53 protein-coding genes (1 of these 53 running past the window's edge) are annotated in these 57,671 nt (G+C 37.2%); 2 read left to right on the top strand and 51 right to left on the bottom strand.

Translation table 11 applies throughout. The annotated features are described in order from the left end of the window. The 33 genes from hslV to K9V48_RS06140 all read right to left on the bottom strand — a co-directional run. On the bottom strand, window positions 1-171 hold the 5' end (the start) of the coding sequence (gene hslV / locus K9V48_RS06300) for an ATP-dependent protease subunit HslV (protein WP_224137861.1). 372 nt of this gene lie to the left of the window's left edge; only the first 171 of its 543 coding nucleotides appear in the window; it begins with the start codon at window positions 169-171; the stop codon falls past the left edge of the window. Window positions 172-195: 24 nt separating this feature from the next. After that, window positions 196-1,104: a tyrosine recombinase XerC gene (gene xerC, locus K9V48_RS06295; protein WP_224137859.1), complete on the bottom strand. Its 909-nt coding sequence runs from the start codon at window positions 1,102-1,104 to the stop codon at window positions 196-198. Window positions 1,105-1,167: 63 nt separating this feature from the next. Then, a complete protein-coding gene (gene trmFO, locus K9V48_RS06290) occupies window positions 1,168-2,478 on the bottom strand; it encodes an FADH(2)-oxidizing methylenetetrahydrofolate--tRNA-(uracil(54)-C(5))-methyltransferase TrmFO (RefSeq protein ID WP_224137857.1) in 1,311 nt (436 codons plus the stop codon). Window positions 2,479-2,858: 380 nt separating this feature from the next. Beyond that, window positions 2,859-4,934 (bottom strand): type I DNA topoisomerase, encoded by a 2,076-nt coding sequence (topA, locus tag K9V48_RS06285; RefSeq protein ID WP_224137855.1) that lies wholly within the window; start codon window positions 4,932-4,934, stop codon window positions 2,859-2,861. A 635-nt stretch (window positions 4,935-5,569) separates the two neighbouring features. Further along, window positions 5,570-6,466: a DNA-processing protein DprA gene (gene dprA, locus K9V48_RS06280; RefSeq protein WP_224137853.1), complete on the bottom strand. Its 897-nt coding sequence runs from the start codon at window positions 6,464-6,466 to the stop codon at window positions 5,570-5,572. 239 nt (window positions 6,467-6,705) lie between these two features. Next, the gene (gene sucD / locus K9V48_RS06275) at window positions 6,706-7,608 is read right to left on the bottom strand and encodes a succinate--CoA ligase subunit alpha (RefSeq protein ID WP_224137851.1); all 903 of its coding nucleotides are present in this window, start codon (window positions 7,606-7,608) and stop codon (window positions 6,706-6,708) included. A gap of 18 nt (window positions 7,609-7,626) precedes the next feature. Next, window positions 7,627-8,787 (bottom strand): ADP-forming succinate--CoA ligase subunit beta, encoded by a 1,161-nt coding sequence (gene sucC / locus K9V48_RS06270; protein WP_224137849.1) that lies wholly within the window; start codon window positions 8,785-8,787, stop codon window positions 7,627-7,629. 215 nt (window positions 8,788-9,002) lie between these two features. Then, window positions 9,003-9,284: an EscU/YscU/HrcU family type III secretion system export apparatus switch protein gene (locus K9V48_RS06265; RefSeq protein WP_224137847.1), complete on the bottom strand. Its 282-nt coding sequence runs from the start codon at window positions 9,282-9,284 to the stop codon at window positions 9,003-9,005. Further along, a complete protein-coding gene (locus K9V48_RS06260; protein ID WP_224137845.1) occupies window positions 9,268-10,491 on the bottom strand; it encodes a hypothetical protein in 1,224 nt (407 codons plus the stop codon). Before K9V48_RS06260 ends, K9V48_RS06265 begins: the two co-directional genes overlap by 17 nt. A 16-nt stretch (window positions 10,492-10,507) precedes the next feature. Continuing rightward, window positions 10,508-11,275 carry a ribonuclease HII gene (gene rnhB, locus K9V48_RS06255; RefSeq protein WP_224137843.1) on the bottom strand — a complete coding sequence of 256 codons (768 nt, stop codon included), beginning with the start codon at window positions 11,273-11,275 and terminating at the stop codon, window positions 10,508-10,510. A gap of 102 nt (window positions 11,276-11,377) precedes the next feature. Then, window positions 11,378-12,238, bottom strand: coding sequence for a ribosome biogenesis GTPase YlqF (gene ylqF, locus K9V48_RS06250; RefSeq protein WP_224137841.1), 861 nt, complete (start codon window positions 12,236-12,238; stop codon window positions 11,378-11,380). 16 nt (window positions 12,239-12,254) lie between these two features. Further along, window positions 12,255-12,806, bottom strand: a complete 552-nt coding sequence (gene lepB, locus K9V48_RS06245) for a signal peptidase I (RefSeq protein ID WP_224137839.1) — start codon at window positions 12,804-12,806, stop codon at window positions 12,255-12,257. 258 nt (window positions 12,807-13,064) lie between these two features. Next, complete coding sequence (rplS, locus tag K9V48_RS06240; protein WP_224137837.1) at window positions 13,065-13,409, bottom strand: 50S ribosomal protein L19; 345 nt, start codon at window positions 13,407-13,409, stop codon at window positions 13,065-13,067. A 126-nt stretch (window positions 13,410-13,535) separates the two neighbouring features. Then, the gene (gene trmD / locus K9V48_RS06235) at window positions 13,536-14,270 is read right to left on the bottom strand and encodes a tRNA (guanosine(37)-N1)-methyltransferase TrmD (RefSeq protein ID WP_224137836.1); all 735 of its coding nucleotides are present in this window, start codon (window positions 14,268-14,270) and stop codon (window positions 13,536-13,538) included. Beyond that, window positions 14,270-14,791 (bottom strand): ribosome maturation factor RimM, encoded by a 522-nt coding sequence (gene rimM, locus K9V48_RS06230; RefSeq protein WP_308012510.1) that lies wholly within the window; start codon window positions 14,789-14,791, stop codon window positions 14,270-14,272. Before rimM ends, trmD begins: the two co-directional genes overlap by 1 nt. 5 nt (window positions 14,792-14,796) lie before the next feature. After that, complete coding sequence (locus K9V48_RS06225) at window positions 14,797-15,177, bottom strand: YlqD family protein (RefSeq protein WP_224137834.1); 381 nt, start codon at window positions 15,175-15,177, stop codon at window positions 14,797-14,799. Between the two features lie 158 nt (window positions 15,178-15,335). Then, on the bottom strand, window positions 15,336-15,566 hold the full coding sequence (locus K9V48_RS06220; RefSeq protein ID WP_111615433.1) for a KH domain-containing protein: 231 nt from the start codon (window positions 15,564-15,566) through the stop codon (window positions 15,336-15,338). A gap of 14 nt (window positions 15,567-15,580) precedes the next feature. Continuing rightward, complete coding sequence (rpsP, locus tag K9V48_RS06215) at window positions 15,581-15,853, bottom strand: 30S ribosomal protein S16 (protein ID WP_111615005.1); 273 nt, start codon at window positions 15,851-15,853, stop codon at window positions 15,581-15,583. 251 nt (window positions 15,854-16,104) lie between these two features. Continuing rightward, window positions 16,105-17,445 (bottom strand): signal recognition particle protein, encoded by a 1,341-nt coding sequence (gene ffh, locus K9V48_RS06210; protein WP_224137832.1) that lies wholly within the window; start codon window positions 17,443-17,445, stop codon window positions 16,105-16,107. Window positions 17,446-17,456: 11 nt separating this feature from the next. Further along, entirely contained in the window at window positions 17,457-17,789 is a 333-nt protein-coding gene (locus tag K9V48_RS06205) for a putative DNA-binding protein (RefSeq protein ID WP_224137830.1), read from the bottom strand. 462 nt (window positions 17,790-18,251) lie between these two features. Then, window positions 18,252-19,247, bottom strand: a complete 996-nt coding sequence (gene ftsY / locus K9V48_RS06200) for a signal recognition particle-docking protein FtsY (protein WP_224137828.1) — start codon at window positions 19,245-19,247, stop codon at window positions 18,252-18,254. 14 nt (window positions 19,248-19,261) lie between these two features. Next, window positions 19,262-22,828, bottom strand: coding sequence for a chromosome segregation protein SMC (gene smc / locus K9V48_RS06195; protein ID WP_224137825.1), 3,567 nt, complete (start codon window positions 22,826-22,828; stop codon window positions 19,262-19,264). 233 nt (window positions 22,829-23,061) lie between these two features. Then, a complete protein-coding gene (gene rnc, locus K9V48_RS06190; protein WP_224137823.1) occupies window positions 23,062-23,805 on the bottom strand; it encodes a ribonuclease III in 744 nt (247 codons plus the stop codon). Between the two features lie 287 nt (window positions 23,806-24,092). Beyond that, entirely contained in the window at window positions 24,093-24,326 is a 234-nt protein-coding gene (acpP, locus tag K9V48_RS06185; protein ID WP_111615011.1) for an acyl carrier protein, read from the bottom strand. A gap of 171 nt (window positions 24,327-24,497) precedes the next feature. Next, window positions 24,498-25,238, bottom strand: a complete 741-nt coding sequence (fabG, locus tag K9V48_RS06180) for a 3-oxoacyl-[acyl-carrier-protein] reductase (protein WP_224137822.1) — start codon at window positions 25,236-25,238, stop codon at window positions 24,498-24,500. Continuing rightward, window positions 25,238-26,182 (bottom strand): ACP S-malonyltransferase, encoded by a 945-nt coding sequence (gene fabD / locus K9V48_RS06175; protein WP_224137821.1) that lies wholly within the window; start codon window positions 26,180-26,182, stop codon window positions 25,238-25,240. Before fabD ends, fabG begins: the two co-directional genes overlap by 1 nt. A gap of 45 nt (window positions 26,183-26,227) precedes the next feature. Further along, window positions 26,228-27,220 carry a phosphate acyltransferase PlsX gene (plsX, locus tag K9V48_RS06170; RefSeq protein ID WP_224137820.1) on the bottom strand — a complete coding sequence of 331 codons (993 nt, stop codon included), beginning with the start codon at window positions 27,218-27,220 and terminating at the stop codon, window positions 26,228-26,230. A gap of 9 nt (window positions 27,221-27,229) precedes the next feature. Beyond that, window positions 27,230-27,802: a transcription factor FapR gene (gene fapR, locus K9V48_RS06165; RefSeq protein ID WP_111615015.1), complete on the bottom strand. Its 573-nt coding sequence runs from the start codon at window positions 27,800-27,802 to the stop codon at window positions 27,230-27,232. Between the two features lie 295 nt (window positions 27,803-28,097). Then, entirely contained in the window at window positions 28,098-30,146 is a 2,049-nt protein-coding gene (gene recG, locus K9V48_RS06160) for an ATP-dependent DNA helicase RecG (RefSeq protein WP_224137923.1), read from the bottom strand. Beyond that, window positions 30,136-31,026 carry an L-serine ammonia-lyase, iron-sulfur-dependent, subunit alpha gene (gene sdaAA / locus K9V48_RS06155; RefSeq protein WP_224137819.1) on the bottom strand — a complete coding sequence of 297 codons (891 nt, stop codon included), beginning with the start codon at window positions 31,024-31,026 and terminating at the stop codon, window positions 30,136-30,138. The genes recG and sdaAA overlap by 11 nt, the downstream gene beginning before the upstream one ends. A 78-nt stretch (window positions 31,027-31,104) precedes the next feature. Next, on the bottom strand, window positions 31,105-31,767 hold the full coding sequence (gene sdaAB / locus K9V48_RS06150; protein WP_224137818.1) for an L-serine ammonia-lyase, iron-sulfur-dependent subunit beta: 663 nt from the start codon (window positions 31,765-31,767) through the stop codon (window positions 31,105-31,107). Between the two features lie 354 nt (window positions 31,768-32,121). Then, the gene (locus K9V48_RS06145; RefSeq protein WP_224137817.1) at window positions 32,122-33,792 is read right to left on the bottom strand and encodes a DAK2 domain-containing protein; all 1,671 of its coding nucleotides are present in this window, start codon (window positions 33,790-33,792) and stop codon (window positions 32,122-32,124) included. 17 nt (window positions 33,793-33,809) lie between these two features. Beyond that, complete coding sequence (locus tag K9V48_RS06140) at window positions 33,810-34,172, bottom strand: Asp23/Gls24 family envelope stress response protein (RefSeq protein ID WP_224137816.1); 363 nt, start codon at window positions 34,170-34,172, stop codon at window positions 33,810-33,812. A 307-nt stretch (window positions 34,173-34,479) separates the two neighbouring features. On the opposite strand from K9V48_RS06140, the gene rpmB reads away from it, so the two are divergent. Next, window positions 34,480-34,668, top strand: a complete 189-nt coding sequence (gene rpmB / locus K9V48_RS06135) for a 50S ribosomal protein L28 (RefSeq protein WP_224137815.1) — start codon at window positions 34,480-34,482, stop codon at window positions 34,666-34,668. A gap of 129 nt (window positions 34,669-34,797) precedes the next feature. On the opposite strand, the gene spoVM is transcribed toward rpmB, so the two are convergent. The 17 genes from spoVM to K9V48_RS06050 all read right to left on the bottom strand — a co-directional run bounded on the left by spoVM (window position 34,798) and on the right by K9V48_RS06050 (window position 53,282). Further along, on the bottom strand, window positions 34,798-34,878 hold the full coding sequence (spoVM, locus tag K9V48_RS06130) for a stage V sporulation protein SpoVM (protein WP_003328987.1): 81 nt from the start codon (window positions 34,876-34,878) through the stop codon (window positions 34,798-34,800). A 150-nt stretch (window positions 34,879-35,028) separates the two neighbouring features. Then, window positions 35,029-35,679, bottom strand: a complete 651-nt coding sequence (locus K9V48_RS06125; RefSeq protein WP_224137813.1) for a thiamine diphosphokinase — start codon at window positions 35,677-35,679, stop codon at window positions 35,029-35,031. A 92-nt stretch (window positions 35,680-35,771) separates the two neighbouring features. After that, window positions 35,772-36,428, bottom strand: coding sequence for a ribulose-phosphate 3-epimerase (gene rpe, locus K9V48_RS06120; protein ID WP_111615020.1), 657 nt, complete (start codon window positions 36,426-36,428; stop codon window positions 35,772-35,774). A 1-nt stretch (window position 36,429) separates the two neighbouring features. Further along, window positions 36,430-37,314 (bottom strand): ribosome small subunit-dependent GTPase A, encoded by an 885-nt coding sequence (rsgA, locus tag K9V48_RS06115; RefSeq protein ID WP_224137811.1) that lies wholly within the window; start codon window positions 37,312-37,314, stop codon window positions 36,430-36,432. Between the two features lie 160 nt (window positions 37,315-37,474). Next, window positions 37,475-39,496 (bottom strand): Stk1 family PASTA domain-containing Ser/Thr kinase, encoded by a 2,022-nt coding sequence (pknB, locus tag K9V48_RS06110; RefSeq protein ID WP_224137809.1) that lies wholly within the window; start codon window positions 39,494-39,496, stop codon window positions 37,475-37,477. After that, the gene (locus K9V48_RS06105; RefSeq protein ID WP_224137808.1) at window positions 39,490-40,248 is read right to left on the bottom strand and encodes a Stp1/IreP family PP2C-type Ser/Thr phosphatase; all 759 of its coding nucleotides are present in this window, start codon (window positions 40,246-40,248) and stop codon (window positions 39,490-39,492) included. Before K9V48_RS06105 ends, pknB begins: the two co-directional genes overlap by 7 nt. A 5-nt stretch (window positions 40,249-40,253) precedes the next feature. Beyond that, complete coding sequence (rlmN, locus tag K9V48_RS06100; protein WP_498043117.1) at window positions 40,254-41,342, bottom strand: dual-specificity RNA methyltransferase RlmN; 1,089 nt, start codon at window positions 41,340-41,342, stop codon at window positions 40,254-40,256. 11 nt (window positions 41,343-41,353) lie between these two features. Beyond that, window positions 41,354-42,697: a 16S rRNA (cytosine(967)-C(5))-methyltransferase RsmB gene (gene rsmB / locus K9V48_RS06095; protein WP_224137922.1), complete on the bottom strand. Its 1,344-nt coding sequence runs from the start codon at window positions 42,695-42,697 to the stop codon at window positions 41,354-41,356. Beyond that, window positions 42,684-43,631 (bottom strand): methionyl-tRNA formyltransferase, encoded by a 948-nt coding sequence (gene fmt, locus K9V48_RS06090; protein WP_224137804.1) that lies wholly within the window; start codon window positions 43,629-43,631, stop codon window positions 42,684-42,686. The genes rsmB and fmt overlap by 14 nt, the downstream gene beginning before the upstream one ends. Window positions 43,632-43,636: 5 nt before the next feature. Further along, window positions 43,637-44,119, bottom strand: coding sequence for a peptide deformylase (def, locus tag K9V48_RS06085; protein WP_111615025.1), 483 nt, complete (start codon window positions 44,117-44,119; stop codon window positions 43,637-43,639). Between the two features lie 403 nt (window positions 44,120-44,522). Continuing rightward, window positions 44,523-46,937, bottom strand: coding sequence for a primosomal protein N' (priA, locus tag K9V48_RS06080; RefSeq protein ID WP_224137802.1), 2,415 nt, complete (start codon window positions 46,935-46,937; stop codon window positions 44,523-44,525). Further along, window positions 46,938-48,149 carry a bifunctional phosphopantothenoylcysteine decarboxylase/phosphopantothenate--cysteine ligase CoaBC gene (gene coaBC, locus K9V48_RS06075; RefSeq protein ID WP_224137800.1) on the bottom strand — a complete coding sequence of 404 codons (1,212 nt, stop codon included), beginning with the start codon at window positions 48,147-48,149 and terminating at the stop codon, window positions 46,938-46,940. Between the two features lie 240 nt (window positions 48,150-48,389). Continuing rightward, window positions 48,390-48,590, bottom strand: coding sequence for a DNA-directed RNA polymerase subunit omega (gene rpoZ, locus K9V48_RS06070; RefSeq protein ID WP_111615028.1), 201 nt, complete (start codon window positions 48,588-48,590; stop codon window positions 48,390-48,392). 1 nt (window position 48,591) lies between these two features. Next, window positions 48,592-49,206, bottom strand: a complete 615-nt coding sequence (gene gmk / locus K9V48_RS06065; protein ID WP_224137921.1) for a guanylate kinase — start codon at window positions 49,204-49,206, stop codon at window positions 48,592-48,594. 15 nt (window positions 49,207-49,221) lie between these two features. After that, window positions 49,222-49,485 (bottom strand): extracellular matrix/biofilm regulator RemA, encoded by a 264-nt coding sequence (gene remA, locus K9V48_RS06060; RefSeq protein WP_111615029.1) that lies wholly within the window; start codon window positions 49,483-49,485, stop codon window positions 49,222-49,224. Between the two features lie 74 nt (window positions 49,486-49,559). Further along, window positions 49,560-50,435 (bottom strand): YicC/YloC family endoribonuclease, encoded by an 876-nt coding sequence (locus K9V48_RS06055; protein WP_224137798.1) that lies wholly within the window; start codon window positions 50,433-50,435, stop codon window positions 49,560-49,562. Between the two features lie 156 nt (window positions 50,436-50,591). Then, on the bottom strand, window positions 50,592-53,282 hold the full coding sequence (locus K9V48_RS06050) for a calcium-translocating P-type ATPase, SERCA-type (RefSeq protein ID WP_224137793.1): 2,691 nt from the start codon (window positions 53,280-53,282) through the stop codon (window positions 50,592-50,594). A 401-nt stretch (window positions 53,283-53,683) separates the two neighbouring features. On the opposite strand from K9V48_RS06050, the gene K9V48_RS06045 reads away from it, so the two are divergent. Continuing rightward, window positions 53,684-55,399: an Rqc2 family fibronectin-binding protein gene (locus K9V48_RS06045; RefSeq protein ID WP_224137785.1), complete on the top strand. Its 1,716-nt coding sequence runs from the start codon at window positions 53,684-53,686 to the stop codon at window positions 55,397-55,399. Between the two features lie 314 nt (window positions 55,400-55,713). Here K9V48_RS06045 and K9V48_RS06040 read toward each other — a convergent pair. Continuing rightward, window positions 55,714-57,671: SH3 domain-containing protein (locus tag K9V48_RS06040; RefSeq protein WP_224137783.1), on the bottom strand; the 1,958-nt coding region annotated here is incomplete at its 5' end.

Here is a 57,671-nt window from a genome sequence, read left to right as displayed (position 1 = left end):
AACTGATCCAGCAAAGCCAGCAATTACTTTCCCGTTAAAAATTTTTCGCACCTTCTTAGCGGTATGTTTCATCACCACTGCATTTCCAAAAGTTACTTGACCATCGCCAGCCATTGCCGCCTTGCCATTATGTTGAATAGCAAATATTGTTGTTGCATGAAATTGAGACATTTTACTACCTCCTTGTATTTGCTTTTAAGCTCGAGGATGATGGGACAGATATATCTTTTTTAAATGCTCTTTCGTTACATGGGTGTACACTTGAGTTGATGATAAATGCGAATGCCCCAATAGCTCTTGAACACTTCTCATATCTGCGCCTTCATTTAATAAATGCGTTGCAAATGTATGCCTAAACATATGAGGGTGTATATGTAAAGTTAAGGATGCTTTTTTTATCAATTCATTTAATACGTGTCTAACACCACGGTCTGTCAAATGGCTTCCTCGATGATTGACAAATAAATAAGAATGTTGGTCTTGCTTGCTCAATTTATTTAGTAGCGATTTTCTGCCATCATTTATATATATTTCAATTGCATCGTGGGCATAACTTCCAAATGGAACATACCTTTGTTTGCCACCCTTCCCATGTACAAGAACGGTTCCGATATACAAATCAATATCTGATAGTTGTATATTACAACACTCGCTAACACGAATTCCCGTTCCATAAAGAACCTCAATTAACGCCTGATTTCTTTGCCCTAACGGATTGGTACAATCTGAGATTGAGAACAACTGTTCAATTTCTTCTTCGTAGAGAAATTGCGGGATTTTCTGTTCTCTCTTTGGTAATGACACTAATGAAAAAGGATTTTCGCTTAGCTTTTCTTCTCTAACAAGAAATTTAAAAAAGCTTCTTAAGGAAGATACTTTCCTTGATATTGTTTTTCTAGAATACTCTCTTTTATGTAACTCCGTTAAATATAAACGTGTATCATTATAGGTTATTTCTTCTAGATGTATAATCGCTTGTTCTTTCATGAAGGAAAAAAGATCCTCAATATCTGCGACATAACTCACAATTGTATATTGTGAATAATTTTTCTCGATTTGTAAATATTCAACGAAGAAATTTAAATAAATCTTAACATTATCCATTTTAAACACCTCACAAGGGCTACTAAATGTTATCACAACTCTAGTAACCCCTGCAAATTATTTCTATATATTTTTCGAAATTTTTTGAATTTTTTCCAATGCTCGCGTTGCGTGCATTTCATTTCGTTCCTTTTTATTTCTTATCCGTTCAGGTAATTCTGCAAAAATACCGAAGTTTGCATTCATTGGTTGGAAATTATCAGCGTTCGTTGTAGTTATATATTTTGCCATACTTCCAATCGCTGTTTCATTTGGAAATTCAATTAAGTCTTTCCCTAAAACGAGATGAGCTGCATTTATTCCAGCTACAAGTCCTGAAGCAGCAGATTCAACATATCCTTCAACACCTGTCATTTGTCCTGCAAAAAATAAATCTTCTCTATCTTTGTATTGATATGTTGATTTTAACAATCTCGGCGAGTTAATAAAGGTATTCCGATGCATAACGCCGTAACGAACAATCTCGGCATTTTCTAAACCTGGAATTAAAGATAGTACTTCTTTTTGTGGTCCCCATTTCAGGTGAGTTTGAAAACCTACAATATTATATAATGTACCAGCTGCATCATCCTGACGTAGCTGGATAACGGCATATGGTCTTTTCCCTGTTTTAGGATCTTCTAATCCAACCGGTTTTAGCGGTCCGAATAACATCGTTTTTCTTCCCCTTGCGGCCATCACTTCGATTGGCATGCAGCCTTCAAAGAATATTTCCTTTTCAAATTCTTTTAAAGGAACAGTTTCAGCAGCGATTAACGCATCATAAAAACGATTAAATTCTTCTTCTGTCATCGGGCAATTTAAGTATGCCGCTTCCCCTTTGTCATAACGGGATTTTAAATACACCTTGTCCATATCAATGCTATCTTTTTCAATAATCGGTGCAGCAGCATCATAGAAATATAAATACTTCTCACCAGTTAAGGTTTTTAATTGATCTGAAAGGTTCTTAGATGTTAGTGGACCTGTCGATATGATTGTTGGGCCGCTTGGAATCTCACCAACTTCTTCATTTATAACCGTCACATTTGGGTGATTTTTCACAAGTTCAGTTACTTTTGCAGCAAATTCATGACGATCTACCGCTAGAGCTCCACCCGCAGGAACTGCACATTCATCAGCCGCTTTTATAATTACTGAATCAAGGATTCTCATTTCTTCTTTTAACACACCAACGGCATTTGTTAACGTATTTGCTCTTAAAGAATTACTGCAAACTAACTCTGCAAATTTGTCAGTATGATGTGCTGGAGTTTGTTTAACAGGTCTCATCTCGTATAATCGAACCTGAATACCTCTCTTAGCTAATTGCCATGCTGCTTCACTTCCTGCTAAGCCAGCTCCTATTACGTTTACTACTAAATTTTGATTCATTTATTATCCTCCATCAACTAATCTAATTAAGGCATTTCATGCTGTTTCTCTATATGGAACATAGAAGTTTATAAAGCGAGACTTCCATCAGTGGGGGTTCTTTATCCCCCACTGATGGTTAGCGAGACTTACCTTAGCTTTTACGGGCAGCTATCCCCTAGCATTGCTTCTTTGATTACTCAAGCTCAGAGGTGGGGGTATTACTGCCCGTTAATGCGGGATAAAGAAACTCGGCTTGCCGTCGATTCATTCTGATCAGACATCTGACTTCTCTTCTTAGACCATATCATCAACTTTACTACTTTTATTTATTTCCCAATATTTCTACAAAATACCAGGAAATCACCCCACTTAAAAGAGGTGAGCTAAAAGCCGCTCACCTACTTTTGTTGTTCTTCTTTATAATCACATTCCATACATTGAACCTGAATACCTTTTTTCAGTTTTTTCTCAACTAACATATTGTCGCATTTTGGACAGTTTCTTGCAATCGGTTTATCCCAGGACAGAAATTCACATTCTGGATATTGATTACAGCCATAGAAGATTCTGCGTTTTTTTGATTTTCGCTCAACGATGGAACCTTCTTCACAACTTGGGCATTTCACACCGATTTCTTTTACGATCGGTTTTGTGTTTCGACAATCTGGAAAATTTGAACATGCCATGAATTTCCCGTATCTACCCATTTTATAAACCATTGGATTGCCACATTCTTCGCAATCGACGCCCGCAGGTTCATCTTTAATTTCGATTTTTTCCATTTCATTTTCTGCCTTTTCTAAGCGCGGTGAAAAATCCTTGTAAAAATCATCAATTATTTTAATCCATTCAATCTGACCTTCTTCAACTCCATCAAGACTATTTTCCATATTCGCAGTGAACTCGACATTGATGATTTCGTGGAAAAATTCCAAAATAAGTTCTAACACTATTTCTCCAAGTTCAGTTGGAACAAAACGTTTATTATCAAGTGACACATAGCCTCTTTTTTGAATAGTGTCAAGTGTTGGAGCATATGTTGAAGGACGACCAATCCCAAGCTCCTCAAGTGTTTTTACTAAGCGTGCCTCTGTATACCGGGGTGGTGGCTGTGTAAAATGCTGAGCTGGTTCAATATCTTTCGAAAAAATCTCATCACCTTCGTTTAAATCCGGAAGTAATCGGTCTTTCTCTTCGATTTGATCATCATTTCCTTCGACATATACTTTCATGAAACCAGGAAACTTAATTTTTGAACCAGTTGCTCTAAACATGACACCGTTGTTCAACAAATCAACACTCATTGTATCTAAAATCGCAGATGCCATTTGGCTAGCAACGAAACGCTCCCAAATAAGCTTATACAATCTAAGTTGATCTCGACTTAAAAACTCTTTTAGCGCTGAAGGTTCACGTAAGGTTGATGTTGGACGAATCGCTTCATGGGCATCTTGAGTATTTGTGTTTTTCTTTACTACTTTGGCTTGTGTACCAAGGAATTCTTTACCGTATTTAGTATCTATGTACCCCGCGGCTTCACTCTGAGCAGTTTCGGATATTCTCGTAGAGTCTGTTCTCATATAAGTGATTAATCCAACCGTACCGTCTTTACCTAAATCAATTCCTTCATATAGTTGCTGAGCAAGCATCATCGTTTTCCTCGCTCTAAAGTTTAACTTACGAGCAGCCTCCTGTTGTAAGGTCGATGTTGTAAATGGCACGGCCGGATTTCTTTTTCGTTCTCTTTTTGTCACTTTATTAACGGTAAATTTATTTCCCTCAATAACTTCTAAAATAGCTTTCACATCAGATTCTGAGGTTAACTCTTTTTTCTCGCCATTAACACCATAAAAAGATGCTTCAAACTCCTTTTGTCCCTTTAAAAATTGGCCTTCAATTGACCAATATTCTTCAGGAATAAATGCTTTTATCTCTTTTTCACGGTCGATAATTAACCGCACTGCAACAGACTGTACTCGTCCAGCGCTTAGACCCTTTTTAACCTTTTTCCATAGAATCGGGCTAATTTTGTAGCCTACAAGTCTATCTAAGACACGTCTAGCCTGTTGGGCATCCACAAGATCCATGTTAATCGACCTTGGATGCTTAAATGACTCTTGTATTGCATCCTTAGTAATTTCGTTAAATACAACTCGACAATCAGAGTTTATATCTACATCAAGACTGTGAGCCAAATGCCATGCAATCGCTTCCCCTTCGCGATCAGGGTCAGCTGCAAGATAAATCTTTTTGGCCTTTTTGGCAGCCGTTTTTAATTCCTTCAGTACCGACCCTTTTCCTCTAATTGTAATATACTTTGGCTCAAAATTATGTTCAACGTCTACCCCAATTTGGCTTTTAGGTAAATCCCTAATATGTCCCATCGAGGCCTTAACTTTATATTTTTTTCCTAAATAACGTTCAATTGTTTTTGCTTTTGCAGGTGATTCAACAATGACTAAATAGTCCGACATTCCTTTTGTCCTCCTTAAGAGGTATTCTCTCTTTATATTTCTTTTATTATCTTTTATCTATTGAAAGGTTATATGTTTGGGAATGATCACTTTTCGATCATAATGGTTGGTATGAACCTTATACGATAAGAAGAGTAATCGAAGGAATCTATTAAGGAAACTACCTTCAAAAATGATGTTTTATTTCCAACAAAGCGGAAATAGAACGTTTTGCATATTATTTACAGTAACATCTTGTTTGACTTAGTAAGCTGTATTTACGATTTACTGTCTATATATGTACGTTTAGTTCTACCAAGTAGCAGGTAAACCCCAATAAATATGGTAAAACATTATAAATCTCCACTATTATTAAATATTCCTACACGTTTTGTCAAACAGAAATAAATAAATTACGTTTATCATATCCTAAATTAGCAAGAAAGAACATGAATATTTTCACTTAAATGACAATTTTTGTGCTTTTTATATTTAATTAACTGGATGATTGGTATTTGAATGAGATGGCGATCGGACCTAAACGAACAGTCATCTCCCATCCTTTTTATTTCTCTTATATCTAGAGATAGAAGGTTTTACTCTCGTTAAATATGAGATAATTTATGTTAATTTTTCCTTCTATTTAAATAGTGGTTTCATCTTGTCAGACCGTTTTCTTTATAACGGAATTCTTCCATAATATGTGTGCCATCTTGAACTAATTTTGCACCACTTTGGATTAATTCATTTGTACCGGAACTATGTTCATCAAATATAGAACCAGGTACAGCAAAAACCTCTCGATTTTGCTCTAGGGCTTGGTTTGCTGTGATTAATGATCCACTTCTTTTCTTTGCTTGTATAATAATTGTACCGACCGATAATCCACTAATTATTCTATTCCTCATAGGAAAATGCCATTTCTGAGGAGGTGTTGTTGGGGGATGTTCAGAAAGAATGAGATGAGAGGCCATCATTTTATTCGCTAAAGAAATATTCTGTTTTGGATATATATGAAATAATCCACCTGCAATAACAGCAATTGTTTTTCCATTATGCAAAATAGCTGATTCGTGCGCTAACGTATCAATACCTTTAGCCATCCCACTTACTATTATCCAGTTTTCCCTTATTAGAGGCTTCAAAAGATGTTCAAGGGCAGATTTACCATATTGCGTAGGGTACCTTGTTCCTACAACGCTAATTAATTGACGGTGCTGCGCTAAGCTAATGTCACCTTTATAATATAATAGTGGTGGAGGGTCAGGTATTTCTTTTAATAGACGCGGATATTTCTCGTCATAAATTGCTACAAATAAAATGTTTTGTTCGTTATATTTTTGATAAAGTGATTCAAAATGAAATGAATTAAGCTCTTGCTTCATCGTTTTAACCTTTTCTCTTGAAAGGTTAAAATACAATTCCCATTCGTAATCTTTAAGCATATGAATAATATTTAATGTTGGATCAACTTGTAGAAGCTTGTAAAGTAATTGATTACTCATATTTCGACAATGTGATAATAAAAATAGTCTTTTTGTCACAATATCCATATTTTCCTCCTTTTATTGATATTCTAAATTTCTTGCATTCTACTGATTGCTTCACTTATTCTTTTTATATGACCATTAAATCTGTGTCAACTACATAAGAAAAGCGCAAGCGCCTTGTTCAGCCCCGAAAAGCATAAGACGCTTGCGATGGACACGAAAACTACGTCAAAAAATTTATACTTTCTTATCTTTATAAGAAAAAGGAACAGACAAGAGCCTGCCCCTTCATAAACATCATATCAATGCGTTTTGCATTTTTCATATAAGCCTTTTTCTTTCAGTACTGAAAGAAGTGTTTCACCCATTACTGATGGCGTTTCAGCCACTTTAATTCCACACTGGTTCATCGTTTTAATCTTTTCTTCAGCAGTACCCTTTCCACCAGATATAATTGCGCCTGCGTGGCCCATACGCTTTCCTGGAGGTGCAGTTTGACCACCGATAAAACCAACAACAGGTTTCGTCATATTCGCTTTTACCCATTCTGCAGCTTCTTCTTCAGCAGTACCACCAATTTCTCCAATCATGATAACTGCATAAGTATCCTCATCTTCATTGAAAGCTTTTAGAACATCGATAAAGTTAGTTCCGTTAACTGGATCTCCACCAATACCTACAGCAGTTGTTTGCCCAATACCAGCTTCTGATAATTGGTGAACAGCTTCATATGTAAGTGTTCCAGAACGAGAGACAACACCAACATGACCTTTTTTGTGAATATATCCTGGCATAATTCCAATCTTACATTCGTCTGCCGTAATTACACCCGGGCAGTTTGGACCGACTAAACGAGTCTTTTTGCCTTCCATATAACGTTTAACTTTTACCATATCTAAAACAGGAATATGCTCTGTGATACAAATAACTAAATCTAATTCGGCGTCTACTCCTTCCATTATTGCATCAGCAGCGAAAGGAGCAGGCACATAAATAACAGATGCCGTTGCACCAGTAGTTTGAACTGCTTCTTGAACTGTATTGAAAACAGGTACACCGCTTGCTTCTGTGCCACCTTTACCAGGAGTTACACCACCAACAATTTTTGTACCGTATTCTAACATTTGTTTCGTATGGAAAAGTGCTGTTGAACCAGTAATCCCTTGTACGATAACTTTCGTATCTTTATTAATAAATACGCTCATGCTTGTCCCCTGCCTTTCTTACCCTACTAATGAAACGATTTTTTGTGCTCCGTCAGCCATCGATTCTGCTGACGTAATATTTAATCCAGACTCATTTAAAATTTTCTTACCTAAATCAACATTTGTACCTTCTAGACGGACAACAAGTGGAATCTCTAAACCTACTTGTTTTGTTGCCTCAACAACACCTTCTGCAATGACATCACATTTCATGATTCCACCAAAAATGTTGACGAAAATCCCTTTAACATTTTCATCAGAAAGAATAATTTTGAACGCTTCTGTTACCTTTTCAGCAGTTGCACCGCCCCCAACGTCCAAGAAGTTTGCCGGTTCCCCACCATAGAATTTGATAATATCCATTGTAGACATCGCAAGTCCTGCACCGTTTACCATACAACCAATATTGCCATCTAATGAAATATAGCTTAAGTCGTATTTAGATGCTTCAATTTCTTTTGCATCTTCTTCTTCAAGATCACGGTATTCTACAATATCTTTATGGCGATATAAGGCATTTGAGTCAAAATTCAACTTTGCATCAAGTGCCAATACATTTCCATCACCAGTAATAACTAATGGGTTAATCTCAGCAATCGAACAATCTTTTTCGACGAAAGCTTGATATAATCCCATCATGAATTTCACTGCTTTTCCAACTAATTCGTTTGGAATATTAATATTGAAAGCAATTCTTCGGGCTTGAAAGCCTTGTAATCCCACTGCAGGGTCAATTACTTCTTTAAAGATTTTTTCAGGTGTTTTTTCAGCTACTTCCTCAATTTCAGTTCCACCTTCTTCAGATGCCATAAGAACGACCCGAGAAGTAGCACGGTCTAAAACAAGACCTACATAGTATTCTTTTTTAATGTCACAACCTTCTTCAATAAGTAAGCGTTTAACTTCTTTACCTTCAGGACCTGTTTGATGTGTCACAAGCGTTTTACCTAGAATTTCTTCAGCATATGTACGTGCTTCATCAAGGTTTTTAGCAACTTTTACACCGCCTGCTTTTCCGCGTCCACCTGCATGGATTTGGGCTTTTACAACCACTACATCTGTTCCAAGTTCTTTTGCAGCTTCAACTGCTTCATCTACAGAAAAAGCTACACGTCCATTTGGTACAGAAACTCCGTATTTACGAAGAAGCTCTTTCCCTTGGTACTCATGGATATTCATCTGCCATCCTCCTAATTGCAAGAATAATAAAAATATATTACGCTTTCATTTTATATTAATAGTTTAGTACTTGTCTACCGTTCAACTCAAAATAGTAAATTCTTTCAAGAAAATGAATTTTTATATTTTTAAAATAACGGTTTCGTTTTTAAATAATCAGTGCTCTAAAATGTTTTGTGCTCATTAAATTTAGAACTCTAAAAGGGGGAATCCCCCTATTGCTTTTTATCAAACTTATAAATAAACGCAAATATTTCAGCGACAGCTTCGTATAGTTCCTCAGGAATTTGCTGGTTGATTTCTAGCTTAGATAATAATTCGAGAAGCGCTGGGTCTTCTTGTATATAAACTCCATATTGATTTGCAGTCTCTATTATTCCTTCTGCAATTTGCCCTTTCCCTTTTGCAACAACTTTTGGTACGGATTCCTTTTCACTATCATATCTTAATGCAATTGCTTTTTTGTTTCCTTCTCCAAATTTATATTTTAATATCAACCCCATTATAGGAAGTGGTAATTTGCGGAATATTTACACGGTTAGTAGGTTTTCCACTAGATCCGCTAGAAGACTCAAAAGGCCTCACATTTACAATGGTAAGACGATAATTCATTTCATGTAATATTTCTTTCAGTCCATCACTATGTAAGGTGACAAGCTCACCTAGTGTCGCATTATTATTTCTTATTGTAATATTCATAATACGATTTTGGATTTGAACATCAATCAATGTTTCATTTAATGTAGGAAGCTGCAAATAAAATAATATCCGACAAAATGCAGGGTCTATTTTACCATCTTCTTGTTTTTTCCCTTGCCATTGAATCATCAAGTCTGTTTGATGATTGGGCATGAAAAAGGGAATTTGTGTAATGACGTGTAGGGTAGGCCCGATTACTTGTTGTTGAAGTAAGGATTGACCATGAAAGCGATGGATAAGTTGATCGATTTGCTCACGTAATAATGGTTGTGAAGTGTCGTTCTTAGCACCGATTAACAACTGCTTTAGAGACATTAATTCCTTCATATTTTTACCTATATGAAAGTCTATCGGCTTTTGAATTAGGTGAAAAAGAAATTCAGTTAACTGCTTCATAGCTTTTGATTGATGCTTTTCATGTTGAAGAGTATGAAACAATTGATCAATTTGCTTCACTAAAGGTATGCTTGTCTGTGCTTCAATGATTGATTTGACGACACCAATTGTTATTGGTAACTGTTTTTTCATTGAAGAAATAATCGCATTTACTACATTCGGCATTTCTTTCTTACTCGTATGCTTCAATATTTCTGTTGCAGCAACTACCTGTTCTTTTGTAATCGGTATGTTTTCATTTAATAATTTATTTACTAACATCACATTTTCTTTCGATGATCGTTGCTGAAATAAGCTTAATAAATCGATTGCAACAGATTGCTGAGATTTATTGTTCCCTTCTAGCTGTTTCATCATTTTCAAACTAACGCCTTGCTGTTCAGTACCTTTTACTCGAAACCAATACTTTTCAAATGGATTAATCGATGTTTCAAGTTGAGCAATTAGTTTCGAGCTCCCTACCTGGATTAGCGCTTTTTGTTCGGGAAAGAGCTTTAGCACTTGCCCCATTACGATTTGATTTTCCTTTAATAAAAGCTGTTTTTGAGGCTGTGACATTTGTGATTCGGTTAATTTGAAGAGGTTCCTTATTACAGATGTAGGATCCATTTCTACACTCTTTCATTTAGTAAACTAACGCTTTTACAGGCGCAAAGCTCTTGCGATGATGCACTGTTACTCCGTGAGTTTTTAATGCTTCTAAATGAAGTTTGGTACCATAGCCCATATGTTTTTCAAATCCATACTCCGGGAATTCTTTTGCAAGTTCCAACATGATCCGATCACGTGTAACTTTTGCGATTACTGAGCTCGCTGCAATTGAAACACTTTTCGCATCACCTTTAATAATCGATTCCTGTGAAATCGGAACATCTAATTTCATCGCATCAAGTAATAAATAATTTGGTTGAATTGTTAATTCTTTAATCGCATTTTTCATCGCTAGTTTTGTTGCTTCAAAAATATTGATTTCATCTATCATCTTTGGCGAAATGATGCCTATGCCAATCGCTTGGGCATTTTCTCTTATCTGTTCGTAAAACCTTTCTCTCATTGCTGCCGATAGTTTTTTGGAATCTGTTAACCCAGGTAGATAACAATCTTCATTTAAGATAACAGCCGCTGCTACAACAGGTCCTGCAAGAGGGCCTCTGCCGACTTCATCAACACCTGCAATCAAATGAAAACCTTTGTCATGAGCGCTTTTCTCATAGCTCGACATATGATAATACTGCTGCTGTAGCAATTTTTCTTGCTCATTCTTTTTATACCATTTTCCAACTAACTGCTGGACACCTTTTCTTGAATCCATTTTGCATTCTTCTAGAAATGGATCTTTATCGCTTGTAATTTCCGTTAGTTTCTGTTTAACTTCCTTAGTCGTTAATTGCATTTCTCTTAACTCCTTATCATTCTTCCTCTAGTCATTATATAGGGGTTTTTTCTAAACAAAAATAAAGACCCGCAAAATTTTGCGAGCCGAACTTTTTGTTCCTTATTGTTCAGTGAACTGTTTTGGTGTTTCAAAAGATAATCTTCCTAATTTATCAGAACGAATTTCTCTTAAAACAAGCTCAGATGTTTTGTCGTAGTCGATATACCCACCAGGCATGATACAACCCCGTTTTTTGCCGATTTCGTCAAACAGCTGTACAACCTCATTAGGTAATTCATCTATGTTAAAGCGCTCCTTGAGCCGATCCGGATAGTGTTCTCTTAGAAAATTCAGAGCAAATACCGTAACCTCTTGCAAATTCAAGATTGCATCCTTAATAGCTCCTGTCGTTGCAAGCTTAAATCCGACAAGCTGGTCTTCAAATTTTGGCCAGAGAATTCCCGGAGTGTCCAATAACTCGAGTTCATTGCCAACCTTTACCCACTGTTGCGCAGTGGTTACACCAGGTCGGTCTCCCGTTTTTGTAATATTTTTCTTTGCAAGGCGATTTATCAGTGTTGATTTTCCGACATTTGGAATCCCAATAATTAACGCACGGATTGCGCGTGGTTTAATTCCTTTAGATGCCATTTTGTCAAATTTTTCCTTTAATAATACTTTCGATAAAGCGGTAATTTGTTTAAGTCCTGTTCCTGTTTGAGCATCAATCGCAATCGCAGGAATTTCTCTTTCCTTAAAATAATCGATCCATTGCTTTGTTATGGATGCATCAGCTTTATCTGCTTTGTTTAGTAACACAATTCGTGGTTTAGATGAAACAATTTCATCGATCATTGGATTTCTTGACGACATTGGAATTCTAGCGTCAACAAGTTCGAAAACAATATCAATTAGTTTAAGCTTTTCTGTTACTTGTCTTCTTGCTTTTGCCATATGTCCTGGAAACCATTGTATAGTCATTTATAACACCTTCTTACTATTTCTCAAATCGTATATCAGAAATGGGCCAATAAACAAAACTCGTCTTACCCATCACTTCTTCTATTGGTACTGTACCGATGTGCCGACTATCTTTGCTTTGTCTTCGATTATCTCCCATTACAAAGATATGCCCCTCTGGCACAGTATCCTGTCCTATAATACTTTCTAAATCAAAAGGCTCGGTCAATGGACCATCGATCAATTGATCTTTGTATTCTTCAAGATATGGTTCTTCAAACGCTTCTCCGTTTATATAGAGAGTGTCTTCTTTATACTCCACACGATCTCCGGGTAAGCCAATGACTCTTTTAATGTAATCCTTATCCACTGTTGCATGAAAAACGACGATATCAAAACGTTTTGGTTCTCCGATTTTATACGAAAATTTATTGACAATCATTCTGTCTTGCGTATGTAAAGTTGGCATCATAGAGTGACCGTCAACAACGATTGGAGCGAAAAAGAAATACCTTATGACCGCTGCTAACAGCACCGCAATAATTAATGCTTTTATCCATTCTAAAAGTTCGTTTTTCTTTTTTGCCATCATATCACCCACTCTAGCAATCATTACGACCACAGTCTATAAATAATACTATACCCTATAAAAAGATATAGCAATCGAAGTGTTTAAAATTTAAGAGTTTCTCTCTTTTCATTTTCGCCACTAGGACAAAATTATTCAAAACGCTTCCGCTTTTAGCTGAAAAAGGAGCTTGTTTATTAAACAAGCTCCTTTTCAACTATACGGACAGTATCTAAAAACTGACCCATATATTTGAGACTCAGCATATGCTAAGCAATCTTATCGAATTTCTTTGATACGTGCAGCTTTACCACGTAATTTACGTAGGTAGTAAAGTTTAGCACGGCGAACTTTACCGCGACGGAGAACTTCTAACTTCGCGATCTTTGGTGTGTGTACAGGGAAAGTACGTTCAACACCTACACCGTAAGAGATCTTACGTACTGTAAATGTTTCGCTAATTCCACCACCACGACGCTTAATCACAACACCTTCAAAAAGCTGAATACGCTCACGAGTACCCTCGATAACTTTTACGTGTACACGTACTGTATCTCCAGGACGGAATGAAGGTAGATCAGTTTTAAGTTGTTCTTTTGTGATATCTTCAATTAGTTTTTGCATCGTCTTCAACTCCTTCCAACAGATGCTCATTCCAACATTTCATATTGCAGCGGAACATCCTTTTAAGTGACTGCTACTGCAAGTCACGAGATTTATCATACCATATTGCCGTTGTCCCTGCAATAGCTAGTTTTCATTTTCCCATCGTTTTATAATCGATTTTTGCTTGTCTGTTAAAGGATAGGATTCTAGTAAATCCGGTCTCCTTGTGAATGTTCTTCGCAGTGACTCTTGCTCACGCCATTCTTCAATTTTTTTATGATTGCCAGACAAAAGAACTTCTGGTACCTTCATTCCTCGAAAATCCGCAGGTCTTGTATAGTGAGGATGCTCAAGCAGTCCTGAACTGTATGAATCTAATATAGGTGAATCTTCATTTCCTAGTACCCCTGGAAGAAGCCTGACAACACTATCAGCAATCACCATTGATGCAAGCTCACCGCCTGTCAACACAAAATCCCCAATTGAAATTTCATCTGTTACGAGGTGTTCCCGAATTCGTTCATCATACCCTTCATAATGACCACAGATAAACAGGAGATGGTCTTCAGTCGCTAATTGCTCGGCTTTAGCCTGCGTAAATCGTTCTCCTTGCGGGCATACAAGAACCACTTTAGGTGTTGTATCTGATTGCTTCTTAAGATCCTCTACAGCATCAAAAATTGGCTGTGGTTTTAATACCATTCCGGCTCCACCACCATATGGATAATCATCAACCGTATTATGCTTGTTTGACGAATAATCTCGAAAATTAATGACGCGAAACTCTACAGCTTCTTTTTCCTGTGCTTTTTTTAAAATAGATTCATTCAACACACCATTAAACATTTCTGGGAAAAGGGTCATAAAATCGATTTTCATCAGTCTAGTAATCCTTCCATTGGTGTAATGATTACTTTCTTTTCATCAATATTGATTTCCGTCACGATTTCTTCGATGTAAGGAATGAGAAGATCTTTCCCTTCTTTTCGTTTCACAACCCAGACATCATTCGCTCCTGTTGCAAGAATTTCCCGAATCGTTCCTATTTCCTCTCCCTGATCAGTGTACATTTTGCAACCAATAATTTCATGGAAATAATATTCTCCTTCATCAAGCTCAGATAACTGATTTTCATCTACTTTTAATAAAGCTCCTTTAAATTGCTCAACATCCTGGATTGAGGGCATTCCTTCAAATGTCAGCAAGTCAAAATTTTTGTGTACACGATGACTATCAATAACAACCTTAATCGGATTGTCGGCTTCTTCTTTGAAGATGTATAAAGTATTCCCAGGCACATATCTTTCTTCAGCGAAATCCGTTTTTGAAATAACTCGAACCTCACCTCTAATTCCATGTGTATTTACGATCTTTCCTACATTAAACCATTTTTCTGCCACATTTATCACCTCAAGCGTATTTGATCGACAATTCCATCTTTTATGACAATCGCACTTTCTTTCATTAAAGCATTCCAATTATCACCAACATTTACTTCAACAATTGCTTCAACATCTTTTTCTTTCAATTCACTTCCAATGGGCAATGTATGTACTTGTTGAAGTTGAAACTCTACAAGTTTGGCTTTTTCTCGCCTTTTATCAATCTCTTTTAAAAATTGTGTTGCCAGCTGTTTACTCGATTTTTCAACCTTTTTATATTCAAAATATAATTGATCACATTCTTGTTCTAATAGTTTTTTCTTATTAGAAAACTGCTCGATTAGCGCCTGCTTACTCGTCTCAGTCAAAATCTGTTTGACTGCAACTTGGTGGAGTATTTTCATTATTATTCCTCCTCGACCTGAGCTTCATACGATTCTCTATAAGTCTAATAGTTCAATTTCCCGTCACTTATTAGCTTAACTTAGCAGCTAAGTGTAATCAATGGTACCGTCGTTTTAATTAAGTACAAAAAAAGGGGAGGAACCATCCTCACCCTTTTTTAGTCATTAATTTCAAATTGAATTCTTTTAGATGAATTAGATCCCGCTGCATTCACAACAGTTCGAATTGCTTTTGCTATTCGTCCTTGCTTTCCAATTACTTTGCCAATATCATCTTCATGAACAGAAAGGCGATACGTAATTTGATATTTAGTCTCCAGTTCAGTTATTTCAACATGTTCTGGTGAGTCAACAAGTGGTTTCACAATTGCTTCGACTAACTCTTTCATCTCAGTTACAGTCATTATTTGCTGTATTTTGCGTTATGGAATTTTTCCATAATACCTTGGTTAGAGAACAAGTTACGTACTGTATCAGAAGGTTTAGCACCATCTTGCATCCATTTCAATGCTAATTCTTCATTAATTTTTACTTCTGCTGGTTGAGCAACTGGATTGTATGTTCCAACTACTTCAATGTAACGTCCATCACGTGGTGAACGAGAATCTGCTACTACAATACGATAAAAAGGAGATTTTTTTGCTCCCATACGTTTCAAACGAATTTTAACTGCCATTTTATAAAGCACCTCCGAAATTATTTCAACAAGATAATATGTTATCAAATAAGTGATATGATGTAAAGGTTTTTTTCTTGTCAGAAGAAAATTCCTTTAAAAAAGTTGTTTTTTGTACTTGGTTTTAGTGTCTAGCTCCGGCGCCTAGCCCCTCGAGGTCACAAGCCAATTAGGAATTGAAGGTAAAGAACACCTTCTATTCCTAATCGTCTTGTGCTTGTCGGGGCTGAGCAAGGCGCCTCCGCATTTCATTACATAAATGGGAATTTCATCCCTTTTTTCTTCCCCTTTGTCATACTTGTCATTTGCTTCATCATTTTTTTCATATCTTCAAATTGCTTCAAGAGGCGGTTTATCTCTTGAACTGATGTTCCGCTTCCTTTCGCAATTCGTTTTTTACGTGAAGCATTCATGATTTCGGGATTTTGTTTTTCAGCCTTTGTCATGGACTTAATAATTGCCTCTACATGACTAATCTGTTTTTCATCAACCTGAACGTTTTTAAGGCCTTTGACCTTGTTCGCTCCTGGAAGCATGCCAATTAAATCTTCTAATGGACCCATGTTACGAACTTGGCTCAATTGCTCAAGGAAGTCATCGAAAGTAAATGACATTGTCCGCATCTTTTGCTCAAGCTCTTTCGCCTTTTCTGCGTCTACATTTAATTGAGCCTTTTCGATTAGTGTTAGAACATCACCCATACCGAGGATCCTTGATGCCATACGTTCTGGATGGAATGCTTCTAATGCATCAAGCTTCTCACCAAGACCAACAAATTTAATTGGAGTGTCTGTAACAGAGCGAATAGATAACGCCGCACCACCACGTGTGTCACCATCTAGTTTTGTCAGGACAACACCTGTTAGTCCAAGCTGTTCATTAAAACTTTTAGCTACATTCACTGCATCTTGACCTGTCATCGCATCAACGACTAAGAAAATCTCATCAGGCTTAGAAATTGCTTTCACCTGTTCTAGCTCTTCCATTAACGTTTCATCAATATGAAGACGACCTGCCGTATCAATGATAACATAATCATGATGTTCATTCTTTGCATATTCAAGGGCTTTTGTTGCAATTTCAACAGGACTAACTTGATCACCTAAAGAAAAAACAGGCATATCTAATTGTTTACCTAACGTTTCCAATTGTTTAATCGCTGCAGGGCGATAGATATCTGCTGCAACAAGCATTGGCTTACGATTGTATTTTTTCCGTAATAGATTTGCAAGCTTTCCAGTTGTCGTTGTTTTACCAGCACCTTGTAAACCAACCATCATAATGACTGTTGGTGGGCGATTGGAAACTGCGATTTTACTTTGCTCCCCACCCATTAATACCGTTAGTTCTTCTTTTACAACTTTAATGACCTGTTGGCCAGGTGTTAAGCTTTTCATGACCTCTTGACCAACGGCGCGTTCACTGATACGCTTTATAAAGTCTTTTACAACCTTGAAGTTAACATCAGCTTCGAGAAGTGCGAGACGAACCTCTCTCATCATCTCTTTTACATCAGCTTCTGAAACCTTCCCTTTACCGCGAATTTTCGCCATCGTATTTTGCAGTCGGTCGGCTAATCCTTCAAATGCCATAATGCCGCCTCCTAATCTAATTTCTCAAGTTCACTAAGTAATGTAGCAAATTCCTCATATTTATCTGTGTTTGCAGTATATTCACGAAGTTTTGTCATTAACTCTTGACGCTTTTGAAACTTTCGAAATAATAATAGCTTGTCTTCGTATTGCTCCAGCATTGCTTCAGTTCGTTTAATGTTATCATAAACAGCCTGTCTACTAACATCATATTCTTCTGCAATTTCACCAAGAGAGAAATCATCCAAATAATATAATGACATATAACTTTTTTGTTTTGGAGTTAATAACGATTGATAAAAATCAAACAGATAATTAACTCTTGTCGTTTTTTCAATCGTCATATTGATTCATCCCTTTGTTAAGTGAATTACCTTTACAGATAACAGTCTACATATGTAAATATCCTTTGTCAAGTAGTTTGGGAGAGATATTTTAGTTCTCTATTATGAGTTATTATAAGAAAAGCGCAAGCGCCTTGTTCAGCCTCAGGCAAATAAAACGCTCAGGAATAGATGGTGTTCTTTGCCTTCAATCCCTGAGTGACCTAGACCCAAGAGGGGCTAGGCGCTGAACACGAAAACTAAGTCAAAAAATTTATGCTTTCTTATCTTTTAAAAAAGAGCAAACTTAAACAATGGCCCATCAGCCAATGTTTGAGTTTGCTCTTATCTATTCGTTCTGACGTGGGATATGATCCACTTAGTTGTTGAGACTAACCATTAATGAATTGAGGATTATAACCATCGTCGTTTGATTAGAGTCAACAGTGCTCTAAAACCACCGAGGCGCTTTCACTGTTCTTATCAATCTTCCTGCTCTTCAATGATTCCAGAGAAAAGTCCGTATACATACTGTTCTGTATTGAATTCCTGCAAGTCATCCATTTTCTCACCAAGCCCTACCAATTTCACAGGGATATCGAGCTCACCTTTAATCGCCAAGACGATACCACCTTTTGCTGTACCGTCTAATTTAGTTAATACGATACCAGAAACATCTGTTGTTTGTGAGAATTGCTTCGCTTGAGTCATCGCATTTTGACCTGTAGTTGCATCGAGTACGAGTAAAACCTCATGTGGAGCGCCAGGAATTTCTCTTTCAATCACTCGTTTTACCTTTTCAAGCTCTTTCATTAAATTGACCTTATTTTGAAGTCTACCTGCTGTATCACATAACAGCACATTGACGTTGCGTGCTTTTGCAGCTTGCACAGCATCATACATAACCGCAGCAGGATCCGAGCCTTCAGATTGCTTTATGACATCAACCCCAACGCGTTCACCCCATACCTCAAGTTGCTCAATAGCACCTGCTCTAAAAGTGTCACCGGCAGCTAAGAGGACAGAATTCCCCTCACTTTTTAGTTTGTGAGCTAATTTCCCAATTGTTGTCGTTTTCCCCACGCCATTCACACCGACAAACAACACGACGTTTAGTCGATTAGGTTGAATGTTTAGTTTGTTGCTTTTATCTTCTTCTTGTTCACCTTGATAGATTTCTACTAGCTTTTCTGATATTACCGCTTGAACCTCTTTTGTATCTCGGATATTTTGACGTTTAACTTCCATTTTCAATTCATCAATCAGATCCATAACAGTTGTTACACCAACATCTGCACTGATCAGAAGTTCCTCAAGTTCTTCAAAAAAATCTTCATCTACTTTACGATATTTTGCAACAAGATCATTCATTTTACCTGCAAATGAATCACGTGTTTTTGTTAAGCCTTCCTTAAATTTCTCTGTGACAGAATCAGTTTGTTTTGTGATTTTTTCCTTTAATTTTTTAAAAAAGCTCATATTTATTCGTCCCTTCAGCTAGATTGTACTAATTCATTTGAATCTTCAAGTCTTACGGATACAAGCTTGGAAACTCCTGATTCTTGCATTGTTACTCCATACAGTACATCAGCTTCTTCCATTGTTCCTTTTCGGTGTGTAATCACGATAAATTGTGTTTCATGGCTGAATTTTTTCAAGTATTGGGCAAAGCGAAACACATTAGCCTCATCAAGTGCTGCTTCCACCTCATCAAGTACACAAAATGGAACAGGCCGAACCTTTAGTATAGAGAAGAGTAATGCGATTGCTGTTAAAGCTCGTTCTCCACCTGATAATAAACTTAGATTTTGCAGTTTTTTACCTGGTGGCTGCGCAATGATATCGACACCAGTATTTAATAAGTCTTTAGGATCAACTAACTTTAATTCAGCCCTTCCCCCACCAAACAACGCCTGAAATACGATTTCAAAATGAGAACGAATGGCATTAAAAGTTTGTTCAAATCTTTTCTTCATTTCTTCATCCATTTCATCAATGACCAGATAAAGGGTATCTTTTGCCTCAAGTAAATCACTCTGTTGCTCTGATAGGAAGGTAAAACGTTCAGAAATACGTTCATATTCATCAATCGCACCTAGGTTTACTGTCCCTAACTCATCAATCGAAAGCTTGATCAATTTCACCCTTTTTCTCGCTTCATCGATATCCATTTCAAGGGAATATTTTTCCTTTGCACCTTCAAAGGTTAACGAATATTCTTCCCTTAAGTGATTGAGGAGATTATCTAGTTCAACATCGAAGCGATTAAGCTTAACCTCTTCGTCCTTGAGGCTATCATGAAATTGTTTTTCTTGACGCTTAAATTCCTTCAATTCGCGCTCTTCAAACTCAAGCTTTTCAAATAATTGAAGACGTTCCTCTCGTCTTGTAGCAATTAACTCTATTGTTTTATTTTTATCTTGTAGCTTTTTACTTGCAGCTTCTTCTAGTTTCTCCTCACCAGAAGAACTCGTATTCATTTCATTCGATAGCAATGAATAATCTTCTTTTGCTTCCTCATATTTTTGGAGTGATTGTTGTAAATCTAGCTTTATGCGTTCAACCTTTTCTTTTTGGTTTTCATAAATCTGCTGCTTACTTGCAAAAACAACCTTCAAGTCAGTCAATTCATCCTGTAACTCAGCTTTTGATGTTTGCTGAGATACTTTTTTAGCTGATAATTCCTCAAGCTCATCATCTAATTGTTTTAGCTTAGTAGAAATTGTTTGCACGTTTTGAGTAAGCGTCATTTTCCGAGTCGTATACCTTTCCTTATCAGAATCATAAGATTCACGCTCTGCATCATATAGCATTAGATGATCGTTAACATTTTTCTCATTTAACTCAATTTCTCTCTTTTCACTTCTAATCATTTGCTCTTCAATTCGGAGCTGCTCTCCCAACGAACGCAACTTTTCAAGTAACTCTTCTTGTTTTTCAATCGTTTCCTTTGTCTCTTTCACGTCTTTTTCAAGGTGGGCTGTTTTCTCTTCCATTACTAGTAGCTTCTCATTAATTGCTTCTAATTCACGGCCACGACTTAATAAAGAATTGTTCTTTTGTTTAACAGCTCCACCCGTCATTGATCCACCAGGATTAACAACGTCACCTTGGAGTGTAACGAGACGATAGCGATAATTCATTAGTTTTGCAATTTCATTTGCACCCTTTAAGTCAGATGTTACAATAACCGTTCCAAGAAGATTAGCGATAACCTTTTTAAACTTGTCTTGATACTTTACTAAATCTGTCGCCACGCCAACAAAGGCTTGATGGGTTTGAATCAGTCGAAGATCATGTTGAGCAATCGATCGTTCTTTTATTACCGATAGCGGAAAAAACGTTGCTCTGCCGAATGAATTTTTCTTTAAAAATTGGATGGCTTTCCGCCCAGTAGCTTCATCTTCAACAACAACATACTGCAACGAACTGCTTAACGCAATTTCAATCGCGGTTTCATACTGCTTATCAGTTGAAATTAATTCAGCAACCGCTCCATGAATTCCGCCTAGTTGATCCTTAGCTTTTAAAATTTCCTTTACTCCTTGGAAGAACCCAGCATAATCTTCTTGCATTGATTCTAGTACATCTTTCCTAGATCGAGTTTGCTGGAGGATTTGATATACTTGATATAAAGCTGATTCTTTCTTTTGATACGCATTTTTTCCACTTTCAAGCATCGTTTGTGCATCGCGGAAGCTTTTGATTTGTTCAGATAATTTACTTTCAATTAATGAATATTTTGCTTCAATCTTTGTTTTTTTAACTAAAATCTCTTGACGTTCTGTGATATATCGTTGATTCGAGTCTAGTAGTTTTATATTTTTTCGTTCCTGTTGGCTAAGCTGCTCGTCTAAATATTGAATTTCATTTCGCGCTGAAGCTTGCTCGTTAAGAAGCTCGAAATATTCACTTTTTAAACCTTCTATCGTTTCTTCGACATTTTGATTGAAGGATGAAATGAGCGCTTGCTTTTCAGCTAATTGTTCCTTAATCGATTGTACCTCTTTCGTAAAGGTAACTAGGTACGACTCTTGATTTTGTTTTTCTTTGTTTAAATGCGATAAGCGGTCAGTTAGTTCTGTAATTGTTTTTTCTAACATCGCCTTATTTTGATGAGCATTTTTCTTTCGTTCTTTTAGAACTTCTTTTCTACCTTCTAATTTTTCTAACTCTTCACTTGCTAGTAGGAGAACCTGCTGCAGGTCATGAATAGAATCGTCCAATGCAGCTAAATGATCACGCATTTTTACTATTTCTGATTCTCTTTTTTGAATTGTTGCAGAAAGCTTGAGTTCACGGTCCTTCCCTTCTTCAAAGGATTTAGTAAGTGCTTCGTATTTTTGATACAGGTCCTCAATTTCGTGTACCGTTAATGCTACCTCAATTTGCTCTAATTCATCTTTCTTTTGGAGGTAATCCTTTGCAATCGAAGCTTGGATTTTTAATGGTTCAACTTGATTTTCAAGCTCATGCAAAATATCTTGAACACGATTTAAATTTTCTTGTGTTTCTGCTAACTTATATTCAGCCTTTTTCTTACGGGTTTTATATTTTAATACCCCTGCCGCTTCTTCGAAAATCATTCGACGCTCTTCTGATTTGCTACTTAAGATTTCTTCAACTTTCCCCTGGCTTATGATTGAAAATGCTTCTTTTCCAAGACCAGAATCCATAAATAAATCAACAATATCCTTAAGTCGGCATCCTTGTTTATTGATAAAAAATTCACTTTCTCCTGATCGATAAACCCGACGTGTAATACTAACCTCACGATAGTCAATTGGAAGAAAATGATCATCATTATCGAGCGTTAGCGTAACTTCAGCTATATTTAACGCCTTTCTAGAATCACTGCCTACAAAAATGATGTCCTCCATTTTTGCTCCGCGAAGAGACTTAGCTGATTGCTCTCCTAGCACCCATCTAATTGCGTCTGTAATATTACTTTTTCCACTACCATTTGGTCCAACTACTGCTGTAACACCTTGAACAAAGTCAACTGATACTCGTTCAGCAAAGGACTTGAACCCTACAATATCCAATCGTTTGAGGAACATTGTGATCCTCCTTACTATATTCTATTATTACTCTAAAAGCGCAAGCGCCTTAGATATATGCTCCACCTAGATGAATGTTCATATTTTATCATACTATTTTAAAATGGGGTTGATAACTTTCCGGACAATATAAAAGGGCATCTCAACTATGTCATGTTTCTCACTGTAAACCAATTTACATTTGATAAGAAATACATGCCATATTCGAATGAGTCTGCCCCTTTAGAAATGTGCTATTTATTAATCTGTTGAAGCTTTGAGAGTGCCTCTTGCGCAGCATGCTGCTCTGCTTCTTTTTTTGATCTACCACTTCCTGTACCAAAAACTTCACCACTTAATGATACGGTAGATATAAATTCCCGATTATGTGCCGGACCTTTTTCATGTAAAATTTTATACTCTAAGGTCCCTTTCATATCCCTTTGAACAAGCTCCTGTAGTTGACTTTTGAAATCCATCACATGCGAAAAAGCACCTTCGTCAATCTTCGGAATAACGAATTGATTTAAAAATTGTACAACAGAATCTAAGCCCTGATCTAAATATAAAGCACCAATAAATGCCTCAAACACATCCGCAAGTAAAGCAGGGCGTGCACGTCCGCCTGTCATTTCTTCCCCTTTTCCAAGCAATACCATGGTACCAAAAGAAAGATTATTAGCAAATGCAACTAAGGATGGTTCACAAACAATTGCAGCACGTAGCTTTGTCAATTCCCCTTCACTCATCATTGGATACTTTTTATAAAGAAATTGGGAGATCGTTAACTCTAAAACAGCATCTCCTAAAAACTCAAGTCTTTCATTATCTTCATAAGGCTTTTTTCGATGTTCATTCACATACGATGAATGTGTAAAAGCTTGATATAATAGCTTTTCATTCTTGAATGAATGGCCTATACGCTCTTGGAATTTTTTAAATTCCTCTGCCTTCTTAGCAAAGGTTCTTCTCTCTTTGTAATTTATATGTCTTGGCATAGGTACCTCCATTTGCAAACAGCAGCGCTTCTTTTCGCTCTAGCAATAAGTCACTCCATAATAAAAGGTTCTTATACCTTTAATTATGGAGTGGCTTATGTCTTTTACAAAAGTTTCGTGTTCACTCTATTTAATTCAGTAACTTAACAAATATTTTCCGTGCTTAAAAGGCAAAAAGCAGCCGATGCTATACAATCATTCTCCGTCCGAAATTTATTCTCGTTTCTTGCATAAAAAGTTGATAAAAGGGTTAAAGCCCCGTAAATCTACGGGACTTCTAAGCAATATTACTGTTTGCCATTTATGTAGTTAACAGCGTCACCCACTGTACCGATTTTTTCTGCATCTTCGTCAGAAATCTCCAAATCGAACTCATCTTCAAGTTCCATAACAAGCTCAACTACATCTAGGGAATCTGCGCCAAGATCATCTTTGAATGAAGACTCCATTTTCACTTCAGCTTCATCAACACCTAAACGGTCAACGATAATCTTTGTTACACGTTCTAATACTTCTGCCATTTTTCCTTCACCTCCCCTCAAGTATTATAAGTGATTTTCAGTTGAAAAACTAGGTTTCATTCTAGCATTTTTTAAGAAAAACTTTGCTTTTCATAAAGTTCTTATCCAAAAGCATTCATTTTTCATCTACAACGGTTATTATGCGTATTAAAATGCTAGATTATCAACTAGTTACATGACCATTCCACCATTGACATGCACTGTTTGCCCAGTGATATACTTACTTTTTTCTGAAGCTAGAAATGTAACAATATTGGCAATGTCACTTGGTTCGCCTAGTTTTGCTAGCGGAATTTGCTTCAGCATTTCTGTTTTAACATCTTCGGGTAACTCATCTGTCATATCGGTTGTAATGAAACCAGGTGCAACTGCATTAACGGTAATATTTCTAGAAGCTAACTCTTTTGCTGTCGTTTTTGTTAATCCAATAACACCAGCTTTTGCCGCTACGTAATTAGCTTGACCAGCATTTCCACTCACACCAACTACAGAAGCAATATTAATGATTCGACCGCTTCGTTGCTTCATCATTTGACGGGTCACACCCTTTGTACAAAGGAAAACGCCTTTTAAATTCGTATTAATTACATCATCCCATTCGGCGTCCTTCATTCTCATTAAAAGATTATCTCTAGTAATCCCAGCATTATTCACGAGAATATCTAACCTGCCAAATTGACTTATTACTTCTTTAATCATTTGCTGAACTTCATCGCCATTGGAAACATCTGCTTTAATTGCAAAAGCATTTCCACCGTTCGCTTTTATTTCATCTACAACTTCATTTGCTTTCGCTTCACTACCAGCAAAGTTTACAGCTACACTCGCACCATTTTTAGCTAAATCAAGTGCAATAGCTCTGCCAATTCCACGTGAACCTCCAGTTACTAACGCTACTTTGTTCCCTAGCATTACGATTCCCCCTTAAGCTTTTCAACTGTTAATGCCATCGAATCAAGGTCAGATATAGAAAAAACGTTTGCCGAACGATCGATTTTTTTCACTAATCCAGATAATACTTTACCTGGACCAATCTCGATAAATGTCGTCACACCGTTATCAATCATTGTTTTTACAGATTCTTCCCATCTTACCGGAGAGTATAACTGTTTTACAAGTAAATCTTTGATTTCTTCTTGCTTTTCAACTGGGTTTGCCGTTACATTTGCAATAATAGGTGTCGTAGCATCTTTAAAATCCAACTCAGCCAGTACTTCATTTAATTGATTAGCTGCAGGTTTCATTAGCTCTGAATGAAAAGGACCACTTACAACAAGCGGGATTGCTCTTTTCGCTCCCTTTTCTTTTGCGAGGGTTGAGGCCCGTTCGACTCCTTCTGTCGTTCCTGAAATGACAATTTGGCCAGGACAGTTTAGATTTGCTAATTGTACAGAATGTCCACCATTTGTTACCTCTGAAGTAACCTGTTCAAGGTCTTCAGCAGACATACCTAGAATCGCAGCCATTGCACCTTGTCCAGCTGGTACAGCTTCATCCATAAACTCACCGCGTTTTTTCACGGCATATACAGCATCTTCAAAGCCAAGCACCCCCGCTGCAACCAAGGCAGTATATTCCCCAAGGCTATGCCCTGCAACATAGTCTGCCTTTATTCCATGTTGTTTAAAATGTTCTAATATGGCAATGCTGGTTGTAAGTAATGCTGGTTGTGCATTAAATGTTAATGTCAACGTATCTTGTGGACCTTCAAAAATAAGTTCAGATAGTTTTTCTCCTAAACGATTGTCTGCTTTTTCGAAAATATCTTTTGATTCTTGAACTTGGTCAAACAGTTCTTTCCCCATTCCAACAGATTGTGACCCTTGTCCAGGAAATAAAAATGCTATTTTTGTCATATCATATATCCCTCACATTTTTTATTCTTTTCCTTAAGTATAGACTTATTTATTTGCAGCGCCTTCGATTGAGGAGTGAATTGTCTCGGATACATTATTAGAAACCATTTCACGCGTTTGGCGAATTGCATTGTAAATCGCATTAGAGTTAGAAGAACCATGCGCTTTGATAACAGGTGCTTTTAAACCAAAAAGCGCTGCTCCTCCATATTCCGAGTAATCCATTTGTTTCTTAATTACTTTAAATTGTGGCTTTAAAATTCCAGCTGCTAATTTCGACTTCAAATTGCTCGTTAAAGCAGACTTCAACAATGAAAAGACAGAAAGTGCCGTACCTTCAATTGATTTTAATGCAATATTCCCTGTGAAGCCATCAGTTACAACAACATCTGCAACAGATTCCATTAAATCTCTGGATTCAACGTTTCCGATGAAATTTAACTGTGTATTTTCCAAGAGTTCAAATGTTTGTTTTGTTAAATCATTTCCCTTTTTATCTTCAGTTCCCACATTTAATAGGCCAACACGAGGATTTTTTATCCCACGGACTTTTTCAACATAGACAGAGCCCATGATGGCATATTGAAGTAAATGTTCTGGTTTTGCATCAACATTTGCACCGACATCTAAAAATAGAAAGCCTTTCCCGTCTAATGTTGGTAATGTTGGTGATAGTGCAGGGCGTTCAATCCCATCTATTCTACCAATAATAAATAATCCAGCAGTCATGAGTGCTCCTGTGTTACCAGCCGATATACAGCCATCAGCCCGGCCTTCTTTTACTTCATTTGCCATGAGCACCATCGATGCATTCTTTTTTCTTCTAACCGCACGTACTGGTTCATCTGTCCCTTCAATTACTTCATCTGTATGTATAATCGTAATTCTTTCCCGCTCTGTTAAATATGGTTTAATTTTCTCTTCATGACCAATTAGTGTTACCTCTAAATCTGAAAATTCAGAAACGGCTTTCATCACACCTTCTACAATTGCTTGTGGAGCATTGTCTCCACCCATTGCATCGATTGCAAGTTTCATGCGTGTTCCCTACCTTTGTGTTGGATTTGAGCGATACATGTCAAACACACCTGAAAAGACTAATTCACTTCCTACATAGCTGTTGACTTCAACAGTCGTCCTTCTTTTATCACTATCGGTCTGTTCAACTCTTGCCTTCGCTACAACCCGTTCGGTTTCTTTCACTTGTCGTGTAAAGCGAATATTCGCTTTTGCTGTTAAAGCTAATTCATCATTTATGACAGCAACAGCTAAAGAGTTCGCTTGTGCAAACAAATGATGTCCTCGAGCAATTTGATTTCTACTAAAAACATGCTCTTTATTAATTTCTAAAATCGAAATAGCTGATTCATCTAACTGAAGATCAATAATTTCGCCAATTACTTCATCTATAGGTAACGATTTTACTTCATCGTCTAATTTCTTTTCTGCTACATGTTTTATCCGTTCTCTTAACTCAGGAATCGATAATTCTAAGCGATCAAGACGAATCGTCTGAATACTTACCTGAAATTTCTCAGCTAATTCTTCGTCCGTAATAAATGGTGTGGAAGCAATTGTTTCCTGCAACAATACCTGTCTTTCCTTTTTACTTTTCCTCATCTATGTATGACACCGCCTGAAACTTTATGACTAGGTACTAATAGTAGTATATAGATAATAAAAACAGAATGCAAGATAAATCGCATCCTGTTTTTAATCGAAGCATCCATAAAGCAAGACGTTCATCTATAGAGGTTCTATTGCCCCTTTGAGCAGGAATAATTGGTTTGCCAAAGTTATTCAGTCTACGTCTAAGGCGTATAAGATCTTTCCACCAAAGTATCAAAAAAATGATACCTTTTCATTAAGAGTTTATTGAATCCCCAACGCTGACCGAGGCGCCTCCACGTTCCTATTAATCCAACTTCTCACCGTCTAGTATTCCTGTCTCTGTGATAAAGATTCTTAATCCCTCATATTTCTCATCTTCCCAAAAGGCTTGTGAACGAACGAGTTCTACTGCATCTTGCCTTGCAACCTCTAATGCACGATAATCGTGTACCATATCTGCCACCTTAAAAATTGGCATTCCACTTTGTTTCTTACCAAAGAAATCTCCTGGACCTCTAAGCTCTAGATCTCTTTCCGATAAAACAAAACCGTCATTTGTTTCAGTCATAATTTTCATACGTTCTTTTCCCGTCTCAGATTTAGGATCAGCAAGTAAAATACAGTAGGACTGTTCACTCCCTCTCCCCACTCGACCACGTAGCTGGTGAAGCTGTGATAAACCAAAACGTTCCGCATCGTATATAACCATTGTCGTTGCGTTCGGAACATTAACACCGACTTCAACAACGGTCGTTGATACTAATATATTCACTTCATTTTGGCTAAAACTTCTCATTACAGTATCTTTTTCATCCGAACTAAGCCTTCCATGCATGAGCCCTACCTTGTACCTACCTTGAAAATTAATGTTAAGCATACTATGAACATCAAGGGCATTTTGGACATCAAGCTTATCCGACTCCTCAATTAATGGACAGATGACATACGCTTGACGGCCCTTTGAAACTTCTTTTTCAATAAAGGCTAAAATTCGTTCAAGCATTGTCGGTTTTACCCAATATGTTTCGATTGATTTTCTTCCTGCCGGTAGTTCATCAATAACAGATACATCCATTTCACCAAATGCAGTAATTGCTAATGTTCGTGGAATTGGGGTTGCAGTCATAAATAACACGTCTGTATTTTCTCCCTTTTCCCGGAGCATTCGTCTTTGTTCAACACCGAATCGATGCTGTTCATCTGTAATGACCAAACCAAGCTTATGGAAATTGACCTCATCCTGAATGAGCGCATGTGTCCCAATTAATAGCTGTACTTCATTGTTTTTCACCTTATCTAATAGTTCGCGACGTCTTTTCCCTTTAATTGAGCTTGTTAACAGCGCTACATTTATGTTGAATGGTTCGAATAATGTTACTAATGATTCTGCATGCTGTTCAGCTAAAATTTCAGTTGGCACCATTAATGCTCCTTGGTATCCTGATAAAATTGCGGCATAAATGGCAATCGCTGCGACTACCGTTTTACCAGAGCCAACATCACCTTGTAATAAGCGATTCATTCTAAATGGGGACTTCATATCCATCATAATTTCATTGATTACTCGTGATTGTGCATTTGTCAGCGGAAATGGTAATGATTCAATAAATTGTTCAAGCCGATTTTCCGCAAATTCATGCATTATTCCTTTTGATTGCTCCCGTTGTACCTTTCGCAATACTTGCATCTTCAATTGAAATAAAAGAAATTCCTCATAAACAAAACGCCTTCTCGCTTGTTTTAATTCATCCTGTCTATTTGGATGATGAATCGTTTTTAGTGCATCCTTTCTCGTTTGAAGCTTATATTTTTGCAAAAGCACTGAAGGAAGGATTTCGTTTACATCTCCTAAATATTCCTTTAGAGCAAGTGAAATGAATTTTCTCATCCCTTTAATTGTTAGCTTTCCTTTTACAGAATAAATAGGTTCAATTCCAGCAAGCGCTTGTTTAGGTCCAAACGTTAGCTCTTGAACAGTAATTGTTTGGCGGTGCTTATCCCATTTCCCTGTAACGGTCACAGTTGAATCAATCGAAAGCTTATTTTTAAAATAAGGTCTGTTAAAGCAAATAACAGTTAGTAAATATCGCCCCACTAACAAACGAAACGTAAGTCTTGAACGTTTTTTTCCGAAATACGTAAGAGCAGGTTCACTATGAACCTTCCCCTCAACTGTTACCCGCTCATCATGCTTAACTTCTTCCAAGTCCTTTAAGCTGTTGTCATCATATCGATATGGAAAATATTCTAAAAGATCATCAATTGTATAAATTCCTACGTCATTTAAAAGATGCTCTGTTTCTTCACCAACACCCTTTAAGTTTGAAATAGGCTCAGCAAGTCTATTTTTCACGTTTATTTTGCGAGTCCCCAAATATTTTGGCCTCTAGCTGTTGGCCTGTCGGAGTCGCAGCTAACCCTCCTTGCGCTGTTTCTTTTAATGCAGTCGGCATCGCTTGTCCGATTCTAAACATTGCATCAATGACTTCATCACAGGGAATTCTACTCGTAATACCAGCTAATGCCATATCAGCAGCAATCATCGCGTTTGCCGCGCCCATTGCATTCCGTTTTACACATGGCACTTCAACTAAACCAGCAACTGGATCGCAAACAAGACCAAGCATATTTTTCAACGTGATTGCCATCGCATTTGCCGCCTGTCTCGGCGTTCCTCCCGCCATTTCAACTATTGCTGCAGCAGCCATTCCTGATGCCGAACCAACTTCTGCTTGACATCCACCAGCTGCACCAGAAATCGATGCATTATTTGCAACAACAAACCCAAACGCACCTGAAGTAAAGAGAAATTCAATCATCTCTTCCCGGGTTGGATGAAGCTTATCTTTTACGGCAAAAAGTGTCCCCGGAACAACTCCTGCTGAACCAGCAGTTGGCGTCGCGCATATCGTACCCATCGCAGCATTTACTTCATTTGTAGCGACAGCTTTGCTGACCGCATCTAAGATTGTTTTTCCTGATAAAAAGTTTCCATCTTCAATGTATGTTTGTAATAAAACGGCATCACCACCCGTTAAACCTGAATGGGATTTCACACCATCCAATCCCTTTTCCACCGCTTGTTCCATCACCATTAAATTTCGATCCATTTGAGCAAGTACCTCTTTACGAGTTCGCCCTGAAACCAGACACTCTTGTTCAATCATCACTTCTGCAATTTTTACGCCTTTCGTTTCAGCTAACACAATTAACTCTTCAACATTTCGAAACATGATGCTTTCCTCTCCTTATGTCATTTTCATTATCCATTCTTGAGCATCTTTACATAAAGTGAGACTTCCATTTATCTATTAATCATCTATTTTCGTCACTTGTAAAATATTAGGTAAAGTCTTCAGTTCTTCTATTACCTCTTTACTTATATTTTGATCTGTTTCAATTGTCATTAACGCCATCTGTCCAACGTCTTTCCTAGCTACATTCATCTGCCCGATATTAATTGCATACTTGGCAAATATATTAGCGACCGCCGCAATTGCACCGAAGCGATCATTGTGAACAACCAATATCGCTGGATGGTTACCTGATAGCTTTAACTCAAAGCCATTAAGCTCAGTTATTTCTATTTTCCCGCCACCAATTGAAATTCCCACCAATTCTAATTGACCGTAATCATCTCCAATAATCAGTCGTGCGGTATTTGGATGTTCTACCACAGCATCTTCTTCAATGAAGGTTAGTTTCATTCCATTTTTTTTTGCAATTTCTAACGAGGTTTTAATTCGTTCGTCAAATGTATCAAAATCCAACAAACCGCCAACAATTGCAACATCTGTGCCATGTCCTCTATAGGTTTGCGCAAATGAACCATACAATGATATGGACGCCCATTTTGGTTCACGATCAAATAACGTTCTTGCTACACGACCGATTCTTGCTGCGCCAGCTGTATGTGAACTCGACGGACCAATCATAACTGGACCGATAATATCAAAAACACTTCTATATTTCATATACCTCACTCTCCTTATTACAAAAAACTTATATTAGTAAAGCAGTTTTGACCATCAATTTAAGCTATTCACTGAAATTACTCATAATGCGAGACTTACTAGAGGACTTACTAGAGGATTTACTGACGGTTATTCCCCACTTATCTTCTTTACTTCGCTTGAATCATGAGGTTGCTGTTTTTGCTATCCGTTAAGAATGAAATAAACATTAATGAGTCATGAATTCTGTACAAAACTAGGAATAGCTTGATGTTTAACATGTTCATTTTAACAGATTTTCAAAAAAGCTGTATACGATATTCCATTTCCATTACAACCAAAAAACTCGGCAATAGCCGAGTTTTTTTAAAACAATTATTCGATTGCAAAGATGTAAGAATATAAAGGCTGTTCCCCTTTATGAATCTCAATTTCAATGTCTTCAAATTCTTCTTCAGCAAATTGGACAAGATTCTCAAGTTCATCATCACTTGCACCTTCACCATGGATAATTGTTAAAATCTCATCATCAGCAGCAATCATTTTAGTTAGAAGTTTTTTCGAAGCAGATAGTTGATCTCGATCTGTGATAACGATCTTTCCATTTGAAATACCCATGAAGTCTCCCTCTGTAATCTCAAGCCCATCAATACTTGTATCACGAACAGCATACGTAATTTGACCACTCTTCACGTTTTCGAGCGCTTTTTTCATTGTCACTTCTACATCATTTGGAGCAGATGTTGAATTAAACGCTAGTAAAGCAGCCATACCTTGTGGAACTGTTTTTGTTGGAATAACAATAACATTCTCTTCCACAACAGAAGCAGCTTGTTGTGCAGCCATGATGATATTCGAATTATTTGGAAGGATAATAATATTTTCAGCATATACATCTTGGATGGCCTGAACAATATCCTCCGTACTTGGATTCATCGTTTGACCACCTTCAATCACTTCATCCGCACCAATGCTTCTAAATAGGTTTTCAATACCTTTTCCCATCGTCACTGATACAATGCCAAATTTCTTCTTTTCTCCCTTTGTTTCTACTTGTGCAGGCATCTGTTGTTTTTCACCAATAAGTTCAGAATGCTGTTGCCGCATATTTTCAATCTTCATATTAATTAGATTTCCGTATCGTTGACCGTATGAGAGAACCTCACCAGGATGTTCTGCATGTATATGTACTTTTGCAAGATTTCCATCAGAAATTACTAATAAAGAATCACCAAATTGACTTAACTCGTTTCTAAAATTCTCCTCATCAAATGGAGTTTTTCCAGATTCAAAACGCACCATAAATTCTGTACAATAACCATACTCAATATCAGTCGTATTCATATGGCTCTGCACACTTTTATGATGTTCAGCACTTACAAGCTCAGCCATTGATGGAATTGTAACTTTGGATGTAGAGAGCTTTTCACCTTTTAAAGAAGCCAAAAAACCTTCAAAAACAAAAACTAGTCCTTGACCACCACTATCCACAACGCCAACCTCTTTTAATACAGGAAGAAGGTCTGGCGTACGCTTTAATGATGCTTCTGCTTCTTTTAAAGTTATTTCCATCAGTTTAACAATGGAATATTCATTCTCTGCTACAGAAGCTACTGCTTTTTTTGCTGCATCTTTTGCAACTGTTAAAATTGTCCCTTCGACAGGCTTAATCACTGCTTTATATGCTGTATCTACGCCAGCCTGTAGAGCATTAGCAAAATCAACACAACCAATCGTTGATTTCGACTCGATTGATTTAGAAAAGCCGCGAAATAACTGTGATAGAATAACTCCAGAATTTCCACGCGCGCCCATAAGTAGACCTCTGGAAAGGGCAACTCCTACATTGCCAATATGGTCTGATGGATTGTTTTGGACCTCTTTTGCTCCTGATGTTAATGATAAATTCATGTTTGTTCCAGTGTCACCATCAGGTACTGGAAAAACGTTTAGTGCATCGACTAATTTTGCATTATTTGCCAAGTTGCTTGCCCCATGTAAAATCATCTCTGCAAAACGCTTACCATCTATTGTAGTAATTGACACAGGTCATTTCCTCCTTACTACGGGTTCGCTACACGAACACCTTGTACAAAAATATTCACGGAATCAACAGCAAGTCCAACCGTTTGATCTAACGTATACTTAACTTTCGTTTGAACGTTATGTGCCACTTCAGAAATTTTTGTACCATAGCTAACAATTATATACATATCGATATAAATAGTGTCGTCTACTTGACGAACAATTACACCTCGGCTAAAGTTTTCTTTTCTTAAGATTTCCGTAAGACCATCTTTTAATTGATTCTTTGATGCCATTCCAACAATACCATAGCAGTCAATTGCTGCACCACCTGCAACGGTTGCAATGACCTCATTTGATATATCAATTTGTCCGTACTCTGTCTTAAATTCAATGGACATGATCGTTCCCCCTTTGGAATTGTTTACACTGGCTACAGCTATTTTACTATAACCACGTACAATTGAAAAGCGGAAGCGCCTTAGTCAGATCCGAAAGGTGGAAGTTGAGCTATCATTTAAGTTGTTCTTTGACCTTGTTTTTTAAAATTCATTATTAATTTCTATGTCAAGGGAAAATTCTTGAAAGCTTTACTAGAGAAGTATTGCATTCTAGAGGTAGGTATGATAAATTATTAAAGTATCTCATGGCTATGTACATGATTATTGTAAAATATGATAGTTTTTTTTGTAGTAAGGAGGGAATTACATGGCACGTAAATGCGTTGTTACTGGTAGAAAAACTCGCTCAGGTAATGCACGTTCACACGCGATGAACGCTAACAAACGTACTTGGGGAGCAAACCTTCAAAAAGTTCGCATCTTAGTTAACGGTAAACCGAAAAAAGTATATGTATCTGCTCGCGCTTTAAAATCAGGTAAAGTTGAGCGAGTTTAATTTTTATTAGGCTCTCTAAAAAGCAGAAAACATGAAATGATAGCTTATCTTGTTGCTATATTTCATATTCAATAAATATAAAACGAATAAGCTAAGAAAAAAGCACCGAAAATAACGGTGCTTTTTTTCTTAGTCTTTTTTAAACGAACCGAGCATCGCTCGAACAATTCCCCCTAAAAACTTCGGTAACTTAATCGTATAAAATTTCATTATTTCCCTCCTCAACCAAATCATTAAACTTACGGTTTTAAGGTTCTAATTACATCAAAGTTTCAAAAATAACAAATCAGTTCTGTAGCATTATATTCAGTCTGTGGAAAAAAAATGACGCTAGACATGATCTCTATGGATCCACAAGAATTAATCGCGGCTTCTTATCATTAATAATATGCCTTCATTAAACGAAAAAGTACCTAGTTCATGAGTAAGCTCATTACTAATACATAGTGTAGAACCAATCGTGATATGACAATTTTTCAGTGGATATTTAAATCCTTCTAGCGTAATTCCATTCACTTCATGACTCATCGGGATAAACGATATATACCTCCAGCCAATCTGCTTCTCTATTGTATATGTACCAGGTCTAAAGAGCGTGATACGATTTTGGCGATCAATTATTTCAATTTTTGACATTGCATGAGCCGTTGTAGATTTTACAAGAAGTTGAATATTACCAAGCATATGATCGATCCTACCACCAGTTGCACCGAAAATTTGGATTTTTGCTATCTTCTGCTCTAATGCCCAATCTAAAGCTATCTCTGTATCTGTTTGATCCTTTTCAGCAGATTCAATTGATAGATTTGGTAAAAGTGCTTTCAATTCAGCTCTTTCATCGTTTGTAATCGAATCAAAATCGCCAAAAGCATGTGACAAAGGTAATCCAGACGAACGTATATAAAAAGCACCCTTGTCAATACCGACCCAGGTAACTTCATCATTATGATAGTCTTTTAATTCCGGGAGATTTTCCTCTGGTCCTCCTGAAACGAGTGCGATTATTTTCATATATACTCCTTTTGTAAAATTAGTATTTATTTTAGTACGAAAAAGTTCTGACACCTTTACGGGTCAGAACTTAATTAATATGGTATTCCAATTTATGAATTAATCGATTCTCTTAAGCTTTGAATCGCTTGGTGGCGATCTTCTTTATTATAAATTGCTGAACCGGCAACGAGAACTGTAGCGCCCGCTTCGACACATTGTTTTGCAGTTTGTTCGTTAATGCCACCGTCAACTTCAATCTCTATCGGAAGTTGTTTTTCCTTAATGATATCAGATAATTGTTTAATTTTCGGTAACACCTGAGGAATAAATGCTTGTCCTCCAAAACCTGGATTAACTGTCATGAATAATACCATATCAATATCTTCCAGAATATGTTGAATTGACTCAACCGGTGTATGCGGATTTAAAACGACACCTGCTTTAATTCCAAACGATTTGATTAATTGGATCGTTCTATGTAGATGTTTACACGCTTCAACATGTACAGTTATGATATCTGCCCCTGCACGAACAAACTCATTTATATAGAGGTCTGGTTGCTCTATCATAAGATGAACATCTAAAGGGAGTTTTGTACCAGGTCGAATCGCCTCTACAATTAATGGACCGATTGTAATATTCGGTACAAAGTGACCATCCATAACATCTACATGAATGTAATCTGCACCTCCGTTTTCTACATCTTTAATCTCTTCTGCCAATTTAGCAAAATCCGCTGATAGGATTGATGGAGCAATTTTTATCATGTTAGTACCTCGGCTTTCTCTCTCTAATTTCTTCAACAAAAGTTAAATAATGTTCATATCTATATTGTGGAATTTCACCACTTTCCACCGCTTCTTTGATTGCACACGCAGGCTCTTTTACATGTGTACAACCACGGAACTTACAATTTCCACTTCTTTCATGCATTTCTGGAAAACAATATGTTAGATCCTCAACCTCGATCCCAGTGAATTCTAATGAACTAAAACCAGGTGTGTCTGCTACAAAACCTGATCCTACAGCTATAAGCTCTACGTGTCTTGTCGTATGCTTTCCTCGACCTAAATGTGTTGAAATATCATCCGTTTTTAATTCAAGCTCTGGCCTTAACACATTTAATAATGACGACTTTCCAACGCCCGATTGACCAGCAAAAACTGAAATTTTATCATTTAGGATTGGTAGTAGATCTTTGCCCACCGTAGATTCAACAGTTGAAGTTAATACAACATTGTAGCCTATTTTTTCGTAATCTTTTGCAAATGACAATACTTTCTCTTTTACCTCATCCGTTAGGATTAAATCCATCTTACTAATGACGATAACAGGATTAATATCATTTGCTTCAATCAAAACTAGAAAGCGGTCAAGGAGTGATGTACTAAAATCTGGTTCTACTGCAGAAAAAACCAGTATCGCCTGGTCAACATTACAAATCGGAGGTCTGATAAGTTCATTTTTACGGCTAAAAACTTCAAGTACATAGCCCTCCTGATCATTATCAGCCTGGTATTCAACCTCATCACCAACAAGAGGTGTGACCTTATTTTTACGAAAAACACCTCTACCTCTGCATTGAATTAATCTTTCTCCGTCTTGCACATAGTAAAATCCACTAAGAGCTTTCACAATTTTCCCTTGTGGCATGAATAACCTCCTTGATCTTGTTTGTTTCTTTTTAAAATGGGTTTATGAATACAAATATAATAAAAGTTTGTGATTTATTCTATTTTGGTATACTTAAATAAATTGAAACTTTCCACTATCGAATAATTCATCACATTTATAATTATGATTTTTGTATTTTTTATTCATTCGGAAATGGGATGGTTTCAGTACTGATGACTTTACCATCAATAATAACTTGGTAAATAGCTACTTGACCTTGCTCAATTGTAAATTCCAATGTCTTTACTTGAGGACTTGTAATTGGAAATGTCTCGAATGGTTCTGACAACGAACGATTAACATCACCGATTGAAATTGAAACTTCAAGTTCCTGCCCTTCTTCCTCAGGATCATATGGAATATCAATCGTTTTAGTTACGGTTTTCGTTACAATCTCTGGTGGTTCCGCTTCAGGACCTATTGAATAGACGAGTTGTAAAGTCGTTTCTTTCGGATTAACCTCGATTCCAGCTTCAGGTGACAGCGAGATAAGATGATCCTTGGGAATAGTATCTGAATTATCCTCGGAAATAGTTGAATCAAACCCATTATTCCTTACATATTCTTCAACTTCTTCTTTACTTTTACCTACTAAATCCTCAATTTTAATAGGCTTCGGCCCCTTGCTTACAGTTAACGTAAGTGTGTCCTCAGAAGGTATCACTTCATCTCCAACCTCAGGAGATTGTCCTAAAATCGTTCCGACTAAATCAGATTCATCATATTCCTCTGTAACTTTGATCTTGGTAAACCCCTTCATCGTAAGGATCGCCTTTACTCGATCAATATTTCTCCCTACATAATCTTCTAGTACAAATGTTTCTTTCCCAGTACTTTCATAAATTGAAATTGTTGCACCTTCTTTAGTTATTCCATGTGCTGATGGATCGGTTTTGATGACAGATCCTTCTTCAATTTCTTCATCAGAGCTAAGAATTAATTCCCCAATTTCAAAGCCTTGCTTAGTGAGAATTCCCCTTGCTTCCTCACTTGTTAATCCAGTAACATCAGGCACTTCAACATCCTTTGGTAATAGTAGGGGGGGAATAATCGTAAAAGATGCGATCGAAGCAATCATTAATAGAAAAAAAGTGGTAATAATAATGCGTGCAAGCTTATTTTTCTTTTTCCTTGGCTTTTTTACCTTCTTTTCTTTTTTAGTTTGCTTATTGTTTTTAATGTCAGTGGAATTCCCTTTATTTAAAGTTGGAACAGGGTCCCTAACGATTGTATCATCTATTTTATCTTGTGTAAGTATAAGATTTTCATTTGTGATGATTGGTATTGCCTTTGTTGCTTCATCATCTTCTGGGATCGTAAAACGTTTTTCGTTTATTCTACTAACATCAAAAACTGTTTCAAGATCTTTTTCCATTTCTTCTGCAGTTTCATAGCGATGGAATGGATCTTTCGCTGTCGACTTTAAAATAATATTTTCTAAGCTTTGTGGGATATCCGGATTCCATCTTTTTGCTGATGGTGTTTCAGACTGCAAGTGCTTTAGGGCAATCGAAATTGCCGATTCACCATCAAATGGTAAGCGACCGGTTAATAGTTCAAATAATACAATACCGATAGCATAAATATCTGATTTCTTATTTGCTAATCCACCGCGAGCTTGTTCTGGTGACAAATAGTGGATAGATCCTAATACCGAATTCGTTTGGGTAATGGTTGTTGAACTTAATGCCATCGCAATTCCAAAGTCAGTTACTTTTACGTTTCCATCGTGATCAAGAAGTATATTATGTGGTTTAATATCACGATGAATAATTTGATTTTCATGTGCGTGTTCAATAGCTGAAACAATCTGTACCATAATGTTTGTCGCTTTTCTCGGATGTACCGGGGCAAATTGTTGTATGTATTGTTTTAAAGTTTGCCCATTGACATATTCCATCACGATATAATATATGTTATCTTCCTCACCAACATCGTAGATACTTACGATATTTGGATGTGCCAGGCTTGTAGTCGATTGGGCCTCTCGTCTAAATCTCTTGATAAATTCGTCATCGTTAGAAAAATCAAAGCGCAAGACCTTCATTGCAACTTCTCTTTCTAGAATCATATCTCGGGCAAGATAGACATTTGCCATTCCGCCTCCGCCGATTACTTCTAAAATTTTATAACGACCACTAATTCTTTTACCGATTAGCACGACTCTTCACCTAATTCATGATTTGTCGTCATCTTTATAAGCGCAACTGAGATATTATCTTCTCCACCATTATCATTTGCTTGCTGAATTAGAGTCTCAACTTTCTCTGATAGTGGGTGGCGATTAGACAGTTCTTCTTGCATCATTTCATCGGACACTTTGTTCGTGAGTCCATCTGAACATAATAATAGAATATTGTCTTGTTCAAATTCAATCGTAGTAAGATCCAATTCTACTGATTGTTCAGTTCCTAATGCTCGTAAAAGGACATTTTTTCGTGGATGATGTTCGGCATCATCTTTTGAAATTTGGCCCGTTCGTACTAACTCATTTACAAGTGAATGATCATTCGTAACTTGCTTATAACCACTGTTATTTAATAAATAACAGCGACTATCACCAATATGGCCAATCGTAGCAAAGCTCGAAGTGATAATAGCTCCAACGAATGTCGTCCCCATCCCTTGACATTCTGGATTTGTTAATGAATGGTCATAAACTACTTTGTTGACTTCGGAAATCTTTGCTGTCAGCCATGCCTCTGCTTCTTTTGGGTTCTCAATTGTTTTCACTTGTTCCCACAATATTTTGAATGAGGAAACAGTCATTTGACTAGCAACATCACCAGCCAAATGACCTCCCATTCCATCAGCGACAATCGCTAAAATGCCAGCCTCGTTTTCAAAAACTCCAACACAATCTTCATTATGCTGTCTAACCCTTCCTTTATCTGACAAATAGAACGTCTCCACCTAGGTCACCTCGTCTCCTCTTTACGCTCCTTAGCTCGAAGTTGTCCACATGCTGCATCAATGTCATGGCCTTGTTCTCTTCTAACTGTAACATTTACTCCGTGATTTTTAAGCGTAGCTTCAAATAAGTTAATTTGTTCTTTTGGAGTACGGACATAATTTCTTTCAGGTACGTAATTCACTGGAATTAAATTAATATGACACTTCAACCCTTTAACTAATCTTGCCAATTCATTTGCATGTTCTACTTGATCATTTTCGCCACCAAATAAGCCGTATTCAAAGCTAACACGTCTACCTGTTTTATTAACATAATATTTAACAGCTTCAATTAAATCAGGAAGCTTATATGCTTTATTGATCGGCATTAGCTTCGTTCTTAATTCTGTATTTGGAGCATGTAATGAAATCGCAAAATTGATTTGTAGCTTTTCATCAGCAAACTTATAAATTTTCGGAATGATTCCGCTCGTAGATACGGTAATATGACGCGCACCGATATTTAAACCTTTATCATGATTAACAATTTTTAAGAACGACATCATTTCATCGTAATTATCAAATGGTTCCCCAATACCCATAATAACAATGTGACTCACACGCTCGTCAAATTCGTCAAGTGCCTGTTGAACTTTAACAACTTGCGCAACAATCTCTCCAGCTTCTAAGTTTCTTTTTAAACCACCTAATGTTGATGCACAGAAAGTACATCCAATACGACAACCTACTTGTGTTGTGACACAAACAGAATTACCATAGTCATGTCTCATTAAAACTGTTTCAATCGAATATCCATCATGTAGCTCAAAAAGAAACTTAATTGTGCCATCTTTTGAAGTTTGTTGAATAAGTGTCTTAAGTGTTGTTAAAGTAAAGTTTTCACTTAAAAGCGTTCTTAAGCTCTTCGAAAGATTTGACATATCCTCAAAACTAGTTGCACGTTTCGAATATAGCCATTCAAAGATTTGACTCGCACGGAACGATTTTTCACCATGTTCCTTTAACCATTCTTCTAATTCATGTAATTCCAATGAGTAAATGGATGGAGTATTGTTTTTTTCTATGTTGTCCTTTTTCGTTCTTGTTGGTTTTATTTGTTCCAATTTTAACCCTTCTTTCGTAAACATGCTATATAAAATCCGTCTGTACCAAAGTAATGAGGTAGAATCTGCACCTCTCCATTAGAAAGATAACGGGCAAGCTTTTCAGGTAGAAGCTCTTTTACAGCATCATTCCGTACAAACTCTGGATTATTTTCTAAAAACGTTTCAATCACGTCACCGTTTTCCTCTTGATCAATTGTGCATGTACTATAAACTAACACACCACCACCTTTTAATAAAGGGGCAACTTCCTGTAAAATTTTGTGCTGTAGTTCAGCAAGCTTGAGAACGTCATCTTGAGTTTTTGTATATTTGATATCAGGCTTTCGTCGAATGACACCAAAACCTGAGCACGGTGCATCAACTAATATGCGGTCAAAACTTGCTTTTTCAAATCGCTCTAAAACCTTGCGACTATCAAATGCTTCTGCTTGAATATTTTGTAGATCCAAGCGATCCGCCTGCTGGTTAATAAGTTTTACTTTATGCTCATGTAAATCTAGTGAGTGGACAATTCCTGTACCATTCATTCGTTCGGCAATGTGTGTTGATTTTCCACCAGGTGCTGCACACGCATCTAACACTTTTTCTTCCCTTTGTGGATCAAGTGCTCTAGCAACTAGCATGGAGCTTTCATCTTGTATCGTAAGCAATCCTTCTGAAAAAGCATCCGTTAACGCTAGATTTCCCTTCGAACCTTTGATCCCATCTTCAGCTAAATCACCAGGTTCTGCCATTATCCCTTTATTGTTTAAGTCAAGTAACAGCTCATCAACAGTTAATTTCATTTGATTCACTCGTGCCGTTTGAGTTGGCGGCAGTAAATTTGTTTCACACATCTTTTCCGTCTCTTCCAAACCAAATTGGTTCATCCATTTTTCAACTAGCCATTGCGGGTGACTTGTTTTAATCGAAAGTCTTTCAACAGGATCAGATATTTTCTCGACGTCAGGAATCCCTTCTCTTTGAACAGACCTTAAGACCCCGTTCACTAGTGATGCGATTCCCTTATGCCCTCGATGTTTAGCAATTTCAACAGCTTCGAATAGAATTGCTCTTTCTGGAACGCGATCGAGGTAGACCATTTGGTAAATCGAGATTCGCAATAAAATTTGTACCCATGGTTCCACTTTTTTGGCCTTTTTCAAGAATCCTGCTAAAAAATAATCAAGAGTGATTCTTCTTTGCAGTGATCCGTACACAATCTCTGTAAGTAATGCGATATCCTTCTCATTTACTTTATGTTTTTTAATCATGGAGTTTAAAAGTAAATGACTATATGCTTGGTTTTTTTCAATTTGTAATAAGGTTTCTACTGCTACATCACGGACATTAGTTGTTTTCATCATCATCGCCTAATTTTTCACCTATCTTAATTGAAGTACCTCTCAAAAAGTCTTCGCCACTCATTTTCTTTTTACCGGCTGGTTGGAGCTCTATAATTTTTATTGCTGTGTTATTTCCGGTTGCAACGACAAATCCATCTTCCTCAACACCAATAATTGTCCCCGGATTAGCGTCGTCCTTACATGGCACTTTTTCGCCCCACCACAACTTCAAAGGCTGGTCGTTATATGTTGTAAACGCAACAGGCCAAGGATTTAGTCCTCTAATTTGATTATAGATTGTTTCGCCAGTGTTTGACCAATTCACTTTTTCTTGCTCTCTCTTAATATTTGATGCAAATGTCGCTTTTCCATCATCTTGCTTCTTTGGAGTAAGCTTTCCTTCAATTAATTGCGGAATTGTTTCAGATAGGAGTTTAACTCCTGCTGCACTAAGCTTGTCGTGTAGCAGTCCTACTGTATCACGTTCCTCTATGACAACTTCTGCTTGTGTAAGAATATCTCCGGCATCAAGCTTTTCAGCCATATACATGATGGTAATCCCTGTTTTATTCTTCCCTTGGAGAATAGAATAATGAATTGGTGCTCCACCTCTTAATTCAGGTAAAAGAGAAGCGTGGACATTTATACATCCGTATTTAGGAGCCTCGAGTAATTCGTTTGGTAAAATTTGACCAAAAGCTGCAGTTACGATTAGGTCTGGTTGTAATGCAAGCACATCTCCCACTTCATTGCGAATTTTCTCAGGCTGCAATACTTTAATACCGTGTTTTTCAGCTTCTACTTTAACCGGTGGTGGAGTTAAGGTTTTTTTTCGTCCTTTTGGTCGATCTGGTTGGGTAACAACACCTATGATTTCATAACCTTCTTCTACAAGTTTTCGTAAAATCGGCACTGAAAAATCCGGTGTTCCCATAAATACGATTTTAGTCATCTATGTCATCCTTCCGCACTTTCTAAATCCTTTTCATCTATATATTTTTCTACTTTTGATGTAAATAACACACCTGCAAGATGATCCATTTCATGTTGAATCGCTCGTGCAAGAAAACCTTCAGCTTCGATGATATTTATTTTTCCTTTTCTGTTGAAGGTTCGTACTTTTACATAATTAGCCCTACTAACCTCTCCATACAAACCTGGAAAGCTTAGGCAACCCTCAGGACCTGTTTGTTTTCCACGTTCTTCTATGATAGTTGGATTGATTAATTCAATTGTTCCATGATGATCGTCAATATCAACTATCGCAATTTGTTGCGGAATGCCTATTTGAGGTGCTGCTAGACCAACACCGTCATACTCAATCATCGTATCGTACATATCTTTTAAAAGCTTTGTTAGCTTCCGATCAAAAACAGTCACCTTATCACACTGTTGTTCTAAAACTTCTGCCGGAAACAAAACGATTGGTTTTACTGCCAAAAAAACTCCTCCATTATTTAAAGCGCAAGCGCCTTGACCAGCCTTGGGCAAATAAGACAAGCCGGCTGGAAGGTTGTTCTTTAACCTTCTGGACGGATTGGCTGTAGACCTAAGAGGGGCCGGACGCTTGCGCTAGATATTATAAACTAAAGAACTAAAGCGGAAGCGCCTTGATCAGCCTAAGGCAGGCATAAGACGCGCATGAATAGAAGTTGTTCTTTACCTTTAATTCATGCGTGGCTAGACCTTAAAGGGGCCGGACGCTTGCGCTGGATGTCGTGCGCTTATCCACAGTTCAAGAATTTTATAGTTTCCTAAACGATTAAAAATACCTACATTCTTCCTCTCGAAATCTTAAAGACGGGGTTGTACTTCCCGTTAATCTGCGATAAACAGGCGCAACTTACATCATTGAATTAGGATTTAAATCTATTGCAATTATTAAATCGTTTGATCCCGTTTCTGCCTGGAAATGTTCTATGATTTTTCTTAATGTTTCATGTAAGTTCTTTTCCCGCTTGTATTTTACCATGCATTGGTAACGATATCTATCCTTGATTCGTGGGATTGGTGAAGCTACTGGCCCGAGGATTCTCGTTTCATATTCTACATGTCTTCTTAAAAACTGGACGATTTTCTCTGTCACTGAAACAACCTTTGTTATTTCTGGATGGGAAACCGTTAAGAGCGCAATGTAGTAATAGGGTGGATATGCATGGTTTTTGCGGTTGTTCATTTCCTGCTCATAGAATAGATCATAATCATATTGTTTTGCCAATTGAATGCTATAATGCTCTGGAGCATATGATTGAATAATGACTTCACCTGGCAGCTCATGTCTTCCTGCTCTTCCACTTACTTGAGTTAATAGTTGAAAAGTTTTTTCTGCTGCACGAAAATCTGGCAGATTAAGCATTGTATCAGCTGTTAAAACACCAACAAATGTGACATCTGGAAAATCAAGTCCTTTTGCAATCATTTGAGTTCCTAAAAGGATATCCGCTTCTTTATTTCCAAATTTCGTTAATAGCTTTTCGTGAGCACCTTTCCTCCCAGTTGTATCAACATCCATACGAATGATTCGCGCTTCAGGTAAAACCTTAACTAGCTCTTCTTCTACCTTTTGTGTACCCGTTCCAAAAAAACGAATATGTTCACTTTGACATTCTGGACAAACGGTTGGCATCTGTTCCTCATATCCACAATAATGGCATTTAAGCTGATGCCCATGACGATGATAAGTTAACGAGATATCACAATGTGGACATTGAATAACAAATCCACAATCACGACACATAATAAACGAAGAATATCCCCTTTTATTAAGGAATAAGACCGATTGTTCTCTTCTTTCCAATCGTTCTGTTAATTTCTCCAACAATGCGGTTGAAAACATTGTTCTATTGCCATTTCTAAGTTCTTCCCTCATATCAATAATATCAACACTCGGCATCGATTTTTTGTTCACGCGTTCTTTTAAAGTAAGAAGCTTGTACACCCCTTTTTGCGCACGAGCAAATGATTCTAGTGTTGGTGTAGCGCTCCCTAACACAACCGGGCATTTGTGAAGTTTCGCACGATAAATAGCTACATCTCTAGCATGATAACGTGGATTTTCCTCTTGTTTATAACTAGATTCATGCTCTTCATCGATAATAATCATACCTAAATTTTCAAATGGAGCAAAAATTGCTGATCTTGCCCCAACGACAATCTGAACCTCTTTACGCTGGATTTTTCGCCATTCATCATATTTTTCACCTGTAGAAAGACCGCTATGAAGGACGGCCACTTTTGATCCAAAGCGACCTTTAAAACGATGAACCATTTGGGGAGTTAACGAGATTTCAGGAACGAGGACAATTGCTTCTTTTCCATTCTTTAGTACCTCTTCGATTGACTGAAGATATACCTCAGTCTTACCACTTCCTGTGACTCCATACATTAGAAAGACGTCATGTTCCGTTTCGCTAATGGACGTTAAAATAGGCGTTATTGCCTTTTGTTGTTCATCGTTTAATTGTAAGGGTGTCGTTTTTTTAAAATTGCTATCTTGATATGGATCACGATATACTTCTCTCGATTCTTCCACTAAAATCCCTTTTGATATCAGTGCCTTTACTGAGGCATCTGATGTAGATGCCTCAGTTAATAAGTCTTGTAACGAAATCTCACTAATTTGATTCGTAATAAAATAGGTGAGGATATCTATTTGCTTCTTAGCATTTGTTGGTAGCTGCTCAACCAACTCAGCTAGCCGAGAAAACGATTCATTCCGTTTAATTATTTTGATCATCTTTTTATTCGTCTTTTGTTTCACTTTATAGATGACTTCCAAATTCCCTTGTTCAATTTCCTTATGGATCTCTTTAAGTGAAACAGTTTGTTGTATGTCTTTTAAGTCAACTTGACTGTTTTTTTGAAAAAACGGCTGAATTTGTTTAGGTAAATCCGCTAATAAATCTGTTGTAATTCCGATCATTTTTTCGTATTTCGCCTTCATTGCTGCCGGTAGCATCACTTGAAAGGCGGAGATTTTAAAGCATAATGTTTTCTCCGTTAACCATTGACCTAGTTGTAGAAGCTCGCTTGTTAAACATGGTGTTATGTCTAGTAATTCTGTAATCGACTTTAATCGTTTAAAATCTGAATGGTCCTTCGTCTCGACAACAAATCCTTGTACCTTCCTAGGGCCGAATGGAACAATGACTCTCATGCCAGGAGTTAATACCCCTTCCCATTCATCTGGTATTTTATAATCAAAAGCACGATCTGTTTGCATGGCCGGGACATCGACGATGACACTTGCATATTTCATTTATTCTGCTCCTTTTAAAAGCACTTGCACTTTGTCTAAGAGCCTTTTTGCTACTTCATACTTAGACATGATCGGCAATTCAATCTTTCGTAGATCACGTTCATAGATCGTAACGATATTCGTATCAGTTCCAAATCCAGCTCCTACTGAGGACACATTATTGGCAACAATTAAATCTAAATTCTTGGTTTCTAGCTTTCGCTTTGCATATTCTTCTACATTATTTGTTTCGGCAGCGAAACCTACTAAAAGTTGATGTTTTTTCAGTTTACCTAATTCCTTTAAAATATCGGTCGTTCTCTCCATTTTCATCTGTAAGTCATCTGGTTGCTTTTTCATCTTTTGATCAAAGGATTGAATTGGCCGGTAATCAGCTACTGCCGCTGACTTTATCACAACATCTGTATGAGGATAATGTTCAAGCACACGTTCATACATGTCTTGCGCTGATTCAATTTGAATCGTTTTAACATTTTCAGGAGGCACAAGTGTTGTAGGTCCTGAAATCAAGATTACATTCGCACCTAATTTTGCTGCTACATCCGCAATTGCATAACCCATTTTCCCTGTAGAATGGTTGGTAAAAAAACGAACAGGATCTACTTTTTCTCTCGTTGGTCCCGCTGTAATGAGGATATTTACACCGTTTAACGGTTTGCCCCATTCAATTTTTTCAAAATGTCTTTTAAGCAGGTTAACAATTTTCTCAGGTTCTTCTAGTCTGCCCTTCCCAACATATCCACAAGCTAAAAAGCCTTCACTAGGCTCGATAAACTCGTATCCATAGTCATAAAGTGTTTGTATATTTTTCTGAACAGCAGGATGATCATACATATGGACATTCATTGCAGGAGCGATCCAAACCTTCGCAGTAGTAGCTAGTAACGTAGTAGTTAACATATTATCTGCAATGCCACCTGCAAGCTTGCCAATCGTATTCGCTGTCGCCGGTGCAACAAGAACTAAATCTGCCCAATCTGCCAAATCAATATGTGCAATGACTTGTGAATTTTTCTCATCAAACGTATCATAAAATACATCATTTCGGGAAAGAGCTTGAAATGTTAAAGGTGTAACAAATTCCATAGCTGAATCACTCATAATGACCTTTACTTCAGCACCAGCTTGTACCATTTTACTTGTTAAAGCAACAGCTTTATAGACAGCTATTCCTCCGCTAACACATAATAATATTTTTTTTCCAGCTAACATACTCTCCCACCCACTTTGAGAAATCTTTATTATGTCTATTTTATCAATAAAATGTCTTTTCTAATAAAAGCGCAAGCGCCTTGATCAGCCTAAGGCAGGCATAAGACGCGCATGAATAGAAGGCGTGGCGGCTTATGACCCCAAGGGGCTAGGCGCTGGATAATTCTCGAAGCCAAAACTTATAAATTCTCATATTCTGAAAAAAATAACAACCTACTGACTAGGTTGTTATTTTAACCATTATTTTTCCGGTCTTTGATAATTTAGGAGACCTGCGTTAATTTCCTCTAGTGCTTTGCCAACATATTTAAACGATACAGGCTTTTCAATTTGTTGATCACTTAAATCCTGCATTTCACGTGCACGTTTTGCTGCAACTGTTACAAGTGTATATTTTGAATCTAATTTATTCATTAAAACATCAATCGATGGATAAAGCATATTATTCAACCTCCAGAATTTTTTTATAACGTGGTGCTACTCGATCACGGCGACAATGCTCAGCTGTGACGATTGCCTTTATTCGATCACAAGCTAAAAGGACATTATCGTTTTCAACAACGTAATCATAAGCATCCATCATCACAATTTCCTCTTTTGCTACCTTCATACGGTTATTAATTAATTCTTCTGTTTCCGTTCCTCTTGTGACAATGCGATTTTTCAGCTCATTTAAGCTCGGAGGACTTAGGAAAATTAACAACCCTTCAGGGAATGCGCTACGTACTTGAAGTGCACCTTGTACTTCGATTTCTAGAAAAACATCTTTTCCTTCGCTTAATGTTTTTTCTACATAATCAACGGGTGTACCATAATAATTACCTACATATTCAGCCCACTCTAGTAGTTTATTTTGTGAAATCAACTCTTCAAAATCTTCTCGTGATCTAAAGAAATAGTCGACTCCATCAACCTCTCCTTCTCTCGGCTTTCTTGTTGTCATTGAAATTGAATATTCAAATGCTGTGTCTTCTTGTGAAAATAATTCTTTTCTAACTGTACCTTTTCCTACACCCGAAGGTCCCGATAGGACGATTAATAATCCTCTTTCTTTTATCAATGTACTTACTCCCTACCCTTCATCTGATAGCTCTTCTTTATTCGAAAGCCTTTGAGCAACTGTTTCAGGTTGTACAGCTGAAAGGATAATGTGATCACTATCCATAATAACAACTGCTCTTGTACGCCGGCCGTATGTAGCGTCTATTAACATGCCTCTATCTCTTGCATCTTGAATGATTCTCTTGATCGGAGCTGATTCAGGACTAACAATCGAAATGATGCGGTTTGCAGAAACGATGTTGCCAAATCCGATATTGATTAGTTTAATACTCATATGTATGCTCCCCCTAATTAAGGACAAAACTATTTTTGCCTTATAAGCCCGTTTATAATCAATCGAACGGTAACCTATTCAATATTTTGAACTTGTTCTTTTAATTTTTCAATAATACTTTTTAATTCGACGACATTTTTTGCGATTCGTCCATCATTTGCTTTTGAACCAATTGTGTTAGCTTCCCTATTCAGTTCCTGTACAAGAAAATCTAACTTACGGCCGATCGGTTCACTTGTTTGCAATGTTTTCTCGAACTGATGGATATGACTATGTAGCCTTGTTAATTCTTCACTAATATCGGCTTTATCGGCAAATAGTGCGACCTCTGTTAAGATACGGTTTTCATCGATCATCCCTGTGACAAATTCAAAAACCCGTTTTGTCAGTTTTTCACGATATTGCTCAACAACAGTAGGTGCAACTAATTCAAGTTCTTCACCTATGTTCCTCATATCTGCCAGCCTAGCTTGTAAATCTACAGATAATTGTTCCCCTTCTGCTTTTCGCATTTCTGACAATTGCTGTACGGCAGACTCTATAATATGTAAAAGCTCTTTTTCTACAATGTCACTAGACGTTGACTCTTCAAGAATGTCAATTCCTTCACGTAAAGATAAAATCTGGTCGAGTGTAACTTCATCCTTAAGGGAGAACCGCTCATTTATTTCGTGTAGTGTGTCAACATAGTGCGACAATAAATCCCAATCTATATGAATTGATTTTTCAACTAGTGACTCACCATCGAGATTTACATAAACTTCAATTCGACCCCTACTTACAAATTTGGAGATAAGTTTTTTTATTTTATCTTCAATACTAAGAAACTGTTTCGGCATTTTTAGACTAATCTCTAAAAATCGGTGGTTAACTGATTTCATTTCAACTGTCATAAAACATGATTCAACTTGTCCACTCGCACGACCAAATCCCGTCATACTTACTACCATTATGTATCACATCACTTTCTTTCTGCTTACTTAATTGAACCGTGACGCTCTTTTATGTGAAATTTATATAATTCTAATTTAACTACACTTATAAAAATATCACGTTATTAAGGTAACAAGCAAAGGGGATGACTTTTTGGGTCACCCCCTTTAGGATTATATCATAGTCTTCGCTGGTTTTCTTGCTAAAAGTGAGCCTGCAAGTAAAAAAGTTGGGATTGCAGAAAATCCTAGAACTAATAGCCAATCTCTCGGTAAAATCGGAAGCGTATGGAAAATTGGCTGTAAAGGTGGATAATAGATGACAACGAGCATTAACAATATTGATGATATAACTGCCACAATTAAATACATATTCTCAAATGGATTCCGCTCAAAGATTGACTTTTCGCTACGACAGTCAAATACATGAATGAGCTGAGCCATCACCAATGTTGCAAATGCAATAGTTTGCGCGTATGCAAGATCGTCTGGATTCTGTTTGTAAACAATCATAAATGCTGCTAGTGTCGCGATCCCGATTAAAAATCCGCGCGATAAAACTTTCCATCCCAGCCCTCTGGCAAATACCCCTTCTTTTGGATGACGTGGTTTTCGTTTCATCAAATCTCCTTCAGGTTGATCCAAACCAAGCGCCATCGCAGGTAAACCGTCTGTCACAAGATTTACCCAAAGAATTTGAATTGGTACGAGCGGCAAAGGTAAGCCTAGTAACATCGCAAAAAGCATGACGAGAATTTCCCCAACATTTGAAGCAAGAAGATAGCGAATGAATTTACGGATATTCTCGTAAATATTTCTTCCTTCTTTAATAGCCGATTTAATTGTTGCAAAGTTATCATCCACTAAAACAAGAGCAGAAGCTTCTTTAGCAACGTCCGTTCCTGTAATCCCCATTGATATCCCTATATCAGCAGCTTTAATCGCTGGGGCATCGTTCACACCATCACCTGTCATCGCTACAATATGACCACGATTTTGTAGTGCCTTTACGATCTTTAATTTATGCTCAGGTGAAACTCTTGCAAACACGTACACATCATCAACAATTTCTTCTAGCTCTTCAACAGAAAGTAGGGATAATTCTTTCCCTTCCATCACCCTGCCATTTGAAGGTAAGAGATTTAATTGTTTCGCGATTGCCTTTGCGGTGATTACATGGTCTCCAGTAATCATGACCGTTTTAATACCGGCATCACGACATTCTTGAACAGCTTGTTTTACCTCAGGCCGCGGTGGATCAATCATCCCTTGTAAGCCAATAAAAACTAAATCTTTTTCAGCTTCAAAGCTAGTGTTTATTCTTTCAGATGGTTGTAACGGTTTAAACGCAATCGCAATTGTACGTAATGCTTGAGAAGCTAGCGACTCAATTGCGTTTTTTACGTTAGCCTCATAATCATGACTCAATCCTTCTTGTCGTTCATTCCATAAAATATGTTTCGAGACGCCAAGCAAGACATCTGGTGCACCCTTTGTGACGACAAATCGTTTTCCTGCTTTATCCTGAATGATTACACTCATCATTTTGCGTACGGAATCAAATGGAAATTCTTCAATAACTTCAAAATTCCTTAACAAAGCTTCCTTTTTTAGCCCCGCCTTCATAGCTGCTACTAATAGTGCTCCTTCTGTTGGATCGCCATCTAGGTGAAATTGACCTTCTTTTTCAACAAGCATAGCACTGTTACATAATGATCCAAATGTCAAGATTTGCTGAAGTGTTTTCGTTTTTATGACATCAACTACTCTGTCATTAGATGAAAATTCTCCATGTGGATGATAGCCAGTACCACTAACGCTCCATAGTTTATCTCCAGACCAAACATGTGTAACCGTCATTTTATTTTGTGTCATTGTCCCTGTTTTGTCTGAACAGATAACAGAGGCACACCCTAGTGTTTCAACTGCCGGCAATTTCCGAACAATTGATTTTTGCTTGATCATTCGCTGTACGCCAAGCGACAAAGCAACAGTTACAATCGCAGGCAGGCCTTCAGGAATTGCAGCAACTGCTAATGACACCCCCGCCAAGAACATCGTATAGATGTCATGACCTTGTAATACCCCAATTCCAACAACAAGCACTGTTAAGGCAAGGGCAACAACAATCAATATTTTTCCTAGCTGCTCTAAACGTCGCTGCAATGGCGTGTCCATCGTTTCAGCATTTTGCAGCAGATCAGCTATTTGCCCCATTGCTGTATTCATTCCTGTACCGATAACGATACCAACACCAGATCCTCTTGTTACCAACGTTCCCATAAAAACCATATTTGTTAAATCACCTAGTCCAACATCTGAACCTGCAATAGGTCGTATGGATTTTTGAACTGGAAGCGATTCACCAGTAAGCGCTGATTCTTCTACCTCTAAGCTTTTTATTTCAATTAATCGCATATCAGCGCCAATTCGATCACCACTTGTAAACTTTACAATATCACCTGGAACAAGCTCTTTAGAGAGAATCCGCACCCATTCTCCATCTCTTAGAGCCATTACTTGAGGCGCAGAAAGCTCTTTTAATGCCTCAAGTGATCTTTCCGCCCGTCTTTCTTGAAAAAAACCAAGGACACCGTTAACTATTACAATCGCTATAATCGCGATGGCATCAATATATTCTCCAAGTAACCCGGAGATTAAGGTAGCGGCTAATAAAACGAGAACCATAAAGTCCTTAAATTGACTTAAAAAGAGTAAGATAGCTGAAGGGCGATCAGCCTCCTTTAATTCATTGTATCCGAATTTCTCTTCCCGCTTTTGAACCTCCTTGCTTGTTAGTCCGGTATCAACCTCCGTATTAATTGAATTCACTACTTCTTCTGATCTCATTTCATGCCATTTCATGGATCGCATACACACCCCTTTAAACAGAAAAATTTTCACGTCTGATCTGCGATTATTTCTCACTTTCCGCCTTACTTGAAATTCCCATCCTTCGATAATTCAATAATGACAAACGACGCTGTAAACATAGATTTTTGCTACTGAAGAGCAACGAGAACACCAATAATGGGAATTCATCTATAGACAACTTATTCAGCCTCGTCCAAAAACATGCTATAATCAAATGAAAACTTAAATGAATAAGGGACTGAAGTTGCTTAATTATTTTAAAAGCTGATCAAATAGACAATTAGATTCTAGATCCCCCTCTTTTCACCCGAAATTAATGCAATTTAAAATAAAAAAGCTAATACGAAAGTTACATACACCCTGGTGCATGTTTAACAAAAGGAGTCTGTGCGATGTCATTCGATGGTTTATTTACATATACGATTACAAAAGAATTAAAAGAAGCACTACATAATGGCAAAATCACAAAAATCCATCAGCCATTTAAATACGATCTTATATTACAAATTAGAGCTGGCGGAAAAAATCAGCGCTTGTTTCTGTCTGCACATCCAAGTTATGCAAGGATTCATTTAACGAACGAAACCTATGAAAATCCAAGTACACCACCGATGTTTTGTATGCTATTGCGTAAACATTTAGAAGGTGGTGTAATTGAAAACATTGAACAGCTTGATATGGAAAGAATTATTATCATTGACATAAAAAGCCGAAATGAGCTTGGCGATTTAACAGCAAAGCGATTGATGATTGAAATTATGGGAAGACATAGCAACATTATTCTCGTTGATAAAGAACAGAATCTGATTTTAGATAGTGTGAAGCATTTATCCCCAGCCGTTAATCGACATAGAACTGTCCTTCCTGGACATGAATATGTATTACCACCTGGACAAGGTAAAGTAAATCCATTTGACGCTAACGAGGAAGCAGTCTTAAAAAAGCTTGATTTTAATTCAGGTAAGCTAGATCAACAAATTGTTCAACAGTTTGCAGGGATTTCACCACTTTTTGCTAAAGAGGTCATATATCGAGCTGGATTAGTAAATCGGACAACTTTGCCAAAAACATTTTTAAATATGATCGATGAACTCAGAAACGATACAATTCAACCGCAAATTTTCTATCAGCAAAATCGTGAACTTTTTTACATGATAAACCTCACTCATTTAGAATCTAGTAAATCCAAAACCTTTGCGACGATGTCTGAATTATTAGATCGTTATTATTATGGTAAAGCCGAACGTGACCGTGTGAAGCAGCAAGGAAATGATTTAGAACGTTTTATCGTTAATGAAAAAAAGAAAAATGAAAACAAAATCAAAAAATTAGAAGCAACATTAGATCAAGCTGAAAAAGCAAATCAATTTCAATTATATGGAGAATTGTTAACAGCAAATCTTTACGCTGTTAACAAAGGAGATAAACAGGTTGAAGTCATCAATTATTATGATGAAAAAAGCGGGACCATTATCATTCCTTTAGACATTCAAAAAACTCCTTCTGAAAATGCACAAAAATACTTTACTAAATATCAAAAAGCGAAAAATTCGGTCGAAGTTGTTCATAACCAAATCGACATTGCCCAAAACGAAATTGACTATTTTGAACGATTAATTCAACAAATGGAGTCTGCTTCCCCGCGCGACATTGAAGAAATTCGTGAAGAATTAATGGAAGGGGGTTACTTAAAGCAAAGACAATCACGAAATCTTAAACAAAAAAAAGCCCACAAACCAACGCTAGAACACTACGTTTCAAGTGATGGTACAGAGATTATCGTCGGTAAAAATAATAAACAAAATGAATACTTAACAAATAAATTTGCCGCACGCGATGACGTCTGGTTACATACAAAGGACATCCCTGGTTCTCACGTCGTCATTCGCAGCAAAAATCCATCGGAAGAAACTATACTAGAAGCTGCAAATATCGCTGCCTATTTTAGTAAAGCAAAAAACTCTAGTGCTGTCCCCGTGGATTTTACCGCAATTAGATTTGTTAAAAAACCAAGCGGTTCAAAGCCTGGGTTTGTTATCTATGATAATCAACAAACAATCTATGTGACACCAAATGAGGACTTGGTGTTTCGATTACGAAAAGGGTAAAGTAAAACTTCCAAAATTTATAATTTTTTAAAGATAAGAAAGTATAAATTTTTTGACTTATAGTTTTCGTGTCCAGCGCAAGCGTCTTAGACCCAAGAGGCTAAACAAGGCGCTTGCGCTTTTCTTATCCTTCACTTTCCACTAGCTCTTTAATCTTAAGCTTAAAGAGCAGAATATCCACCAAACTCCTTAATTTCTCTTGAATCTTGAGGTTGGTGTTATATTACATATTAAGAATGGAGTACATTATTTTTGTCCTGTTTTCACGCAAAAAGAGGCTGACTCACCGAAACGGTGGTCAACCTCTTTTTTGATTATTTATATGTTGGAATATCTAAGACAAGTGTATACGAATCTATTAAATGGTATAAATTATGAATTTGATTAACTTGCTTTGCGGCCCAACCAATATCAGTTGCATATTGACGTGATGCATAGCCATTAACAACAGCAGAACTAGGATTCCATCTCATTTTATAAAGAGTGTCTTGACCGGCGCTAATATATCCTTGAGCAATAAATTTTGCACCGCCAATAATCGCTGCTTCAGGGGTAAACCAGCCTGCATTATTGGCATACTGTGCCCCACTTGTTAATGCTGTTCCATCATACGCCCCAATTCCATACATATTATAAACTGTTTTACCATTTACATTAACGCCTGTTGCAAGCTGTGAAGTGCCTTTACCAGTTTCTAATAATGCATGTGCTATTAAATAAACCTCATTCACATTATACATTTCTCCGGCAGTTACAAATGCGGAAGCTGTTCCTTCTAAAATTCCTTTTCCAGCAAGAATTCTCTCATTCACTTCATCGACATTTAGATTGGCACTAACGGATAATTTTAAAAATTGTAGAGAATCAACTGTCGTACTTAAGAAGTTCGTAGGATCCAAATAATAGGTTACATCTTCTGGACTAGCATTTACCCATGATTTATTATAGTCGATTTGATACCAATAATAACCATCATTCCCCATTATTTTTGAAATAATCGGCAGAGTTGTTCCATTTTTCACTGTTCCTACTACCCAATAATCAGTACCTGCTCCACCACGAACATTCCAACTAGTTCCCTTTACTGTTCCACTCGAAGAACTAGTTAAAACTAGAGCATCTTCCCTTATGTACGTTTGATATTTTTTATCTGTTTGTGGTTTAACCGCCATTTGAATATCAGTCAAATCCTTTAAACTAATTTGATATTGTTCAAATGTCTTTTCATCATTCTTATCAGAAGTGCTAGGATTATACGGTTCTATTGTAGACAAATACTGAGAACTCACATAGCCTGTTTGGCCATTGGCTGTAATCCTCGCCCAATCATTTTCTTCCGAATACACAGTAACGACTGTACCTCTAGATAATTTTGTCATAATAGTTGCTGACGTAGTGGGCTCAGTTCTCATGTTTAAAGTTGAACCATAGATAACATTCACATATTTTGATATGATTTCGTCAGCAGTATTTTCATTTGATGGATCTGGACCATTTTCTAGTGAAGATTCTGTACCAGCAGTCGTTTTTGTCGAAGAAAGATAGTCTGAACTCACATAGCCCAACTGTTCGTACGCCTTTATCTCTGCCCAACCATCCGCTTCAGAATAGACTGTTACCTCCGTACCGCGTGCAAGTTTTACAATAATTGACGAATCTGCCGATGGATGATTTCTCATATTCAAACTTGAGCCAATGCTTATATTTACATATTTCGTTTCCATTGTTTGTTCTAGCTCAGGAGAACTTCCAACTATCGGTTTCGTTTCAGAAAGGTATGGGACGCTAACATAACCAACTTGTCCATTTACAGCAATCTTCGCCCAACCATTTGACTCGGAATAAACAGTTACTTCTGTTCCTTTTGTTAAAGTTATGAGAACTTTTCCATTTAACGAAGCAGACTCCCTTACATTCAAACTTGAGCTCACATTTACATACTTCGTTGTTATAATCTCTGGAATCGAACTATTATTTTCACTCTGCTTTAAAGTTGTTAAATACTGGCTACTTACATACCCTATTTGACCAAAAGCTTCAATTTTAGCCCACCCATTAGATTCAGAGTAAACCTTTACTTCTTTCCCTTTTGCTAACTTAACAATAATAGAAGCATTTGATGATGCACTATTTCGCATATTTAAAGAACCACTATTTACTTTGACGTATTTCGTTTGTGTTTTTGCCTCAGGAGTTGGTGCTGGTGGTGTCGATGGTGAAGCCGTGCTTGTTCGAGGTTTTGTTGACGTTAAATAACTTGAACTCACATAGC

This window comes from Metabacillus rhizolycopersici (assembly GCF_020075705.1).
This window is presented reverse-complemented; position numbering and strand designations above follow the sequence as displayed.

Bases quoted from the DNA above. Each gene is read 5' to 3' on its own strand.
- sdaAA (WP_224137819.1), bottom strand. From the start codon at position 31,026: ATGTTTCGAAATGTTGAAGAGTTAATTGTGTTAGCTGAAACGAAAGGC.
- coaBC (WP_224137800.1), bottom strand. From the start codon at position 48,149: ATGTTAGCTGGAAAAAAAATATTATTATGTGTTAGCGGAGGAATAGCT.
- rsmB (WP_224137922.1), bottom strand. From the start codon at position 42,697: ATGAAAACAACTAATGTCCGTGATGTAGCAGTAGAAACCTTATTACAA.
- acpP (WP_111615011.1), bottom strand. From the start codon at position 24,326: ATGGCAGAAGTATTAGAACGTGTAACAAAGATTATCGTTGACCGTTTA.
- rpsP (WP_111615005.1), bottom strand. From the start codon at position 15,853: ATGGCAGTTAAAATTCGTTTGAAACGTATGGGAGCAAAAAAATCTCCT.
- sucC (WP_224137849.1), bottom strand. From the start codon at position 8,787: ATGAATATCCATGAGTACCAAGGGAAAGAGCTTCTTCGTAAATACGGA.
- smc (WP_224137825.1), bottom strand. From the start codon at position 22,828: ATGTTCCTCAAACGATTGGATATTGTAGGGTTCAAGTCCTTTGCTGAA.
- rpoZ (WP_111615028.1), bottom strand. From the start codon at position 48,590: ATGCTTTATCCATCGATTGATGTTTTAATGAATAAATTAGATTCAAAA.
- fabG (WP_224137822.1), bottom strand. From the start codon at position 25,238: ATGCTAGGGAACAAAGTAGCGTTAGTAACTGGAGGTTCACGTGGAATT.
- trmD (WP_224137836.1), bottom strand. From the start codon at position 14,270: ATGAAAATCGATTTTATGACCCTTTTCCCAGAAATGTTTAATGGTGTG.
- K9V48_RS06055 (WP_224137798.1), bottom strand. From the start codon at position 50,435: ATGGTAGTAAGTATGACGGGATTTGGTCGTGCGAGTGGACAAGTTGAA.
- rnc (WP_224137823.1), bottom strand. From the start codon at position 23,805: ATGCCAAGACATATAAATTACAAAGAGAGAAGAACCTTTGCTAAGAAG.
- sucD (WP_224137851.1), bottom strand. From the start codon at position 7,608: ATGAGCGTATTTATTAATAAAGATACGAAAGTTATCGTACAAGGGATT.
- ffh (WP_224137832.1), bottom strand. From the start codon at position 17,445: ATGGCATTTGAAGGATTAGCCGACCGACTGCAAAATACGATGGCGAAA.
- fmt (WP_224137804.1), bottom strand. From the start codon at position 43,631: ATGACTAAAATCGTATTTATGGGAACACCGGATTTTTCAGTGCCGATT.
- K9V48_RS06205 (WP_224137830.1), bottom strand. From the start codon at position 17,789: ATGACGATTGAAAAAACGACAAGAGTTAATTATCTGTTTGATTTTTAT.
- K9V48_RS06140 (WP_224137816.1), bottom strand. From the start codon at position 34,172: ATGTCCATTGAATTTAAGACAGAGTACGGACAAATTGATATATCAAAT.
- plsX (WP_224137820.1), bottom strand. From the start codon at position 27,220: ATGAAACTTGCAATCGATGCAATGGGTGGAGACAATGCTCCACAAGCA.
- fabD (WP_224137821.1), bottom strand. From the start codon at position 26,182: ATGACAAAAATAGCATTTTTATTTCCTGGACAAGGGTCACAATCTGTT.
- trmFO (WP_224137857.1), bottom strand. From the start codon at position 2,478: ATGAATCAAAATTTAGTAGTAAACGTAATAGGAGCTGGCTTAGCAGGA.
- dprA (WP_224137853.1), bottom strand. From the start codon at position 6,466: ATGGATATTGTGACAAAAAGACTATTTTTATTATCACATTGTCGAAAT.
- spoVM (WP_003328987.1), bottom strand. From the start codon at position 34,878: ATGAAATTTTATACGATTAAGTTACCGAAGTTTTTAGGGGGAATTGTT.
- rplS (WP_224137837.1), bottom strand. From the start codon at position 13,409: ATGCAAAAACTAATTGAAGATATCACAAAAGAACAACTTAAAACTGAT.
- rpmB (WP_224137815.1), top strand. From the start codon at position 34,480: ATGGCACGTAAATGCGTTGTTACTGGTAGAAAAACTCGCTCAGGTAAT.
- remA (WP_111615029.1), bottom strand. From the start codon at position 49,485: ATGAGTATTAAACTAATCAATATCGGATTTGGCAACATCGTTTCTGCA.
- rpe (WP_111615020.1), bottom strand. From the start codon at position 36,428: ATGATAAAAATTGCTCCATCAATCCTATCAGCGGATTTTGCTAAATTG.
- fapR (WP_111615015.1), bottom strand. From the start codon at position 27,802: ATGAGGAAAAGTAAAAAGGAAAGACAGGTATTGTTGCAGGAAACAATT.
- K9V48_RS06225 (WP_224137834.1), bottom strand. From the start codon at position 15,177: ATGAAAATACTCCACCAAGTTGCAGTCAAACAGATTTTGACTGAGACG.
- ftsY (WP_224137828.1), bottom strand. From the start codon at position 19,247: ATGAGCTTTTTTAAAAAATTAAAGGAAAAAATCACAAAACAAACTGAT.
- topA (WP_224137855.1), bottom strand. From the start codon at position 4,934: ATGTCGGACTATTTAGTCATTGTTGAATCACCTGCAAAAGCAAAAACA.
- priA (WP_224137802.1), bottom strand. From the start codon at position 46,937: ATGAAATATGCAAGTGTCATCGTCGATGTCCCGGCCATGCAAACAGAT.
- K9V48_RS06220 (WP_111615433.1), bottom strand. From the start codon at position 15,566: ATGAAAGAGTTAGTCGAAGCAATTGTGAAACCACTTGTTGACTCACCA.
- sdaAB (WP_224137818.1), bottom strand. From the start codon at position 31,767: ATGAAATATAGAAGTGTTTTTGATATTATCGGTCCAGTTATGATTGGT.
- K9V48_RS06260 (WP_224137845.1), bottom strand. From the start codon at position 10,491: ATGGATCCTACATCTGTAATAAGGAACCTCTTCAAATTAACCGAATCA.
- xerC (WP_224137859.1), bottom strand. From the start codon at position 1,104: ATGGATAATGTTAAGATTTATTTAAATTTCTTCGTTGAATATTTACAA.
- rsgA (WP_224137811.1), bottom strand. From the start codon at position 37,314: ATGCCACAAGGGAAAATTGTGAAAGCTCTTAGTGGATTTTACTATGTG.
- K9V48_RS06050 (WP_224137793.1), bottom strand. From the start codon at position 53,282: ATGAAATGGCATGAAATGAGATCAGAAGAAGTAGTGAATTCAATTAAT.
- lepB (WP_224137839.1), bottom strand. From the start codon at position 12,806: ATGGCAAAAAAGAAAAACGAACTTTTAGAATGGATAAAAGCATTAATT.
- rnhB (WP_224137843.1), bottom strand. From the start codon at position 11,275: ATGCAATTAACGACTAAGGAAGTTAAACAGAAACTAACGGAAATTACA.
- K9V48_RS06125 (WP_224137813.1), bottom strand. From the start codon at position 35,679: ATGAAAATAATCGCACTCGTTTCAGGAGGACCAGAGGAAAATCTCCCG.
- K9V48_RS06045 (WP_224137785.1), top strand. From the start codon at position 53,684: ATGTCATTCGATGGTTTATTTACATATACGATTACAAAAGAATTAAAA.
- ylqF (WP_224137841.1), bottom strand. From the start codon at position 12,238: ATGACTATACAATGGTTTCCAGGACATATGGCAAAAGCAAGAAGACAA.